Here is a 55,123-nt window from a genome sequence, read left to right as displayed (position 1 = left end):
TTCAATCTGCAAGGCGCGGGCAGCGGGGCAAACGGCAGCGAACTGTAATTGAATAAAGCAGTCACCAGTTGTGAAATCATGATTCTCGATATAACCAACGGCCGCGTTGCCAACCGGGCTGGTAGTCAGAAGCTCTAGCGCCTGATCAACAAACGGATGCTCCCAACTCAGGAACTGAACATCATCCCGGCTCAGAGCGACGTCACGCTGAGTCGTCGCCATAAACCCATCTTCAGGCAAGTGCGGCAGGTCTGGCACCAGCATATGATTGCCCGGCGCGATAGAAATACACGCACCGCCAAGGTCGGCAACTTCGAGGCCGAACGCATCTGCGAATAACTCGATAAAGTCATTCAGCTCCGCTTCATCTTCAATATGCTGAATGGCCATTTCCTGGGCCTGGCGACGAGCGCGCCCGGGAGGGCACGAGTGAATTTCGAGCAGTCTGTCACGCCCTTGTTCGTATTGTGCTTCAAGCGCCTGCCGTTCTGCCGAAATAGTAGCGGCCAGAGAATCAGCCGACTCGTCCGCGAGCACGACGGCCTTTATGTTGCCCTCGTATTTTTCAAGTATAGGCTGAGCAGTTGGATTCGGGTGGCTGAAACAGTCAAAAGCCTCGTGAAGCAGGCGGGCCCAGCGCTCTGTCGCGTGGTTTTCGAAGACAGGTATGTGAATATTAATATCTTTCTTCTGTCCAATCCGGTCGAGACGACCAATGCGTTGCTCAATAAGGTCGCAGTTAAACGGCAAATCGAACAGAACCAATTGTGAGGCGAACTGGAAGTTACGTCCCTCACTGCCGATTTCTGAGCATATAAGAAGCCTGGCTCCCTGATCCTGGTCAGCAAAGTAGGCTGCAGCGCGATCGCGCTCTACCATATCCATGTGTTCATGGAAGACTGAGCACGGTACAGCGTGCTTCTCCCAAAGGTACTTCTCAAGATCAAGCACGGTGTCTGAGTCGTGCGTAATCAGAACGAACTTCTCTGACTTATTTTGAGCCAGCATTTCAAGCAGCCAATCAACGCGACTATCAGCCGCACACCAGTCGTAAAGACCCAGTTGAGGGTGTAATTGATCAGGGCTATCTGCAAAGTCAGCGGGCAGTGGCAGCGGAATAATATCCGGCAATCGGGAAGGGAAACCGGCAACACCGTGACGGGTATTGCGGTAGAGCGCTCGTCCAGGGCCAAACCGATCGATAAGAGCATTCAGAGCGCGCTCATCAGAGTCCTTCTCATGATCTGCAATGCTGGCATCCAGAAGCGCCTGCTGATCGCTGGTCAGTTTACCACCAGCATCGAGCGCTGATGCCAATTCAGCATATGGCCGATACTTATCCTGCTGTTCAAGGAAGGCCGCCAGAGAAGGATAACGATCAGGATCCAGCAGGCGAAGACGGGCATAATGACCCTCAATGCCGAGCTGTTCAGGAGTTGCCGTCAGCAGAAGCACTGACGGTGCAATCATTGAAAGCTGCTCTACCAGTCGGTAGCCGTCATCCTGATGATCAGGAGACCACTGCAAGTGGTGCGCTTCATCGACCACAACCACATCCCAGTCCTCAGACAGCGCCTCGGCTGCTCCGATATCTGTTGTTGCCAGAGACAGCGGACAGATAAACATCTGGCCAGAAGAAAATCCGTTACCTTCGATAAAATCGGCTTCTGTCGCGACATTGAAGTGAAGATTGAAGCGGCGGACCATCTCTACAAGCCACTGATGCACAAGGTGATCGGGCACCAGAATAAGGACTCGCTGCACGCGATGCAGTCGGACCAGACGATGCAATATCAGACCTGCTTCGATGGTTTTACCTAGCCCGACTTCATCGGCAAGCAGAACGCGAGGCAGCGCGTCCTGAGTGGTCTGCTCTGCAATATGCAACTGATGTGGCAACAGGTTAGTACGCGCGCCCAGCAAACCATAGTAAGGGCGGCTACGTAACTCCGCGATTCTGGAAAGAGCAGACTGCCTCAGCTCGAACAGATTGTTATTATCTATCTGCCCGGTAAACAATCGATCGGAAGGCGCATTCAACTGAATCGCAGCGGCTAGCATGGTTTCAGGGATATCCCGGTCGCCATTACCGTAAAAGAGAATGTCGTCTATTTCGGTGACTTCAGTAACTGTAAACAGAGTGCCATCCTGAAGTGGAACTTCATCCCCCGGCGCAAATCGTATGCGGGTCAGGGGAGCCCCCTGGATAGAATAAGTTCTCGACTCATCCGTGACAGGGAAGTAGACGGTGACCATTCTGAAATCGACACTTTGAATAAGCCCCAACCCCAGATCTGTTTCGGCTTCACTGATCCATCGCTGACCAACTACAAACATAGCTTATAAATAACCTGATATATCGCGTGATACGCCGCCGGAAAGTGCGGCGAATGAGAGGCCGCGAATTTTACCCGATACACGGTTATATTCCTACCTAAAGGCTCCGACTAAAGGCACTGGCAGACCAGTACCTTCCCGATTATTCAGGGCCTGCACCAATCAAATGGCATAGTGCACGAGATTCAGGCGACGGGTGCGCTTTCGATACTCGAGTGTAGAGCCTGGCCAGTTGTTAGTGTTTTTACCGGTATCTGTCTGATACCAACTGGTACACCCCTGGGCCCAAACCGTAGATTTCATTCGCTCCTGTATCTCGCGGTTGAACTCATCCTGAACGTTCTTGCGCAAGTTAAGAAATCGCAGATTGGCACCCTTCATCTTCTGAACTGCATCCAGGATGTACTCAATCTGGCTCTGAAGCATGTAAATAATGGAATTGTGACCCAGATTAGTATTCGGCCCGTACAGCATGAACATATTAGGAAAGCCGCTTACAGTAAGACCAAGATATGCTTCAGCACCCTCGGCCCAGGCTTGTTTTAGCAGCTGACCATCGAGCCCAGCTATCTTCATGGGCGCAAGAAAGTCTGTTGCGGCAAACCCAGTACCGTAAATAATGGCGTCTACCTCGCGCTCCTTCCCATCACACGTCTTTATGCTACTCGGTAGAATTTCTGCAATACCCTTATCAACCACTTCGACCTTTGGATCAACAAGGGCTTTGTACCAGTGATTTGAAATAAGAATGCGTTTGCAACCAATAGGGTATTCAGGTGTAAGTCGACTTCTTAGGTCAGCATCTTCAACGGATGCACGCAGGTGCCTCCGAAAAACCCGATCAACAATCGACGAATCGTTCACCCGAAAATTCAGACCAAGCTGGCGCAGCTCGTGGTAACTATATTGCCACCCCCTATCCAGAGTCTGTAGAAGAGGGAAGTTACGAAACAACGCTTTCTTCAATCTTCCATACCTTTTGTCAGGCTTGGGCAAAACATAAGGAGCCGATCTCTGATACACATCAATATGAGCAACCTGAGACAGAATTTCAGGTATAAACTGGATAGCACTGGCCCCTGTGCCGACGACAGCGACTCGCTTACCCTTGAGGTCGTAGTCATGATCCCATCGGGCCGAATGAAATGTTTTACCCGCAAAAACACTGCTGCCTTTCAGGTCTGGATACGCTGGGCGGTTCAGCTGGCCTACAGCGGCCACCATAATCATCGCACCATGAACCTCCCCTTCAGCAGTACGCAACATCCAAACTGAATCAGACTCATCGAATTCTGCACTGACGATCTCGGTATTGAATCGTATGTGCTGTCGGATGCCGTACTTATCAGCGCAGTGGCGCAAATATCCATGGATCTCATCCGCTGTCCCGAAGCGATTATTCCACCCCAGTTCCTGCTCAAATGAGAAAGAATAGAGATGAGAGGGTACGTCACACGCGGCTCCCGGATAGGTATTGTCACGCCATACTCCACCTACATCGCTCGCTTTTTCAAAGATAGTGAAGTTATTGATGCCAGCCTTTTTTAGCTGAATCGCCAAGCCCAGCCCGCCAAAGCCTGAACCAATAATTGCAATACTTATATCATCTTTGCTTGTTGTGTCTTTTGCTAATGCCTTCGATCTCACCGCGGCCTTCCTATCTTGTTTTTTCGATTTAACGAAGATTACCCAAGGAAGGCTTGCTGTCCGATACCTTGCCGGGACAAAATATCGTTAAAACAGGACACATAAAGAGCAGAGAGCAACGAATGACCCAATGGAATTTCCAGCGAAGCGTTACCAGTGTGCGCCTGATGTGTGAGTTCGCAACGGAGCAGGGAATATCCATTGGATCACTACTGGCAGGAACTGGGTTGGGCCAACATCAATTACTAGAACCAAACTCGACGGTTTTAGCCGAGCAGGAGCTCAGGGTTATTGCGAACCTGGTAGCCACACTGGGCGACGCACCAGCAGTGGGAATAAGGACAGGAATGCGATACCACTTCACCGCTTTTGGCGCACTCGGTTTCGCAATTGTCAGTAGTCGCGACATGCGCAGCGCCCTCGATGTCGCCCTGCAACATTTCCATCTCACGTTTGCCTTTACCCGGTTCGAGGTTGTCGAAGATGGGGAGGATTTATGCGTCTACATACACGACGAAAACCTCCCCAAGGACCTGGCTCAATTTATTGTCGAGAGGGATGTCTCAGCACTAATTACCGTTGCCCGTGACTTATATGATTTGAGACCGATGACAAGAAGGGCATCATTCAAGACTTCAGCGCCATGCGACGTATCAATCTATGAATCATTACTCAGCACAAGTCCCGAGTTCGGATGCAGTGAGAATTGCGTGCGATTTGATCGTTCTATATTCGGTAACCCCTTACCGCAAGCCAATGAGCTTGCCCATAGTGCAGCCATAGATCAATGTCGGCAACTACTGGAACTCCGCCGAGGGCGAGAGGGATTTTCAGCCGCCGTAAGAGATCAGATAATGGTCAGGGCAGGCTGCATGCCAACGATGGATGAAATCAGCGCGTCTCTTCATATGACTCCTCGAACCTTGCGGAGACGACTTTCCGTTGAAGGGGTAACCTTTACCGAGCTCCGCGAAGAAGTGAGGATGTCACTTGCGGACGACTTGCTCTCTGGGCCACAGCTCAGCATACCTCAAATTGCTGAGAGACTCGGATACGCCGAGCCGACGAGCTTCATCAATGCATTTAAGCGCTGGCATGGAACAACGCCACATTCGTACCGCTTAAAAAGCAGGGGTTAGTCGATTTTAATAGAACAGCAGGCCGTTAGTGGATTGAAACATAACATAGCAACACCTACATTACTTCCGATAATTGTTATTATCGGAATAGATAAGACATCCGATATTCCGGTGAAACACACCAATAAATACTCAGATTTTCCTCGATTCTCCCTTGATAACTGTCACTAAAACTGTCACTGAGTTATCCGTGCCAAGCCCGACTTTGAACTGCAGACTCTCACGCTGACACGGTCTCGAATTACCATGAAGAAGCAGCCGAAACAACCCTTGGTACAACGTCACATAAATCATCATCAGCTTCACATAAAACAGACCAGCCTACTAGTGAGCACCAATGATCCCACAAGGTCAGTCCGGACAAAAGCATCCCAAAAAACAACATAAGAACTGTTAAATACATTTAATATCAACGACTTAAAAGCGTAAATTAAAGCCCAAAAGCATTAACAGAACGAACAAGGGATTCATAATGGGACTCTGTTCACCACTGAGAAGCGCCACTCCTCATTCTTGTAATAACAACACAATACAAAGTGATGACCCGGCAATCATGCGGCCATGGGCACCAAACAAATGTCTATAGCTTTCACCATACCGAGCTGTAGTCCAATCGTTTATCAGTACTTGCTACTTCCGATAATTTAAAGCACAGTTCAAGACGCTTACAGGCAGACAAACTCAAACAACACGATCAATCTCTCACATCATGAAAACTGACGTCCTGACACCAACACCACTGATCGACCAGCTCGAGGAAATCAGCAACCCTCTTTCCTACGCGCGTAAGACTCTTGCGAGTTACGGCGCCAGCCCGTCAGAGTCGTTTGATGACCTTATCCATACGATTACGTTTCTGCAGGCCTACAATGGCTCAACCGCAACCTTTAACAGTTATCGCCGCGAAACAGAAAGGCTACTTCAGTGGAGCTGGATGATTCAGAAGAAGTCTCTTGGTGAGCTCGCCCGTCAGGATCTTGAAGCTTATATTCATTTTTGCCAGAACCCACCCAAAGCCTGGACAGGCTCCGTCCAGGCGCCGAGATTTCTGTCAAAGAATGGAGAGCGTACTGCAAACCCCAAATGGCGCCCTTTTGTGAGCAAGGCTGACAAGCTGGGCAACGCACCCTCAATGGCGTTATCTCAAAAGTCGCTCCAGTCTTTGTTTGCGGTTTTGTCGACCTACTTCAATTTTCTGATCCAGGAAGACTACCTGAAACTCAACCCCGTCTCGCTGATTCGCCAAAAGAGTAAGTTCCTTCAGCGCCATGCATACCAAGAGCCGGTACGACGACTTTCAAACCTGCAATGGGATTTCATTTTAGAGACTGTTGAACAACTCGCCGAGACATCACCCGAAGAACACGAAAGAACACTCTTTATTATGAAATGCCTGTTTGGCATGTATCTCAGGATATCAGAGTTAGTGGCAGACGAACGTTCTGCGCCGGTGATGGGTGATTTCCAACAAGATCAGGACGGAAACTGGTGGCTAAGGGTCGTAGGCAAAGGCAATAAAGCGCGGATGGTCACGGTATCCGACGACATGATGTCTGCACTGCGTAGGTACAGGACTCACTTATCACTGCCGCCGATGCCCTATGTGGGAGAGCAAACACCGCTTCTGCCGAAACTCAGAGGACGCGGGCCTGTCACTAGTACGCGCCAAGTGCGCTATCTGGTGCAGCGATGCTTTGATATGGCCTACGACAGAATGTCAGATCAAGGGTTGAAAGAAGAGGCTCAGGAGTTGAAAGTTTCAACCGTTCACTGGCTGAGGCACACAGGTATCTCCGAAGACGTAAAGTTCCGACCTAAAGAGCATGTTCGCGAAGATGCAGGTCACGCCAGCATGGCAACAACCGATCGTTATATAGATACAGAAATGCGCGAGCGCCATGCCAGTGCTCGCCATAAGAAACTTAAGCCTGAGCTGTGAGCTCGGTGCAGGTAAAACACTAAACAGGTTAGAAAACCGGAGAGCGGCTGGCGTTCTCCGGTTATTTTCAGGACCGGTCAGTGCATGTACTGACCACCGTTGGCAGAGACGTTTGTACCTGTAATGAAGCTCGCGTCCTCATGAGCCAGGAAGCTCACTACACGGGCGATATCCTCTGGCTTACCGAAACGCCCGACCGGGATATTCTTGCGAATCCCCTCGCGAATCTCCTCTGGCACTTCCATGATCATTGGCGTCGCAATATAGCCCGGAGAAATGGTATTTACCGTCACGCCTTTACTGGCAACCTCCTGAGCGACGGCTTTGGTAAAGCCGTGCATACCGGCTTTCGCTGCAGAGTAGTTAGCCTGACCAAACTGCCCTTTCTCACCATTGACTGAACTGATGTTAATGATTCGCCCATAGCCGTTAGCGAGCATGTCATTCACTACCATCCGCGTCATATAAAACACGGAGGTCAGGTCAGTATTGATAACATCGACCCACTGCTCCTGATTCATCTTCCGCAGCGTAGAATCGCGGGTAATGCCGCCATTGTTCACTAGTACATCAATCGTACCGAAGTCGCGTTTGATTCCTTCAATGCAGGCTTCACATGACTCCCATTCGGTAATATTGCCGAATGCCACAGGGATATCGTACCCCTCGGCCGCCATCTGCTCTTGCCACTTCTGAGCTTTTTCGTGCTTACCGCCCGAATAGTACCCAGCAATGACCTGATAACCGTCATCCACAAGTTTTTTGCAGATAGCCGATCCTATGCCACCTGTACCACCAGTAACGAGTGCAATACGCTTCGCCATTTCCTACTCCTTCAGTTCACTTCGTGCTGTAGACGTGTTTTAACTTCTACTAATGAAACTAGTGTTACCCTGCAGCTTTGTGAACATCAGTGGCTGAAATTGTCACTAGTCCTGCCCTGTTGATATGGCAATGTTGCCACTGTCATTGCAGTGTAAATCCTCATGACTCCGACCGACGCATTATGACTCTGACCAACGCTCGGCTATAATGCCGCGTTTTGCACCTACCCCCGGTCCGTCATGAAGTTTGTTGTAAAGCTATTCCCTGAAATCACTATCAAATCCAAGTCTGCAAGAAAACAGATGACCAAGATTCTTCGCCAGAATCTGCAGGTGCTGTTCCGTCAGCACATGTTGTCGGCAGATGTGCAGAATAAGTGGGATAGCCTGCTGATTATCATGAATCAGGAAGACGACGTTTCAAGACGAAAGGCCATCGACATCCTGAGTCATACACCGGGTATTGGCTTCTCGCTTGAAATTGGCGAGTACGAATTCGAGACACTTGATGACGCGTATCAGCGTGTAAGAGATGAATACCGCGAAAGAGTCGCTGGTAAGAGTTTCTGCGTGCGCATCAAGCGGGCCGGCCATCATGATTTCACCTCTCATCAGGCGGAGATATACATGGGCGGCGGCATACTCAAAGAGACAGATGCCGTTTCTGTGTCGCTCAAGAATCCTGAGGTCGTCGTTAACGCAGAAATACGTAACGACAGAGTTCAGGTAGTACGCCAGCAAATAAAAGGACTTGGGGGCTACCCTCTGGGCAGTCAGGGCGATGTTCTGTCACTGATCTCTGGAGGGTTCGACTCGACGGTAGCCAGCTACCTGATGACGCGGCGTGGACTTAAAACTCACTTCTGCTTCTTTAACCTCGGCGGTAGCGCCCACGAAATAGGTGTTAAGCAAGTCGCCCATTATTTGTGGAGTACCTACGGAGAGTCGCACAAAGTTAAGTTTGTGACGGTACCTTTCGAAGAAGTAGTGACTGAAATTCTGACTAAGGTAGAGACCAGCCAGATGGGCGTTGTGCTTAAGCGAATGATGTTCCGCGCTGCATCACGTGTTGCGGATGATCTGCGCCTCCCTGCCCTCGTCACCGGTGAGGCGGTCGCTCAAGTAGCATCGCAAACCATCACTAATCTAGCTGTCATCGACCGGGTTACCGATCACATGGTGCTACGCCCACTGGCCGCCATGGATAAGCAAGAAATCATCAACACCGCACGCCGTATTGGCACCGAGGCGTTCGCTGCAAATATGCCTGAATACTGTGGTGTAATCTCGGTCAATCCGACCACCATGGGAGACCGGAAACGCGTCGAAGAAACCGAGTTAAATTTCGACATGGCGGTACTTGAAGATGCACTGAGCCGTTCAGTCACTCAGCGAATCGACGATGTAATTACTGAGGCCGAGAGTGGCCTTGAAGATGTCCCGATTGTCGAAACACCAAAGCTCAATGACATTATTGTCGATATTCGACACCCGGCTGAATCCGCAGACAACCCTCTCCAGTTGACCAACAATCGTGTGTTGGAAATACCATTTTACGAACTGGAATCCCGGCGCACCGAGTTCAATGACGAGCACAGGTATTTGCTCTATTGCCAGAAAGGCACCATGAGCCGCATTCATGCCCATCACCTGAACATCGACAGCACGATATCATTCGGCATTTTCAATGAACCCGACATCCGACGTCCTCTCACTGATGCACAACAGAAGGAGCCAGCTAATGCCTAAAGTCGTGAGCTTTAACATCAACGGCGTTCGAGCACGACCACATCAACTGGAAGCCATCCGCGATCAGTTAGCCCCGGATATCATCGGCTTACAGGAAACGAAAGTTCACGACGAACAGTTTCCGGCCGATGTTGTTCAGGAAATCGGCTATCACGTTGAGTTTTTCGGTCAAAAGAGTCATTACGGCGTAGCCCTTCTCAGCCTCAACGCTCCGGAGTCCGTACAAAAAGGCTGGCCCTGGGATGACGAGGACGCCCAAAAACGTCTGATTCATGCGGCGTATCGCATCGACGGTGAGCTCTGGCATGTCATTAATGGCTACTTTCCGCAGGGTGAAAGTATCCATCACGAAACAAAGTTCCCGGCGAAGCGTAAGTTCTATTCTGATCTGATGCGCTATCTGAATGAAAACTTCACCACTGACGATAACGTTCTGATTATGGGTGATATGAATATTTCACCTGAAGATACCGACATCGGAATTGGTGAGCCAAACCGCAAGCGCTGGTTAAAATCAGGAAAGTGCAGTTTCCAGCCTGAAGAGCGAGAGTGGTACGGAACCCTACTCAACTGGGGGCTTCAGGATGCCCATCGTAAGATTCATCCGTCAGACAGCAACACGTTCAGCTGGTTTGATTATCGTTCAAAAGGGTTTGACGACACGCCCAAGCGCGGGCTGAGGATCGATCATATTCTGGTAACACCGTCCCTCTATGAACGCTGTATTAATGCGGGGGTCTCGTACGAGATACGGGGCACAGAAAAACCATCCGATCATGCCCCTATCTGGGCCACGTTCAAATAACTTTTGCGCATACGTCTGGGATTAAGGTAGCAATCTACCTTAATCCTGCCTTTTGCAGATCTGACAAATACGCCAGCCATTGAGAGGCGATCACCGCACTGTCAGCTTTCTCGCCAGCTCTCTGAAACCATTCTCTTGCACCCGCGGTGTCGTTATCATTCAGTTCGCACTGCGCAACCGAAATCATCGTCACACCTTCGAGCCTGCGGACATTTGCTCCCGCAAGCTTCTTAACCAGCGGGCAATCACCGTCCATCATCGCCAGCTGAATGGCTTCATTAACGGACGCGACATCACCTGACACCATAGTCTTAGCGGCAGCGGCGAGGTCACGAGCTTGACGCTGGAAGGCACTCAACAGGCGCAATTCATTGGCGATGTCGCTGTCGGCAGATGTTTGATCGGCAATTCGCCGCTCAAGGTTCCTGGCGGCGCGGGCGGGCATATCCTGCGCTGCCTGCAGCTGTATCATCAGCAGCTCTTCGCTACTCCCTGAAAGCAGACCGCGTTGATGTGCAATTTCCAGGCTTACGAGTTGTTCAGCCTGTTTATCCTGAAACTGCTGCGCTGCTGCAAGTTGCACCCAGTAATTTCTTTTGTCGGGAGCCCGTTCAACAAGTCTTTTCATGGTTACTTCGGCTGCGGCAAAATCACTCGTCTGAAACTCTGCCGCGGCACGCATTGCCAACCAATTTTCTGGAATTGATGTTGCGTACGCTTCCGCTTGAACCAACCACGGCAAGGACTCGCGCCAGCGCTCTTGTGTCTGATACGAAATGGCCACAATAACATAGGCCTGCGGGGCGTGATTAAGACCATCACCCGCAGGAGCTTGCAACGCCGGAATCAGAATATCCCTGGCCTTCATCGGCTGACTGCCAATCAGATACAACTGTGCTACCGCTGCAGCCAGGGCTGAGCGGCGAGTTCCCTCGAGTACATCAAGGGACAGTGCTCGCTCGTATGATTCCAGCGTTTTCTCCGGCTGATCGAGCATCTGATAGACCTGGCCTCTTAACTGAAGAATAAGCACCAAACCAAGCCCTGCGTCCCAATCATCCGCGGCATCCTGCGTTTCTTCCAATGCCTCCTGATACGACTCTTCAGCGACTAATTCCTGTGCTTTTTCAAGCAGGCGATACTGTCGCTCAGAGAGCGTTGATGCATAGGTAGAGAGCCCGGGAAAAAGCAAAACAAGGCAGATCAGGCTGTAAACAAGACGATTCATTGCAGTGAAAACTCCAGCGTTTGTGTGGCTGTTTGCGTCACCGCTTCACCATCAACCATTTTGGGAGAGAAACGATATCGATACATCGCCCTCATGGCCTCTCGCTCAAAGACGCCTTCTGGCTCTGCCTGGATAATCTCAACGTCACTGACTGTTCCATCAGGCCGGATAGTAAGCCTGGCTGTGACGCTACCTTCGATGTTTCTCATCTTTGCTCTGGCTGGATATACCGCCGGTGGCCGGACCAAGGGGGCCACTTCGGCGTCAGCAACCGACACACCATCCAGCAACCCTGACGAGGACACAAGTTCACCCACGCTCAAATCCGGGCTGAGAGGGCTCAGACTCAATGCCGGCGCGGTCACCGGGGCAGGAGTTTGATCCTGCGTGTTTGACTGAGGAGTCATCGGCGTTTCGGGAGGAGGTGGCGGTTTCTTACGCGAACGCGTTTCAGACGCCGAATCCTGACGCCGACTGGAAAAGTCGACCAGTACAGGTTCTTCACGATTTAACGCAAAATCATCAGGTGGCGCTACCATGGCCGCCATACCAAGAAAAAGAAGAACGGCGACTGACAAGCCACCGAAAACAGCTACCAGTGGTTTAATCGATATCATTCTGTTGCCGCTACCGATATATCCGTAACACCGGCAAGACGTACCTGATCCATTACCTTAACGAGTATTCCGGTCGGTGCGAACTCATCTGCCTGAATGACCACAGCACCTTCAGGACTCTCCGCTTTAAGTCGCTCGGTATTCGCGCGCACAGCGCGAAGATCCACCGAGCGTTTATCGATCCAGATTTCTCCGTTTGCACGAATCGCAATCAGGATATTACTGCCCTGCTTGCTTTCAGCGGTACTGGCTGTCGGACGGCTCACCGTAACGCCACTCTCTTTCACGAAAGAGGTCGTCACGATAAAGAAAATCAGCATGATAAACACGATATCCAGCATCGGAGTGATGTCGATATCACCTTCCTGCCCTTCTGAGGCAACGTGTCTGCGAGCCATCAGGCCAACTCCTCACTCAACGGCAGTCGATCTGCCAGTTCCTGCTGGCTACGCTCAGCCAATCGCTGAAAACGACTGCGAAAATACAAGCCAGATAACGCAACGACGAGACCGGCCATGGTTGGCAGCGTCGCCTGTGCAATGCCCGACGCCATCGCCCGGGCATTGCCTGTCCCTGTGGCTGACAACACATCAAACACCTGAATCATCCCGGTAACCGTACCCAACAAACCAAGAAGTGGGCAGATTGCTATCAATGTTGCCAACAGCGGCATAGTGCGGGTCGCCTCAAGATAGAACCGACCAATCCACGCCTTACGTATATAACGCGCATTGCGGCTGGTACGGTCCGAACGCAAACGCCAATCTCCCGAGAGCTTTTCAAAGAAACGCTTACGCTCAATGTAGAAAAACCAAAGTCGCAGGCAAATCAGAACCCAGAGAAATACCGCGGTCAGCAGCACGGCATACAGAACCGGACCACCACGCTCAAAAAAATCTGTCAGCCAGATCATTTGCGTGATGACTCCTGCGCCTCAGCGATTATGCCTGCTGACTGCTCATCAAGGATGTGTACCAATTCGCGACTGCGTGAGGCTACCCAGCTATGAAGCAGCAACAGAGGAACAGCAACCACCAGACCAAGCACCGTAGTAATCAGAGCCTGAGAGATACCCGCAGCCATCAGTTTTGCATCGCCTGAACCAAACGCGGTAATGGCCTGAAACGTCGCAATCATGCCAGTCACAGTACCAAGCAGCCCCATAAGAGGTGCAATGCCTGCCAGCAGCTTAATAACCGACTGACCTCGTTCAATGGCAGGAAGCTCACGTAGTACGGCCTCATCAAGCCTTGCTTCAAGCAGTTCGGTATCAGTGCGATCCCCAAGAGAGGCAATCATGACACGACCCAGGGCGTTGTCATCTTTCGCCGCCAACTTATCGCTCAGCTGGCGGCGCATACCTGCGCTGATCTGCAGAAGTGCTGCCAGTCTCCAGAGCGCTATCAGCAGGCCGACACCGCCGAGAGCAATAATGATGTAGCCAATCGTACCTCCCTGCTGAATACGCTCACCAATGGAGGGCGTGGCGGCTTCGATATTCAGGAGTGCACCACGAGAAGGGTCAAGGCCGACAAGGGCTATTCCGGTGCTATCAAGCCAGTCGGCCAGCATTGCAGCTTCGCCCGGCTGGCGGTACGGCGGACGCAGCGCGCCCAGTTGCTCATCGGCGATGAGGTACTGACCGCCGTTATTGGTGCCGATAACGGTAAAAGCACCCAAGCGCACGACGTTTTCTTCCGCTGTAGAGCCATCTGCCTGGACGACAGGCGCAGTCAGGTAAGCAACATCTCCACTCAGAGAAGCTTCCTGACGTAGGGTCTGCCATAGGGCTTTGATCTTTCCGAGATCAGGCAGAGCCTTGGACTCGGCCAGTGCATCCAGGTTTGCTGGTGTTTCTGTACCGTCTACACGGGTAATGCTGCTGGATGTAATCGTTCTTAAATCACCTGCAACCTGGCGAACCACACCAAACATTTCGCCAAGGCTACCCGTACGAAGGCGCAAAGCTTCGGTTTTTTCGGTGAGAATTTCTTCATTGCGAGAGAATTGAGAGCGAAGCTCTTCTGCACGGTTTTCTTCTGCAGCCAGTGACGAACGCGCCTGTTGCAGCGCCCTTTCCTGCGAAGCCAGATCCTGTTTAAAAGCAGCCAGGCGAGCCTGGTCAAAGTTCTGCTCGTACCTGGTGAACTGCTGAGCGCTTTCGATCAAAGTATCGGCAATCACAAGGGGGGCTATCCAAGCAAGGATGAGGGTCGTAATAAATCTCATTATTCAGCCCCTTTTTTGCCAGATATTTTTGATTCGGACGTTTCTGTTCCGGGTATTGGCACGACGATTAATTGTGGAGCGACACTCTGCTCTGCCACGCGGGCCGCGCGCTCTAAAGGCTTGGCCAGATCGCCTGAAAGAGCCTGCCAGTCACCATCCGCCCAGATCCAGGATTCTCCAGCATCAAGTGAGCGGCGATAAAGCGCGACATTGCCTATTCTGAGGTAATCAAACGCCCTGCCATCTTTATTCTCGCGATAGCGTTCAATCGTACGCCCGTAATCAACTTCAATCTGGAGAGCTTCAAGCACGCGTCTGAACTTCTCAGATACGGTGACATCCGCGCGGCCAAGCGACGCCTTCAATTTAGCCAGGCGAACCGCTCGTTCTTCTTTAAGGAACGGCAGGCCTGTTTCAATATCTGCTTCCAACTGAGAAAGCATCAACTGCATAAGAGGCAAAATACCTTGCTCAGTATCGTTAATGTCTTCGATTTGCTGATCCAGGCTTAACTTTTCTTCTTCCTGATCAGCAATAATGGCTTCCATCTGACTGTTATAGAGTGCCAGTTGCTCAGCACGTGCAAGAAGCTGACGGGTCTCTTCCAGCTTGTCGCGGGTATCGTCATCGAGAGCGTTAATTCTCTGCTGAATTGCAGCACTGTCTTTATCGCTTTTCAGCACCATTTTAGAGGCAACGTCAGCCTCGGCACCTGCCGCCAGCGGGAACATTAAAATGCTCACCGCCAGTGGCAATGTAAATCGGTTCACTCAGTACTCTCCTATTGTCAGTCCGAGTTTACTTGCTATCTCTGCAGTCCCGCGTGGTGCCACGACAGCTCGATGACCATCCTGACCCACCAGGTATTTATCCGTCACTTGCAGTACATCCGCCCAGCTTACCTTTAGCAGGCGATCGCGGAACAGCTGTCGCACAACCTGCGTGCGTCCTGACTTATCCATATGAAACGCTTGCTTGGCTTCTCCTGCTGGCGACCCCGGACGGTCGAGGCTGCCAATAATCCCGAGAACGGACTGTTCAATCAGGTCATCTCCGTTGGTGCGATTCAATACCCAACCCAGGGATTTCGCAAAATCATCGAAGCTGCCCTCGGTTCGCGGGTCGCGGTAGGTGAAGAATTTAAAACACCCGAGAGAGGAATCCTGAGATGCTCCGGCCCCATACGCTCCGCCTTTCTCGCGAATAGCGGTGTGAAGGTAGCCGTTGCGAAGCACGCCACCCAGAACGGCAAGCGCCGCTGCATCCGGATGGTCGAGCGTCACGGTTGGAATAGCCCACGCACAGAAGTTCACCTGTGAATCGACCATCCAATAGCTCGCCATTGACGTGGCACTCCAGTCAATGCAATCTTTCCGATAATGATTCGCATTATCCCAGTCTTTACAAGCTGCTGCAATATGCTGCGCTGCATTTTGCTCATCATGAACGAGAAGTATTGAATCCGGACCATCTTTGATCAGAGAATTGATATCGCGAAGTGCCTCGGAGACAAAGCCTGCGCCGTCCGAGGCGAAGCGCTCTGTTCTTTCTTTCAGGCGTTTAGCCTGCGGCAGCCCGCCGAGTGTATTCATCAAATCCGCCGTGCGATTGATCGGCGCTGCGGCTGCCGACATTGCAAGCGCATGACCACTGCCCGTTATGCCTTGCTCTTTACGAGCACGAGCCTGATTTAACAGGTCCTTGAGGCGGCCTTCTTCGCTGAAGTCTGCACTTTTCCAGGTTTCCCGAATCATGTCGGAGAACGGCTCCGCGCGGTTCCCCAATGCCTTACCCGTCATCACCAGGTACCCCGAGAGACGATTACAGTCTTCGATATCACCTTTCACCGAGGCGTAAGACGTCAGAGACCCCAGCACCTCTGTCTGGCGTTGCTGCTGAGTCAGATACGAATTCCCGCCAGCACCGGCTTCTGTCCATGCCTGAGTATAGAAAGGCAACCAGGTCATTTGCTCACGGGTCATTGGGGGCAGATTGAGCATTGCCTGCTGATAGATAATTCCATTCGTACCGGTGACATACTCTGTGGTCTCGATGTGATCAGACCGCTCAGCGGTAGGCGCAACGTATGTCAGCTCAGGGCGAATATCCTCAAGCCCTACTTTCGGAAGAACGTCGGGATCATCTTCCTGCACCTGCCGGGCTTCCAGTGCCTCTGCCTTATCCTTCAATGCCTGGATATCGGCGTCTGACATGTTCGCACGTTCATTCTCCAGGCGAGCTTTTTCTTTGTCCGCCTTTTCGGCATTCAAGGTACTGGAAGGCTTAAGGGTATAGCGGACACGGTGGGTATTGGTAAGAAGCAGCTGCCTGACAGCGTCTGATATGAAGCCTGGCGACGATGCCTTAGCACGTAAACGTTCGAGTGCCGGATCAAGGTTCAGTAATGCAACAGGATCACCATAGTGTGTTGCAGCAGGCAGTGCAGTCAGGATCAGCTGCAACCCATAAGGGTAATGGTCCCCTCCTATCTCGCGTTGATGAAGCTCGAGCTGATGCAGAGCTGCTTCAACCATTTCGACAGGAACGCCCTCTTCGGCAACTTTCTCGAGGGTATTGAGGATCAGGGCTTCAACCGCCTCAGCGTGCTCCGGCTCACTACCCTCAAGTCCACACATGAACGACATTTCGCGGTTAGAATCTTCCAGACCGCAGAGAGGTGACGGTGTCGTACCAAGATCACTTTCCTCAAGAGCCCGACGCAACGGAGAGGCACTGTTATCAAGCAGCACCTGACTCAGCAGGTTAGCCTCAAGTTGGGCATCGAGATCAATAGAATCACCCAACAGCCAACCAATGACGTGGTGGGTTTTGGCACTCAGGTCATCCGAATCAACGCCGTAGAGCGCTTCTTTATGTTGAGGCTCTGAAAAACGCCGTTCAGGCTCTACCCGCAATTGCCTGTCCTGTTTATCAAAGCGACTCAATGCCTGCTGATCCATCCGGTACTGAATGTCTGCCACTTCCATATCCCCGAATGTCATGATAATGGCGTTCGTTGGGTGGTAATGACTGCGATAGAAATCAAGCAATTCCTGATACGACAGGTCGAGAATATTCTCGGGCTCACCGCCGCTGTTGTAATGATAGGTCGTTGTCGGGAATAGCTCTCCGCTGATTCCCTGCCAAAGCTGGGATACGGGCGATGACATGGCGCCTTTCATTTCATTGAAAACAACACCTTTGTATTCAAGTGCTGAGTTCGGGTCATCTTTATCGGCAAGTTCAATGCGATGACCTTCCTGCGCAAAATCCAATTCATCAAGATTGGCGAAGAAGACAGCGTCGAGATAAACATCCAACAGATTCAGGAAGTCTTTATCATTCTGCGAAGCAAAGGGATACGCAGTCCAGTCACTACTGGTCATCGCATTCATAAAAGTATTCAGCGACCGACGGGTCATCATAAAGAACGGATCACGGACCGGGAATTTCTCGCTGCCACAAAGCGCGGTATGTTCAAGAATATGCGCCACACCGGTTGAGTCGTGCGGCATGGTCCTGACGGCGAGCAGGAAGGCTTTTTCCTCATGCTCGCTACGGATATGGTAATGCGGGGCGCCCGTCTTTATGTGTTCATAGTGCTCAATAACGATATTTAGAGAGTCGACTGGCGTAGATGATACTTTTTTAAACGAAGAGTGCTGCATAGTTTCTGACATGTCGATAGCATGATCCCTGAGAACAGCCATCATCTTAACAGCAGATAAGGACCCACTAAAATGGATCAGTTGAATTCAGCACTGGAACAGGAGTTTCCGGTCAATGAACAATGCATGTACCTGAATCATGCTGCTGTCGCTCCGTGGCCAATATCAGCCAGTAAAGCCGTTGCCCGGTTTGCTGAAGAAAACGTAGCCAAGGGAGCCGCCGACTATCCACACTGGCTGGAGATAGAGAAACAACTTCGTTTGAACCTGGCCAGGCTTATTAATGCGCCTGTCGACTCTGTCGCCCTGGTGAAGAATACTTCCGAGGCCCTTTCATTTGTCGCTTACGGCATCGACTGGCGTCCAGGTGATACGGTTGTTATTTCCGATGAAGAGTTTCCATCGAACTCCATTGTCTGGGAGTCCCTCAAGAATCAGGGGGTGATTGTCCGCAAGGTTTCCCTCGCAGGTGAGAACCCCGAAGCAGAACTGTTTCAGGCCATATCCGAAACACCACGTCTGGTGTCGATCTCAGCCGTACAGTACGCCACAGGAACCCGGGTAAATCTCGCGAAAATGGACCAGCGGGGGCATTTGAACGAAAACCTACGGTTTTGAGTCCCGCGACCACATCGTAACCGCAGGTTTCCGTCCAATAGCCCTTATCCACGTAATTTAGAGGTCAATAACCGATTGATCTTATTAGAATTATTTAAAGTTACGCGCAATTACGCATGATATGCGTAATCAGGAATACCGCCGACTTCTAGGAGGCCTGTGGAAGAACCGACAAATTTGGCTCTTACGAGATCACAGCGAGTCCTGTAGTTGCTTGAATTGCCCCTGGATCAGCGCCTTTGAGCAATTCATCTACCAATTCAGCGCGCGACACAGAGACCAAGTCTGGCGACAACTCGAATGAGCGCAAACAATTAGAGCTTTCTCAGACTCAAATTCAGCGGCATGTCGAATCTCATCTCGCCGTTACGGTTACGACACAGCACAGTTCACCACCCAATTACCAGTATAGTTCTCTCGATGGCGAACTTTATGTCGTCTCAGATGATGTCGTGTTTGATACTTCATCTGAACCCAATGATCCCCAAGCAACGCTGGAAAAAGCCCAACTAATACGAATGGCGTCCATGGCACCCACTGATCCCACACCACAGGATCGTAAAGCCTCTCAACAAGCAATTATGATGGCTGCACAAGAAAAAAGTGAGATTAATACCGCTTCGATTGAAACATTGGGTAACCATGTCGATGTACTTGTGTGATGACCTGAATTTACAAATGAAATCCAACGGCGTGGGTTTCAGATAACGCCCGCATCTCGACACGCCTCCTCTCCAAATTCGAATTCAATGGTCGTATGCGCGAGATCGAACTCTCTGAGACGATCAGCAATTGTCCTTTTCAAATGAAGTTGCTGCTCCAAGGTTAATGCGCATCGCAATACCAAATGTGCAGTAAGCACATGATGCTCACCATCGAGTGACCACAGGTGTAGGTGGTGAACACTACGGACGTCATCAAGCGTGGACAGACATTGGTGAAGTGACTCTGACAGTGCTTTGTCGGGTGCTGCCTGAAGAAACAATCGAGTGGTACTCCAAAGGTTTTTTTCTACACCGAACAAGATATAGAGGGTAAAAACGATAGACAGTGCTGGATCTAAAATAGGCCAATCTACAAAAAGCAGCACAATGGATACAATCAGGACAGCCACCCAACCCAGTACATCTTCCAATAAATGCCAGTTCAAGACTTTTTCGTTAAGTGTTTTCCCATGACTAAGCTTGTACGCAGCGAATCCATTGACCATGACACCAAAAATGGCCAATCCCAACATCCCTTCGACGACAGGCATTTCAGGTTGCAACAGTTTTGGGATAGCCTCTGACAAGACCCAAGCTGACCCTGCAATGAGTACCAAGCCATTGATCAAGGCACCTAATAACGACAGGCGGCGATATCCGTAAGTAAAATCAGTATTAGAGTCTTTCTCACTGACCTTGCTGAGTAACCAAGCGAGGCCGATGGAAATACAGTCGCCCAGGTCGTGAACGGCATCCGCCATAATGGCGGTGCTGTTGGTCAATAGGCCGCCGACAATTTCAATAAGCGTAAAACCCAGGTTGAGAAAAAACGCCCAGCCAATACGTTGTGAACTGCTGGTGTGACCGTGATTATGCATAGCCCCTCCGCTAGGCGTTTCCGGTGTTGTGGCGCTGGTGAGGACGCAGCCAGCGCGCACAACACCGGGAGTGTTAACGACCGTCTATAGGTAGCGCCTGCTCAATGGGGCTGACATACACCCATCCGGAAATGTTAGCACCAATTTTTCCAGTTTTACGGATGATAGTTGTCACCGCATCAACCTGTTCGTCTTCGCAGGCTAGTGATAATTGAACTTCTGAAATCACCACGCCAGCTTCGGACGAATAGGCCAGCTCCTGTTCCCCTAACGGCTTCAAGGTGCCTTTGATATCAAGCATTGCCATGTTCTTGTAGCCTGCATCGTGTAGTGCATCGATTACGTCGGCAGTTCGTACATGATGAATGAAGGCCGTGATTAGTTTCATGTGAATATTCCTATAAAGTGTTGCTGTTACGTTAGACGACACGCGGCATGAATCACATGCCGCGAGCTTTAGTCAGTTATTGTGCAATGGATTCGCCATTTCCATTCAATGCTTTCGGTTTTCGCCATGCAAGACGATACAAACCAGGCAACACCAACAATGTGAGTAAAGTAGAAGAAAGGATTCCGCCAATAACTACTGTGGCTAAGGGCCTTTGTACTTCGGCCCCAGTACTGGTGTTGAGCGCCATGGGCAAAAAGCCGAGCGCGGCCACCAAAGCGACCATCAATATCGGCCGCAGCCTCAGCATAGCTCCACTCTGAATCGCAGACTCGATGACTTCGCCACGATTAAGCGCGTCCCGAAATGCGGATACCATCATAACCCCCGTCAGCACCGATACCCCGCACAGGGTGATAAAACCGACACCGGCAGTAATTGACAGCGGTATGTCACGCAGCCACAAGGCGATGACGCCGCCGGTCAGCGCCAGCGGCACGCCACTGAATACCAGTGCGGCATCTTTAGCTGAGCCAAAAGTCATCATCAACAGGGCAAAGATCATCACCAGTGTCACAGGCACCAGCAAACTTAACCGTTGTGACGCCGATTGCAGTTGTTCAAAGGTACCGCCGTATGCTAGCCAATAGCCGGGCGGTAACTTGACCTGCTGTGCTACTTTGCCCTGTACTTCAGCCACAAACCCTCCCAAATCACGACCGCGAACATTGGCGCTGACCACCAATCGGCGTTTACCGTTTTCTCGGGAAATTTGATTGGGACCGGGTGCCAGCGTCAGTCTGGCGACCTCACGCAACGGCACATAGCCACCGCCCGGTAAGGGTACGGGCAAACGCTCCAGGGCGCTCACGTCGGCCCTTAATCGTTCTGCCAAGCGCACGACGATCGAGAAACGTTGGTCACCTTCAAAGATCAGCCCAGCCTCTTCACCGCCTGTGGCGGCAGCGACGACGTCCTGCACATCGGCAACGTTCAAGCCATAGCGATACAGGGCGGAGCGATCCGCTTCGACTGACAAAATGGGTAAGCCCGACACCTGTTCCACCTTTACGCCTTCAGTGCCCTCTATACCGTTCAGTACAGCGGCGATTTCGCTTCCCGACTTCAACAGTTGCTGCAAATCATCGCCGAATACCTTGATCCCTAAATCCGATCTGACACCTGAAATCAATTCATTAAATCGAAGCTGGATCGGTTGGCTGATCTCATAGGCATTGCCGGGCAACAACGAAAGTTTTTCACCCATTTCTTCCAGCAGGTGGGCTTTGGTTTTATCGGGATCAGGCCATTCACTTTTGTCTTTCAGCATGACATAGCCATCAGAGATATTGGGCCCCATGGGATCGCTGGCGACTTCAGCGGTTCCGACACGCGAGAAGTAGGTTTTGACTTCAGGCATTTCCAGCACGGCTTTTTCCAGGCGAAATTGCATATCCAGGGATTGGCTGAGGCTGGTGCCGGGTATTCGCAACGCCTGGACGGCGATATCACCCTCATCCAGGTTCGGGATAAATTCAGTCCCCATTTTAGTTGCGAGTGTTCCTACGATAATCACGAATATCAGGGTCATTGACAGCACCCAAACGCGAAACTTCAGGACCCACGCCAATACTGGTGCGTAAAGCCACTTGGAAGAACGAACTATAAAATTTTCCTTCTCCTCAATGTGTCCGCGCATGACAAGTGCCGCAGGAACGAAGGTCAGCGACAACACCAATGCGGACAACAGTGCCATGATTACCGCCATCGCCATGGGGGTAAACATTTTTCCTTCCACGCCGGTCAGCGCCAGAATGGGCAGATTCACCAGAATTACCACGAGCACGCTGATTAAACTCGGGGTGAAGACCTCACGAGTGGCAGCAAACACCGTTTGAAAGCGCTCGTCCAATTTCAAGGTGCGCCCAAGATGGTGTGGCGCCCCGCCAGCCGCAAAATGCAGTTTTCGACAATGGCGCGGGAAGTGTGGAAAGGCACCTGGGCGGGAACCAATGGTTTCTGTCGCCCGGTTTGATGTGGACACATCAGAATTTTGCGTTCAAGGCAGGCTTACAACTGCCCGTCATCGATGATTTGTCCGCCGATCAGGAGCAAGACGACTACCGTGCCAAAATTGAGCTGGAATGGCACCTGTAAAGAGACAACCGTTTTAGGAGTTTAACCATGAGACAGTGTTTACTTATTGCAGCATTAATGATGCTTTCATTTATGGCGCAGGCGGCTGACAGGCGCTATGAGCTGCATGTTGATGGCATGGCCTGTCCTTATTGTGCCTACGGGATCGAAAAGAAAATCAAAGCGCTTGATGGCGTAGATAAATCCAGTGTGATTATCAAATTGAATGATGGATTGGTGATCTTTGAGGCGGACACGCTGGAACCCATGAATCAAGCATCGCTTAAAACCTTGATCAATGACGCCGGGTTTACCTTGCGCCAATTCCAGGTGCAACCCGTAAAGCCTCAAAAAGAATGATCGCAATGATTAGATTTCGATGAACACTGAACAGGCGAAAACCGATACCTCTCTTTTCAGCGGCCTGGGGCTCGCGCTTATCGGTACCACCTGTTGCGCGCTACCAATTGTATTGGTCGCGCTTGGGCTCGGAAGCGCTGTGGCTTCGATGGTGGCCGTGATGCCTTGGTTAACGACATTGTCGCAGTACAAAGTCGTCACATTTTCCTTAACCGCTGCCGCATTAGTTTATAGCTACTGGCGATTGCATCGGATCAAAGTCTGCGCTCTAGCGGACAAAAACCGCTTGCGATGGCAAAAGGCAGTATTGTGGGCGAGTACAGTGATACTTCTGCTTTCCCTTTTTGCGGCTTACGCCTTGCTGCCGCTCACTTTGTGGTTGCAAAGCCTGTCATGAGCGCAGAAACTGAAAGCCAGTCAGTCTTAGTGGAAGTATTGACGGCTTCCGGATGCGGTCGTTGTCAGAAAATAAAAGCGCTGGCAAAAGCGGTGATCGCTGAATTGAACGACGACCGGGTGCGCTATCAAGAGATCAAGTCAGGAGATTCTGAAGCGATTGGAGGAGCCTTCAGCACCTCAAGGTAAAGCGCACTGATGGATACCACAGCCTGGATGCAAATGGGCGGAGTTGCCGGTCTGGGTGCGGCTTTATTGGCTGGTTTTCTGTTCAGCTTTATGCCGGTGGCTTTCGCCTCCATTCCTGTTGTACTGGCCTACGTCACTCGCGCACGCGCTTTCCGTGAGGCGGTCAGTTATGGCCTGGCCTTTGCCGCCGGGCTCATACTCACCCATGTGGTGTTAGGTATCGGTGCAGCGCTGGGTTTGCTCTGGACGGGCTGGTTGAAAATTCCGTTACCCTGGTTGCCATTGCGGGGAAAACGCGCGGCGACGCTCTGGGGAGCCTTCTTATTGGGTATGCCGTTTACGGTCGGGATCTGTCCGGTCTGTTCGCCGGGGTTATGGATCGGACTCGGTGTTAGTGCCTCGATCGGATCGGGTTTTTATGGTGGTTTGTTGATGTTGGCGTTCGCTCTCGGTCGGGTGATCCCGCTTGCCGTGGGTGCTATCAGCATCGGCTGGTTGGAAAACCTGAAAACCATCGAGTGTTGGCGTCGTGGTTTTGAGATTGCAGGAGGCATCACGCTAATGGCCATTGGGGCTTACCTGCTCAATGAAAGTTATTTACTATGAAAAAGTGGCTCATGGCTGTTTCTGGTTTTAAATCATGATGCGAATTGGTGAAGTGGTCGCAACATTGGAAATCAGTGCTGATACCCTGCGTTATTACGAAAAAATCAAACTGGTGCCCGAAGTACATCGCAATGATGCTGGAGTCCGACTGTATTTCGATAAAGATCTCTCACGACTGCGCTTTATCAAGCGGGCGCAAAAGATGGGATTTAGCCTGAATGAAATCAAACAGCTACTTCAGTTTCGGGAAAACCCGCAAAAAGCCAAGCCCAAAGTCCGGGAACTGGCGCATCACAAGCTGGAAGACATTCAACATCATCTGGAGGAATTGACCACTTTGCGGGACGAACTGCGACTGCTCACCAATCTGTGTGGTTCCAGTGACAAGGGTTGTCCAATCCTGGAGTCTTTCGACGGCGAAACGAGTGAGCAATGAAAGAAAAACTCAAGCACTTTACCGCGAACAATCCGGCCTGAACCGTACAATGTCAATATGAGTTCTCTAAGAACAGCAACGCCCCTCTTGTTGAACAGGCGGGCATGGTACCGAACCGTAAGAACAATACACACAACAATCACCGGGTTTGGGTTTAAGTACAGCGTGACAACCTTCGCACTCATAGAACCACTGGCAGGCATCCGTCGGCATGGTTTCGAGCTTCTTATGGCCACATTTCGGACAGGTCAATTCTGAATCTAAAATCACATTTGAGGTCATGACGTACTTCCCTGTACGCCACCCTTCGGGCAGCTGAGCTGTGCAAAACGCCTTTCCTGTCGTTTTGTCATGGCGTTTCTGTTTCCACAAGGGTTGAGGGATAACCGGCATTGGTGGTCGCTTCAATGAGTTTCCCTGCGCTGGTCTGAGTATCCTCAAAAGTGACCACCGCCTGCTTGTGTTCAAAACTGACCTCGGCCTTGGTGACGCCTTTTACTTTGCTAAGGGCCTTCTTGACCGTGATCGGACACATGGCGCAGTTCATGGTTGGCAGGTTCAGAGTTACAATCTGAGGTTTAGCCCAGGCAGACAGGCTGGTGATGGTGAATACAAGGGCTATTGTGATTTTGTGCATGATTCACTCCAGTCTTGGGCAACGCATTTTTAAACCATCAGGGGAATCCAGTAGCTGCTGGTGACAAGAACCAACGCGATGATGGCCATGATCCAGAAAATAACCCGTCGGCGTTTTCGCGTTTGCGGTACGGCGCAGGCGGTGCCCGGCTCGCAGCCCTCAACTGGCCGGTGGATCTGCCAGCCCGCCCAACCCAATAGCATCATCACGATGGCGATAAAGACGGGACGATAGGGCTCCAGCAGAGTCAGGTTCCCGATCCAGGCCCCGCTGATCCCCAGTGTGAGTAAAACGAACGGGCCGATGCAGCAAAGGCTGGCGCCAACAGCAGCCAGCACCCCGCCGATCAGGGGTAGATTATTTTTGGCGAACTCGTCGTTTGCGGGCATGGCGGACTCCATGGAATGCATTCAATGAAGCCAGTGTAAACGCCGTACTTCGGTACGGAGTCAAGTCCGACTCAGGAGAGGTCTTTGTCAGGTTGTAACGACTCCACAATCGGACAGGCTGTGTTGTCGGGATTGGAGCGGCACTGGGTGACTAAACCCTCTAAAACACGCTCCAGGCGGCACAAATCGTTGATTTTTGACCGCACGCTGACCAGTTTACTTTCCGCCAACTCCTGGACTTCCGAGCAATGGGATTCGCCCAGTACCAAGAGGTTTTCGATCTCCTCCAGAGTAAAGCCCAGTTCCTGGGCACGTTTGATGAATAAAATCCGTGCCAGGGTGGCCTTGGTATAAGTGCGGTATCCTTGAGCCGGTTTTGGAGGCTGAGTGATGAGGCCACGGCGTTCGTAGTAGCGGATGGTTTCGACGCTGACTTGTGCAGCTTGCGCTAATTTTCCGATGGAAAATAGACTCATGGCAAAGCCCCTTCTTCGCAGTCCCAATTAATAGCCGCTTGTGGAAAGCAGATCGAAAAGGAGGTCATACCGTAATCTGAAGACACGTCGATACTGCCGTAGTGTGCTTCCACGATGGACTTAACAATCGCCAAGCCCAATCCAGCCCCTTCACTCTGGCGCTGACGTGAAGGATCAACCCGGTAGAAACGGTCGAAAATTCTGGGCAAATGTTCTGCGGGAATTTCCGGCCCCGTATTCTGTACGCTGAGTAAAACCTGCCCTTCGTCCGACACATCCAGACGAACCTTCACGCTTTCTCCCTCGGGTGAGTGGCGTATCGCATTGGATAACAGATTGGACATGGCGCGCCGCAGCATGGCACGATCACCCTTAATTTTCGGCGCCTGTCCTTCCAGCATTAACTGTATGTGCTTTTCCTCTGCCAGCGCCTCAAAAAAATCAAATAGCTTACGGACTTCCTGAGCCATACCCAGTGACTCCCATACCGGCTTAAGCAGTCCATGCTCGCTTTGAGCCAGCCAGAGCATGTCGTTGACCATTTTTGCCAAGCGTTCCAATTCTTCCAGGTTTGAATAGTGCAGTTCGCGGTATTCAACCAGGCTTCGTGACTTTCCCAGAACGACCTGAGTCTGGGTGATGATATTGGTAAGAGGCGTGCGCAATTCGTGGGCGATGTCGGCGGAGAAATGGGACAAGCGGGCAAAACTGTCTTCCAATCGGCCAAGCATAAAATTGAATGAAGAAACGAGATTTTGAAGTTCCCCGGGCACCGCCTCGGAATCAAGTCGCACATGCAGGCGATCAGCCTGTATTTCACGCATGGCTTCGCTCAACCCGCGCAGTGGCGCATGCCCCTGATGCACACCATACCAGGCCGCCAATAGCGTCACCATGCCTGCGAGTAACATGATAAGCCATAAGCTACGACGAAAATTCTCCAGAAATTGGATATGAGCATCCATGTCAATGGCGGTAACGATGTAGTATTCTTGGCCACCCACCTGGGTTTGCGTGATGGTTCCCCGGTAGGTTTTCCCATCTCCCTGCCAGTGATATACGTTGCCAACCTGAATACTGGACACCGGGGCAAAGGTATTAATAGGTTTTGCAAAATCGTTCGCTGAGGGGCCGTAAATCAGGCGCTTTTCCTTATCCCAGACCTGAAAATAGACACCGTGATGACCCGATATCGCGTGCGACAACGCCTCACCCAAGTGTGAAGAGCCGTCACCCGTTTTGCGTAAGGCTCGATCCACAGCCCTTGTCATGACCTCCAACTCGTCAGCGTCCTGTTCGGCGAAATGGCGCTTGACCGCGTTGTCCACCAGATAACCAATCACCAGAAGACTTAGCCCAATGGCAAGGGCAACAAAGGCCATCACCCGGGCGGTTAGCGATAGTGGATGCTTGCCAAGACGACTACTCCACATCATGCTCGTCATCCACTTCCAGCTTGTAGCCCATCCCCCTTACCGTGTGAATCAATTTAGGCTCAAAATCGTCATCTATCTTGGAGCGCAGGCGACGGATGGCCACATCGATCACATTAGTATCGGAATCAAAGTTCATGTCCCACACTTGCGAGGCAATCAGCGAACGCGGTAGCACTTCACCCTGGCGGCGAACCAGCAACTCCAGCAAGCAAAACTCTTTATGGCTTAAGTTGATTTTACGACCCGCACGCGTGGCACGGTGCCGAGGTAAATCCAGAGTGAGATCGGCTACGCGAATCTGGTCAGTCATTACGGGCACAGAACTGCGGCGCAATAACGTTCTTACACGGGCCAACAACTCGGCGAATGCGAAAGGTTTAACCAGATAATCATCCGCACCCAACTCAAGGCCCTTAACCCGGTCATCAATGCTATCGCGTGCGGTTAGGAAAAGTACCGGGGTCTGACGTCCAGCCTCGCGCAACGACTGAATAATGCGCCAGCCATCGACATCCGGCAGCATGACATCCAGCACCAACAGATCGAAGGTTTCCGTCATGGCCAGGTGATGACCATCTAAACCATTTCGCGCCAAAGTGACCATAAACCCGGCCTCCGTCAGCCCCTGCTGTAGATAATCGCCAGTCTTGATTTCGTCTTCGACCACCAATAGCCGCATCGTTGTCCTACTCCGTCGTTTCAGAATGGGTTTGGAAACAGCATAAACCTGGCTAACCCGCAGGAAGATGACACCCAGATTACAACTTTGTCATTCTGGAGTCATGCGGGTGTCAGGCATGCCTGGCTAGTATGCGGGACCAAGATATGGAATAACCAATATTTCCCTAACAAGAGATTGACCAATGACCTCATGGTTTCCCCAACCCAAGCCGTCCTGGCAGCTGAGTCGCCGCCGATTTGTGCAGGGCCTGGCCGCTGGTGGTGTACTGGCCGCCACACCGTCCTGGTTGCAGGCTGCCGTAAGCAGCACGACTTCACTTGGCTCAGCACCCGTGCTCAGCGGGCGTGAAATTGATCTGGTCATCGCAGAGACGCCGGTCAATTTTACCGGTGTCACTCGGATGGCCACGACCATCAATGGATCAATCCCGGCCCCAACCCTGCGCTTGCGCGAAGGTGATGAGGTCACAATCCGCGTGACTAATCGCCTGCCCGTGGCCACCTCGATACACTGGCACGGCATTCTGTTGCCTTATCAGATGGATGGTGTGCCCGGCATAAGCTTCAAAGGTATTGCACCCGGCGAAACCTTTATCTATCGCTTTACACTGCGCCAGAGCGGCACCTACTGGTACCACAGCCATTCCGGTTTTCAGGAAATGACGGGGATGTACGGCGCTTTGATCATCGAGCCCCGCGCAGGTGAAAGACATCACACCGATCAGGATCACGTGGTGCAGCTCTCTGACTGGACTGACGAAGACCCCATGCATGCCTTCAGCAAGCTGAAAATGCAGAGCGATATCTACAACTTCAGCCAGCCTACGTTTTTTGATTTTACCCGTGATGTATCGAACATGGGTCTTCAAGCCGCATTGGATAAGCGTCAGATGTGGAATCAGATGCGTATGAATCCAACGGATTTAGCCGATCTGTCGGCGGCTACGTTCACGTATTTAATGAATGGCACTGCTCCTGCTAGCAATTGGACGGGACTGTTTAACAAAGGAGACCGAGTAAGACTGCGTTTTATCAATGCTGCCAGTAACAGCTTCTTTGACGTGCGCATTCCCGGCTTAAAAATGACCGTCATCCAATCGGACGGCCAAGATGTTGAGCCAGTAAGCATCGATGAATTCCGTTTTGGTCCAGGTGAAACTTACGATGTGCTAGTAGAACCTAAAGACGATGCTTATACCCTCTTTGCACAAAGTATGGAGCGTAGCGGTTATGCTTTAGGCACACTGGCCACTCGCCAAGGCTTGTCGGCTTCCATACCAACACTTGATCCGGTGGAATGGCTGACCATGACCGACATGATGGGCGCCATGAGTCACCAGGAAATGAACCAAAAAGGTATGGATCACAGTGCGATGAGCATGGGTAATATGGATATGGGGGGCATGGATCACTCCAACATGCACGGTGGCATGGCAATGGATCACAGCCAGCACAGCGGCCAAAGTATGCCGGGTATGAACCAGGCCACACGCAGTCCTCTCGCCAAGCCCTCGTCTACCGTGCGCCACGCACGCACGGAGTATGGCCCATCTGTCGATCAGCGCGTCAATACACCCCGTACTACTTTGGATGATCCTGGCATAGGCCTTCGAGATCTAAGCGAAAAAGGACTACGACCACAGGGCCATCGCGTACTAACTCTGGCAGATTTAAAATCCATTGACGGCATTTTGGATGACCAGCGCGAACCCGTGAGGGAACTCGAACTCCACCTAACCGGTAATATGGAACGTTACAGCTGGTCGTTTGACGGGCTCGAATTTGGCAAAAGTACGCCGGTATCATTGCGCCATAATGAACGGGTCAGAATCATCCTGCAAAACGACACAATGATGACCCATCCCATGCATTTGCACGGCATGTGGAGCGAACTGGAAACTGATCAGGGGGAACTGCGGGTGCGTCGTCATACTATACCGGTACAGCCCGCCCAACGAATCAGTTACTTAACTACACCGCATGACCTGGGCCGCTGGGCCTGGCATTGCCACCTGCTGTTTCATATGGATGCGGGCATGTTCCGTGAGGTGGTAGTGTCATGAGAATGGGAATGAAAATGAAGACTATGAACTGGTTGGCAGTGTTGGTGCTATTTGCCACCAGTTTGCACGCGAATTTTGTCCTTGCACAGATGGATCAAGGCGAGAAGAAAGCGCAAGGTGGTAGCGCACCCGCTGACGCCCGCGACCCTCACGCCTACTCGGATGGTTTTAGTTTGACCGCTAGCCCCTACGTTCAATCAGGGTCGCCACAACTGAAGCTGGCCGATGAACATAGCTTTTGGGCGGTACTAGGTGACCGTTTCGAATACCAGGAAGACAGTAAAACCGGTAGTGAAACCATAGTTTACGACCTCCAGGCATGGTACGGCACCACCTTCGATCGACTCGTCATCAAGGCGGAAGGTGATATTGCAAGTGGAACCTTGGAAGAAAGCTCCACCGATCTGCTCTGGGGTCATGCGCTGAACGCCTATTTTGATACCCAACTTGGCCTGCGATTTGACCAATATAACGAAGGCAAAGATCGCCAATGGTTGGCGCTGGGTCTACAAGGGCTTGCCCCCTATTGGTTTGAACTGGATGTTACCGCCTATGTGGGCGACAACGGTCGGACCGCACTAGCCGCTGAAGCTGAATATGAATTATTGCTGACACAACGCCTGATTTTACAACCCCGCGCTGAGCTGAATCTGTACGGCAAGGGCGACCCGGAAAATGGTTTAGGCTCCGGCCTGTCGGATCTCGCGTTGGGTGTGCGTCTGCGTTATGAGTTCAGCCGTCAATTTGCCCCCTACATTGGAGTGGAATGGACGAGCACTTATGGCGATACAGCGGATTACCGGCGCGCCGCAGGCGATGATCGCTCTGACACCCAGATCGTCGCGGGCCTCAGGTTCTGGTTTTAATAATTAACATTGTCTGGTCAACATGACTTTTACTCCTCCGAGGAAACACTCAATGAAACGTAAACTTCTATCCCCCGTTCTCGTTCTCGCTGCCCTTGGCGTGACTTTTTCAGCTCAAGCCCATGATCCTAAGGAGCACATGAAAGACGCAGAAAACCCGAATTGCGCCGCAATGAAGGATATGGATCACAGCAAGATGGATATGAACGATCCTGTCATGCAAGCCATGATGAAGCAGTGCATGAAGGATATGCATCACAGCGATGGTGACTATTCAATGAGCCACGAAGATGCTAGTGAAGATGGCCAGAAGAAAGCTTCAGATGAACAACACTCTGAACATCAGCACTAACGCATAAACCTAAGGAATGTCCTATGCCAACGCTCACCGCATTTATTAGGAGCCTGCTTATCGCTACGGTCATTGGCCTGGTGGGCGCTGGCTTATTTATCTACTCGGGCCTATATCCCATCGGTGCCGACGTGCCCCATAACAAACTCAGTTACTGGCTGCTGGAAACCCTGCGCGAACGATCCATTGCCCGAGCTGCCAGCGATATTCAAATTCCTAGTAATTTGAATACGTCCGATCGATTGTTGGCTGGAGGTGCTGACTACAACGATATGTGTGCAGGCTGCCACCTCAAGCCGGGTAAAAATGAGAGTGACTTTACCATCGGCCTGTATCCTTCCCCACCTAACTTGACCGCCACGGCAGATGCCCATGGGCATGAGCATGGCAGCGACACAGGTAGTGAAGAAATAGCTATTCAACGCCAATTCTGGATTATCAAGCACGGCATTAAGGCATCGGGCATGCCCGCTTGGGGACCAACTCACAGTGACGACCGGATTTGGAATATGGTGGCATTTCTACAAAGGCTTCCATCACTTACGCCGGATCAATATCAGATACTGACAGCAAGAGGCAATACAAGCGATTCGCACGACCACTGAATTTATCGCCATCGAAAAATAATTAAATCCGCTTAGGCAATCACGACTCTAAATCCATAAATATGAAAAATCACATGTTGAAAAGATCTCTCTCCATATTCGTATTTTTCTACCCGCTGTTATTTGTTGAATTGGCTTATCCACACTCTGCACATGACCCCATAAAAGACATTGAAAAATATGACCGCACAGTAGCGGAACGGCAAGCAAGCTTCCAAACCCTTGGCAGCTCTCCGGAGCGTATGCAGAACCTTCAGGATCAAGTCGACAGAATGCAAAGAAAACTACTTGCTATGAGAAATCTGATGGCCAGCGACTATCCACACGTCAAGGAAAAAATGAGTAAATACAAGTACGATTACATGGGCACGGTAGATGAAATGCTAGCGCAATTAAAAATAACACTTAAACAAACGGATTCATTGTTTGATAAATGAGATATGGTAATGGAAGAGAATCCAGAAAGACCCAGCAGCTAGACAGTGGATATAGCGATTCGCCCTATGCCGGCTAAGGTATTTATTACTGGTGGCGCTGTGTTCACCATGGTGTTATGGGCAATATGCTTCCCGCTCATCTCCCTTAGTTTACCCTATGCCCCGATTATGTTGACGGCATTTCTTAGAGCAGCGATTGCGGGTTTCTTTTTAATTGTCATCGCTTGGATGCTAGGTAGACCTTTCCCAAAGTCCACTAAAGTCTGCCTCTATATCCTTGGCATTGGTCTAACCGCAACGAGTATTGGGTTCTGGGGCATGTTCTATGCGGGCAGCCTAATCACACCCGGACTGGCAACCGTACTCACCAACACACAACCTCTAATTGCCGGCCTTCTGGGCTGGCATATTCTGAACGAACGCATAGGGAAGCGGGCACTGCTGGGTACTCTACTCGGTTTTTCAGGAATTGTGGTCATCAGTGCGGAAAGTCTTTTCGCCACAGATGTTCAGTCATTGAGCGGTATTGCCTATGTTGTTATTGCCGCTGCGGGTTTAGCGATCAGCAATATCTTGTTGAAGAAGTCTGCTAATCGTGTCGATGTGCTATATGCCATGGGATTCCAGCTCTTACTGGGGGCTATCCCCCTGTCGCTATTGGCCTTTTTTAACACTTCCTTGCCGCCCCTGAGTTGGAACTGGGATTACGTGTGGATCTTACTGGCACTGGCATTGCCCGGCACTGCTCTGCCATTTATTCTGTGGTTCTGGCTGATGGATACTGCGCCATTATACAAAATCAATGTCTACAGTTTTCTAACGCCTGTATTCGGGCTGTATTTAGGTTACACATATTTTGCTGAGTCGCTATCTTCAATACAGTGGCTGGGTATTTTCCTGGTTATAGCCGCCATACCTCTGGTGAATTCGTCAACCAGAGCAGTGGTATGAGGAAATATGAAATCGGATAATCTACCTGTATGACAGGCTGAATCGATTTACTAACAAGGTGATGTGATGACAAGTTCAGCGAAGAAAAAGCCATCCTATAAAACAGAACTCAGAGAGCTCCAAATACAACTCGTTAAACTTCAGCGGCACATTATCAAAAACGACCTGCAACTGCTGGTCATATTTGAGGGCCGGGATGCCGCCGGTAAAGATGGTGTCATCAAGCGAATCACTGAGCATCTAAGCCCGAGGGAAACGCGAGTCGTCGCCCTGGGAAAACCCTCTGAGCGCGATACCAATAGCTGGTACTTCCAACGTTACTCAGCCCACCTGCCAAGTCGGCAGGAAATGGTCCTGATGAATCGCAGCTGGTATAACCGCGCGGGTGTGGAAAAAGTCATGGGCTTTTGCTCGGAAAAAGAATATAAGCAATTTATGAAAGCGGTCGTACCGTTTGAAAAGATGCTTTGCGATACAGGTATCCAAATTATCAAATACTATCTCGATATATCGCGGGATGAACAGCAAAGTAGATTAGATGATCGACGAATTAATCCATTAAAACAGTGGAAGATCAGCCCAATTGATACTACAGCTATCGAGCACTGGGACGATTACTCCCTTGCCCGTGACAAAATGCTACAGCATAGCCATAGCGATCATGCCCCCTGGTATATCGTCAAAGCCAATAATAAAAAGTGCGCTCGTCTTAATGTCATCCGACATTTGTTATCGATTGTAGATTGTCCTGATAAAGATCAGCACTTGATGAAGCCGGATTCAGGCACCGTATATCCGTTTAACGAAAAACTTTTAACCGATAAGAAGATGTTACGTTAATTGTTCGAACTAATTTTCCCTAACGTATGTAAGCATCACTTGCGTACCTCCGCATCATACGGTGACTATTAAAAAATGAAGCATTTTACCCAATACTTGCTTTCATCACCTTGATCCATCCTTTGTGGTTATCGTAAAAACGGCAGTATTTTTCCTTCCAGTTTGTTATACAGCGCACCAGAATCATCACTGCCAGCATTGCTCTCACTGATAACGCTCCCGCGATGCCCACAAGGCAACTCTGTGTCCACCTGTCGTGGAGAACACTCAGGTTAGCGTCACCATTAAATGTCTCTTTCATGCCACTTTAGATCTGCGAAATCAACCTACCGGGATAGCGAACACCACTATCAGAGCCAACATCATCGCCATCGCCGAAAATGACGTTAATAGAATCACGCACTGTACTCCGGTTAACCGGACAGCCCTAAAAGTAGCCGCTATTGCCACCAGGCACTGCAACAGGTAGTACGCCGCAAACACACGCGATGCCAATGTCACAATATCAAACACATTACCGGTCCAAACCAACAAGATCGCTACCGCCACAAGACCGATATAGCCCAGTCGAGATGAAAGTCGGCTACCGCTCAGCTCACTGAACAATCCCCCTGCCCCCACTGTGTCGGCAACGGCAGCACTGAATTGACTCATCACCGCCGCCAGTATCAATAGCGCGGGCAATATTTCGGCAACACGACCCGCCAGGGTAATAATCGCCGTTTCATCGGCAATACCATGAAACTCCATCAACAGAGGCAGCCCCGTAATCACAAACAGCAGATAAATACCGCCGGCGATGAGTTGCGCCAATCTCATTGATCGCACCCGCATTGCAGGATCATAGGCGTTGCCCAGGTAACGCGAGGTTTCGAATCCCTGCACAATCAGCAGCAGTCCCGCCAACAGCCTGATACTTTCAATTCCGGTAAGGTTTTCATTCGGATTAATAAGGGTTTGATCACTGACGATCCAATGCCAATCGAACCCAACCAGACCAATCAACAATGCAGCGATGATGGCCAGCTTGATTGCCACCGCGGCTTCTTCCATTTTCTCCAGCCCACCGAGGCCGCGAAACCAACCCACGATGGCAATAAATAACAACACTACCGTGGTCAGCACATTTTCGATCACCGCATCACGGTGACCGCCAAAACGCAGTACAAAGGACGCCAGCAAACGTACGTAGAAAGCGACCGAGACAATATAAGCCAATCCCAGGGCGAGGTCCGACAGGCGTTGTAACGGCATAACGATGCGGAAATGCCCGGCATCGGCAAGAAGTGGCTCGGCATGGATAATGTTGAAACGGATCACAGCACCGATCGCAAATGCCACCAGGAGAATACCCAGCATCGCAACCGGAGCCCACGCCGCCACGACATGAGTCAGCAACGGCCCGGAAATCAGAAATCCGCTGCCGATAATCGACGCCAGTGGTGTCACCGTGGCTCTCCAGCGCGCAGCATTGCGTACTGTCGGCAGAAATAAAACTACCACCGCGACTAGTGCCACACCAGGTAAAACAAAATTAGACATTGACCTCCATTATGGACGGTTGACTTGATTTGTTGACAGCATCTGTAATATCACCATCATTTCAGCAATCGGTGTCGAAATATAAATTTTTACCCCGTATTTTCACGTTAAAGAGAAGAAGCCAAATTCTCTTTAAACAGGGGTGCACGCGATATAGGTATATTGAAGATCAACCCCTAAGATTCTCTATACCAAGGGCTAACAGATTTCATCGCCAACCATTAGTGACGGCATCACACCCATAGCGAGACAGCGAAGTAAAACGGACTGAATTCATATTTTGTTTTACTTTCAACTTCCTCCGTGGCAGCTACCGTCCCCGCCGGGATGCGCGAGATTATCAAGTTCACACTCCTCGCTGTAATGAATAAATCCGCGTTTTACCCGCTCCAACATACCGGAATGTAGCTTTGCCGCAGTTTGCTCGATAGTTGCTTCGATTTCCTCCAAGGAAACTTGAAAAAGATCGTAACTCACGTAAAGGCAGTGCCCCTCAAATCTGAGTGCTTCTACCCCCATAAGAGACAACAGGGATTGATCCAGTGTGGCTTTAAGTTCGTCGCCAACAGCCTCAGCGAAACCAATGCGACGTGTTTTCAGTGCCGCCTGTCCCTTTTGCTTTGGCGACAAGCCATGTTTGGGGTCGCCCACAAACAGGTGAGGGTGCTCTTTAAATCGCTCTAGACACTGAGATGAACAAAAGTAGTGATCGACGCCCTGATATTTGAGCGACAAAGATCGATCTATTTTTGTCATTTGACATACGGGACAATGTATTGTGAATTCACGTTTGCTCATTGGCCTCACCTTCTCTAATACTCCACCATCTGCTGATGTTTACTAATAAATAGGGGAGTGCGTAAATAAGAAGCCGATGCTTAGTTTCATTAGGTTCATTCATGCGCTTTTCCGCCACTTAACCACCTGATGTTTAAATTTGAACAGCAGACATCAATGCTGACGCTGGTGCTTACCGTCTTCGTGTAGTAGTCGTTGCCGTCTATTCGAATGCAAGAACCACCTCTCGCCCGCTGCGATCAGTAACATCGCGATAAGAGCAACGCCGATAACCCACGGGTCAGCGTTCAGTTTCACCCAAACAAAACCGATCAGTGCCAGCAAATCGAAAACAATGGCCACAATGGGCACCCAGCGCTTGGCTTTTATTTCATCCGCCAAATAACGAATCACGCCCCAATGAATGGCGATGTCCATGACCAGATAAAAGACAATACCCAGGGCGGCTATCCGCGACAGGTCAAAAAAGGCCGTAAGAAAAATACCGAGTACCACGGTATAGACAAGTGTATGTTTTTGGATGCTTCCCGGCATACCGAAATGGCGATGAGGAACCAGTTTCATTTCGGTCAACATGGCCAGCATCCGGGACACCGCAAAAATACTGGCAAGAATGCCGCCCGCAGTTGCCGTCATGGCAATTGCGACTGTAAACCATACTCCGTATTCTCCAAGCGCTGGTCGCGCAGCCGCTGCCAGGGAATAATCGCGAGTATCTATGATTTCACTCAGGGATAGGTTACTGGCCACTGAAAAGCCAACCAGGGTGTAGATGACTACACACGCAACAATAGAGATAACGATAGCTCTTCCAACATTTCGCTTAGGATCGATTACCTCGGATCCACTGTTGGTAATGGTGGTAAAACCTTTAAAAGCCAGAATCCCGAGAGCGGTAGCACCAAGAAAATTTCCGGAGGTTTCAACGTTATCCGTGTGACCGAAATCTAGCGCCAGGCTATCGGCCACCCACACACCGATAATGCCGAACACCAAAATGCCGCCAATCTTTAACACCCCGATAAACCCAGCTACCTTTTGAATAAAGCGGTTACTCAACAAATTGACGATAAACGCAAAAATAATCAGCCCCACACCCAGCATCGCCACCGTTCGCCCGGATTCATCACCACCGAATAATTGCATGGTATAGGAGCCAAAAGTCCGCGCCAGGAAGCTCTGTGCAATCACCATGGAGAAGTACATCAACAGTGCATTGAATGCCGTCGGTAAGCTGTCGCCATAAGCCTTGTGTAAATACATCCCTATCCCTCCGGCGGAAGGGTAGGCATTGGAAATTTTGACGTAAGAGTAGGCACTGAAAGAAACGACCACCGCTGCTGCCAGAAATGCCAGCGGGAACAGTACGCCCACCATTTCCGCCATTTGCCCGGTCAGGGCAAAAATACCCGCGCCTATCATGACTCCGGTCCCCAGCATCACGGTACCGGAGAGCGTTAGGCTACCCTTATCATAGTGAGTCGTGCGACCATCTTTATCCATCAATCTTCTCCTAAACTCATCTTTTTCAAAGTCGCTGCTACAATGAACCGGGCGCTACATTGATTTGCCTCCAGCAAGCCCAGCGTATCTAATGTTCCACCGCGGTTTCGATAACCAAATGCCAAACAACGGTCATTGCCCAAATCCAGCGGCCTACAAGTGCCCAGCAATATTTCAGGTCGCATATGGGATACAAAAATCCGCAAACGAATCTCATCGTCAAACAACTTGGTCTGCTGCGATGACGAACAGACAAATGGCTGTTCGTGCCTGTCGCGCGGAATACGAAAACGGCCAGGCTCAAGCAAATAAGTAATACGGCAGCCAATGCCTTTTTCTCTGAGACGCTGACCAACCTCACGACAAACCTGGAGTTGATAAGCACCCACCGCAACTAATTGAACATCAACTTTATCATCTTCTTCCAATGTCAACGCTCCATTTTCAACTAACTGCTGAGCTTGTTCGTAACTGAATGAAACCACAATTTCCTGTTTAGGTATGGTCATGGCCCAAACCTGGCCCTGGCTCTGGTAACAGGCATCGAGACAAGCAACCGCCGTACTGGCATCAGCGGGATATACGACGCGTGCCATATCACTCATTTCACCCAGTAGAACTTCACCAAACGCGGAATCCTGATGGGATTGCTCATTTTTGCCGTTCTCCCACAAATGCGAAGTAGCGATAACCGGCAACGATAACCAGCGCGGATGTCGATTCAGTTCTTTTTGGTGCCGCGCAAAAATGATTTCCTGCCGCAAGGCACCAATCATTTTCATGGCAAAGGCTTCATAGCTGACCACCAGGTTCATACCACCTTTATTCGCCAGTGCCGCACTCACTACGGCTTCCTCATTCAGAGCGGTAATGACAGCCCCTTGTATCGACTCGGCCACACCGTCTTCCGGGTTTAACACCCGGTGTTTGAGAAGGTCCAGCGTTTGGCCCATGCGGTTACTGCGTAGCTCATCAGGGTTGCCGATACGTACGCGCACGCCCGGATTGGCGAGATGCCACTCACACAAGCGCTTATCTACGGCTGCCATGGGTGACAATGCTTGCCCCTTTTCGCACTGTGGTGAAGCAGTAGGTAGTTTTAAAACGACATCACGCTGACCGAGCGCATGGTATTTTTCCGGTACCCGGTTATCTGCCTTATGTTGTGTTATTTTTTCGATTGCACTGGTCAGCTCAGTACGCGGCAGAAAGAGCCTGGCAGCGTGTTCATTGAATAGCTGCCGAGCCGCGGCATCGCTACGAGGGTTGCCGGGCAAAGACGTGCCGTGGGCTGCATTGGTGCCACCACCGTAAAAACCGTAGCCTTTTTCCGTTTCGGCAATCAGGTACGGCAGTTTCACCGGATAACACATTTTTCCTGCACGAATATGTGCACTGCAGGCTTGCAAGCGTGCTTCAGATTCAAATATTCCCCAGATAAACGCAGCTGGATCGCGCCCGTCGATGGCGATCGGATGAAATTCATTCTGCTCCAGATGTTCGTAAAACCAGGGCAGACCTCCCTGCTGGTACATGTTGGAACGCTGATCGATACGCCGACCATTGGCAATCATCACCGGCGTTACCAAGCCACAATCCTCGGCGCGCCACCAACGGCTGGCCCAATCACTGCCGCGTTGCTCTTCAAAGGCGCCATCGCTCAAAAATGCCACCAATCGTTCGCCGGGCAGTGGCATATGCACGTATTGTAGCTCCGCAAAACCCAAATACCCGCCTTCAATCAAACCGCCCGCCGTGTGTGGATTGACATGGCTGCCTACTGGCACTGCGGGGCGACCATCATCCGTAATCGCGTAGCTGTAAAAATCCTGCGCCAATTGCGATAGACCTTCATCACTTAGGGGGTAGCGCTCCGCCTGTTCCGGATAGAGGTTTTGCAGTAACACATTGACCGCGTCGATGGCCGCCACACAGTGGCCCTGACCCATCAACCAGCTTCGTGTGATTCCCGCCAGGTGGTTAGCCACCATGTAAGCGACATAGGCAGGCACCATATTCAGGGAGCCACCGGTATGCCCCTGTGGATTGGCTTTAAAATCTTCAGCGTCGAGTGCGCTACCGGAAAAATCCACTTTGGTGCTATAAGTCATATGCACCACCAACCACATGGCCGCACTGGTCAGCCGGTCGGTAGCCGACAAAATCTCCAGAACCTCATCAATCTGTTTGAAGCGCCCCTCACACACCAGTTGCTGGCACAGATCAAATATGCGTACCTGTGTTTCATCGCTGTGCTGTATCACCCCGTAACCGTTTGCCCAATGAGCAAACGCTGGGTAAGTCTCGCGGTACATCCTGGCTCGTTGCTCAACACGGTGATCGTTTTGTTGGTCTATCACATACATGGCTATGCCTCAGTCAGCGACTGGCTGATTGCTAAATTCGTTAGAGAATTGCTGCTGGACAGCGTGTAGCATCATCGCCGCCTCATCCGAGGCAACTACCCAGCACTGCACTTTTGATGTCATTGAGGAAAGCGATATCGGCAGGTTGCTGTTGGCCGATTCGGCGTGCAATTCAACGCCCAAATGGGATAACCCCAACAAGAGCTCTTGGCAAAGAGCCGGATTAAGTTCAGCAACACCACCGCTGAGCACAATACCGTCCAGGCCACCTAAAATCGCAAAGTAAGCCCCCAATGTTTTCTGGAAGCGGTATCGAAATAGGTCAAATGCCAGATGGCACTGTGGGTGGTCACTGGCAAATAGTTCAGCCATATTATCAACACCACCAGACAACCCCCGCCAACCGGATTCCTGATTAAGCAGTTTATCCGTATCTTCAGGCGACCATCCTTCCTGCTTTTGTAACCAGGCCAGCAAACCTGGATCAACATCACCGCTGCGCGTACGCATTAACAGCCCCTCATTGGGCGTAAATCCCATGGAAGTATCCATTAGAAAATGTCGCCCACTTAATGCTGGAACTGTCAGGGTTGAGGACTGAAAAAAACAGGCATAACAGACGCTTGCACCCTGGTTCAGGCCAGCAAGCGGTTGTAAATAGTGGCAAGCAACCACCCGGAAAAACCAGCCACCACAGCCCAGGCCACCAACCCCCAAAGTGCGCCGACCAGGGTTAGGTGCCACCCCATATCCTGCAACTGCATATGCACCATGTCGCCGGACATGGACATCATCATTGCGGGCATCGCCGCGACGAAGACACTGCAAATGACCCAAAGCACAATGGCACTGATTGAGCAGGCCAGACCAAATTTAAATGCATGCAGTTTCATATCGTTTCTCCTTCTATCGTGTGTATTTACCAGCCTATAAATCACCAAACCGATTAGACGATTGCGCCATGCGCATCACTTCGTGTTCCTCCAACGACCGCAAGGACTCCAACAATTCCTTAGCCGACGGAATATCCGCCCGTGACGCCAGATAGCGATACAATTCGATGACCTGCTGGTGCTGATCGACGATCACTTCCATAATCTGCGCGGTATCCAGTTCGGCAAAGGGCGCATCACAGTGAACATGCCGGGTAATCGGGTGATGCTCCACGTATTCATAACACCAGGTGTTAAGGGCGTGCTCATCCCCGGATTTTTCAAAACCGCTTACCACGTCGGTCAGCGTTTTTTCGTGTTCCGAGAGATAAGCCAGTATCATCCGTGCCCGCTCGTCAGTGTTTTTATCCGCGCAGTGGGACAAGCACTGGCTCAGGTGTTGGTGAAACTCTTTGGTCCAGTGCAACACATCTTTCAGGGTTTCAATTTGCATCATCTTTTCCTCTAATTAATAGATATCTTGTATCGTCTACAGCCGTAAAATATCTCGATACCCGGCAACATCGACTTTAAACTGGGTTTGCTCTTGTAAATACACTCGCAGCCCTTCCAGCGCATCGGGGTCACCGTGAATCAGTTTGATGGGCGTTGTCCTGGCCAATTTTGATTGGCGCAACCATTCGGTGAGTTCGAGATAATCCGCATGCCCCGAGAGTCCGGAAATCACCTCAACCTCCGCCCTCAGTGGAATCCAGCTACCGTGGATTTTCACTGCATCGACACCTTCAAGCATCTTGGCACCACGGGTACCACCGGCCTGATAACCGGTAAACAACACCGTGGTTCGGCTATCACTCAATAGCCGTTTAAAGTGGTGAAGAATTCGCCCACCAGTGGCCATACCGCTGCCGGCAATAATGATATGGGGGAAAGCCTGCCCCGCTAGCGCCTTGGATTCATCCACGGTACGGGTATAAGTGACGACATCGCACATGTGATGACATTGCTCATGGCTGAGTCGATGCTGATCGCTGTGATGACAAAAAATATCCGACACTTTGATGGCCATGGGACTGTCGAGATAGATCGGCAGTTTGGGTATGGCACCCTCTTGCATCAGCGTTGCCAGCAAATGTTGCAAGGCCTGCGCCCGCCCCACGGCAAACGCGGGCACCAGTAAAACCCCACCGTTTTTAGCAACACGGTTAACCACGGCAGCCAATTGTTGCGCAGCGTCCTGCGGATCGTGCTGCCGATTGCCGTAAGTGGACTCCATCAGCAACAAATCCAGTTCGGGCAGCGGGCGCGGTGGTTTCATCAACACGTCATCGAAACGGCCCACATCGCCTGAAAAGCCAATGCGTTTGCCTTCCGCTTCAATAATGATACTGGCGGCACCGAGAATATGCCCCGCCGGTTGCAGGTAAAAACGGATATCGCCGACTTCAACCTGTTCATCAAAGTCAACCGACTGAAACAACTCCATACTCGATTCGGCGGTTTGACGGTCATAGAGCGGCTCGGGTTGTTCATGTTTGCTCAGCTTATGTTTGGTGTAGTATTTCGCGTCCTCCTCCTGAATATGACCACTGTCTGCCAACAGGATCTGACACAGGTCTTTAGTGGCGTGATGGGTAAACACCGGGCCACGAAAACCGTGCTTGTATAAGGCGGGGATATAGCCGGAGTGATCCAGGTGCGCATGAGTGAGCAACACGGCATCGAGCTTATCGATATCCAGCGGCAGCGGTTGCCAGTTGCGCTCACGCAACCATTTGTAGCCTTGGTACAGGCCACAGTCGATCAGCACCTTGCTGCGCTCGGTTTCCAGTAGAAATTTTGAACCGGTTACGGTTTCGGTACCGCCTAAAAAGGTGATTCTCATGATACGACTCCTGTGGAATCTGATCTTGTTGGTTGCAACATGGAGATAACGGCTGTAATCAGCTGCGGCGTGATATCAATGGCATTGGATGAATGAGGAATGGTATTAGCGGTTACTAATTGGCTGAGGCCCGCCTGGATCAGTGCTTGATCAGAGCCGTCGGCGAAAATGCCATGTACGGCGACACACTGGATGTGTTCAATGCCATTGGATTTAAGGGTTTTGATACACTCCAGAATGGTCTGCCCGCTCGATATGACATCATCAATAATGACGGCGGTTCTATCTCTGTGCGCTTCAATGTTCGGCAAGGACACTTCGACATGACGATCACCGAAACGCTGTTTCTCGCCAATCACAAACGGGTGCTGGCTATAATCGGCGATATCGGATACCCACTGTTCACTCTCGCTATCCGGCCCCACCAGCAACAGGTTGTTTTGTGTCTTCAACCATTGCGCCAACGCCGGGGCACCTTGCACGACACGGCTGGGTACGGAATAAATTTCGTCCAGGGAATGATAACGATGCAGGTGCGGATCTACCGTCACCAACCAATCAATATGGTGAGACAGACATTTGGCAAAAATACGTGAGGTAACCGCCTCCCCATCGACAAAACGGCGATCCTGTCGCATATAGCTGAGATAGGGCGCCACTAGGCCAACTTGCGAAGCACCCAGTTCCCGCAAGGTTTCGACCAAAAACAGTAACGGTAGATACTTGGTGTTGGGGTGCGACAAATCCGCCACAACAATACAGGCGCGGCCTTCCACATCAGAGGTGATACGCAAATAGGATTCACCATCGGGGAATTCACGTGAACTAAATTCTCCCCGCTGCACACCCATCGCCTTTGCTAACGAATCCGCCAATGGGTGATCGTGTAAGCAAAACACCAACGGTGTCTTTCCTGAAACCGGGTTCAGTTCACTCATGAGATTGCTCCAATCGTGAAAATGTTGGATTGTCGGTAATAGGCCAATGCGTATTGCAGCTCGCCTTCTGTGTCACTGAACAGTGTGAACAAGGGTTCACCTCGCTCTACAGTTTCACCGACACGCTTATGCAAGCGCAAACCCGCTGCCGAGACATTGGGCGCTCCCGCCAGTTTCGCCAAGCGCGCTAATTGGCGATTATCAATCGTCTGCAAAGTGCCGGTTGATGCGGCAGTTTCCGTATGTTGAAAATCTGCAGAAGGCAAAGATTTCATCCCGCCCTGGGCCGCTATAATTCGCTGAAATTGTTCCCACGCCGCACCGCTATCAAGAATTTCGGTAGTCCTTTGCAAACCTTGTTCATAGGTTTGCTGATACGCGAGAGAAAACAGATGGGCAGCCAAAAACAGTGCCCGCTCTCGAAGGTCCTCGGGCGCATCGCTGCTGCGCTGCAAAACAGCCATTACATCGCGGGCTTCCTCCACGGGACCAACACCGCGCCCGACAGGCTGACTGCCGTCCGTTATCAAGCAACGAACCTGAAGGCCGCACGCAGCACCCACTTGTGTGAATAATGAAGCGAGACGATCGGCGTCTTTTTGCGAACGCACTTTTGCAGTAGGGCCGACGGGAATATCAATCACCGCATGGGTAGAACCCGCAGCGATTTTTTTCGACAATACCGATGCAATCAACTGCCCTTCGCCATCAAGATCCAGCGCGCGCTCAATCCGAATCAATAAATCATCGGCGGGGCTAAGATTCACCGCTCCACCCCAGGCGAGACAACCGTGAGTTTCTGCTACAACTCGTTGAATATCCGCAAGGCTGAGATTGACGGTCGTCAGCGCCTCCATAGTGTCAGCAGTACCCGCCGGTGACGTGATAGCGCGAGACGACGTTTTCGGAATGGTTAAACCGGCAGCGCTGACGATCGCCACCACCAGCGGCGTGGTGCGATTGCCCGGCAGGCCACCAATGCAATGCTTATCCAGCACCATGGGTGAATCGGGCCAGCTGAGACGCTTACCGCAAGCTACCATGGCCTGTGTCAAGGCAATGATTTCATCCACATCCAGACGACTGCCCGCACAAACGCTGAGAAAGCTGGCAATTTCGATACCGGAATAACGATGGTCGCTGATGTCCTGTACGATCTCAGTGACTTCCTCGTCGCTGAGCTTATGGCCAAATATTTTTTTGCGAACAGCTGCCAGCGATGTCACCACCGGTGCATGACTGACGCTAATCAATGCCCCTGCGGTAACTCCCAGCCGTTCGATGGCGATTTTGGATAAACCAGCGCTGCCTGGTTCAATGACCTTCTCATCCACCACGTTGATCGTTGCGATTATTTGGTTTTGGCCATCTTCCACTGAAACGCGACTGTTAGCTGTAAAACCTTCCGAGCGGCAGATATGGCAATCGTTTCGCATATAAAGGACGGGTTCTTGGTGGGTATCGATACCTATATCAATAACCTTAAGAGCGTTTGCTGACTCCATCGTTTTCACCGTCATTGCTATTTTCGCCTGTTGCGTGGCGGTGACTTGTGACAACTCCACGGCTCATGCCCTGCGTTATCCTTAACGTTTTCATCCACAAACTTGTAATAACCTTCTTTGAAATGAGTCCACCAGTCGTGGCCAACTTCAATGCCATATTTGGCCAGCACATCCTCGATACCATCCAGGCAAAGACGTGACGCATCGTAGGCGAGATTCAAAACCTGTGACTTTTCATCGAAAGACACCGCATCCAGTCCATATAGTTTGTCGATTTCTGACAATGCATCCTGGATGCCGCCTACGCTTTTTGTGTCTAGCTTCAAATGACGGACAACAAGATTGACTTCGGACACACCCAATCGGTGCTCAGTGTTTTTCATCTCCAGTCTCCTTTACCTATTACCTATGCGGCATTTTGTTACAGCAGTGCGGCTCATGTTTGGCGTTATCTTTAACGTTTTGATCAGTCTGACGTTGCCAGCCGAGTTTGACGCGACTCCACCAATTGTCTTTGATCGACGCCCCATGCTTTTCGACGATAGCAATCATATCGTCAATAGAATGGTGAGAGGCGTCGTAGGCGACGGTGAGCATTTGTTTCGCCTCAATAAGTTTTACTCTATCTATGTAGGGAAGATCGCCGATGTCGTGAACAATCAACGGTGCATTATGCTTATCTAATCCGTATAGACTCAGGGTATGTCTGGTGACAAATCCCGGGTTAATGCCTGATCGATGTTCGCTCATCGGCCCTGTACCTTTCTTAAATAATCCAACAACTTATTTTTTGTGTTTATGCACCGGTGATTTTTTCGTCTCTGATTCATGGTCCATCATTTGCCCCATCATTTTTTGCATCATCCCCATGTGTTTTTCCATCATATCCATACGTTTTGTGATATCCATTTTGTCCATTTTCTTACCGCCTTTCATGCCGTTCCCCATATTCATCATCTGCATACCTTCTTGCATAGTTTGCATATGCTCATTCATTAATTGTTGACGTTTTTCTGGGTCGGTTTCGGCTTTGATTTTTGCCATTGTTTCCTGCATTTTTTGCATATGTTCATGCATCGCCATCATCTGCTCATGATTCATCATTGTCATCATCATGCCACCAACTTTGTCTTTGCTTGCATCTCCATGCTCATGTCCTTTTTCAGCATAAACAGGCGAAGAGATTGCGGTGGTAATAATGACTGCAGAAAGAAATTTTTTCATTGAATTTTCATTTATAAATCCTCAATATGTTGACGTTTTTAGGTTATTTAACTTTGGAATCCAAGCGGGTGTCGATTCCATATAATGACGATAGGCATCGCCAAATTCTTCAATTGCCATGCGCTCTTCTCGTTTTGCAAGACGCACGTAAACCACCAATAGGATTGGAAACATACCTAGTGTTGGAAGTGTCGGCCACTGCAACAGAAAGCCAAACATAATCATGATAAAAGCAATGTATTGCGGGTGACGGCAGCGGGCATACCAACCAGTGGTCGCCAGGGAGTGAGTTTGTTGCGCTTTGTGCAGCACGTTCCACGCCGACGCGAGCAGAAAGAAGCCGAGCACGATTAGTACATTGCTGGCAATATGCAGCGGATCAAAGTGCGGATCACCTTCAAACCCGAGCATGGTGTGCAGTAAATGGCCATTTTCATGGGAGAGGAAGTCCACTCCTGGGTACTTTTCCGCCAGCCATCCAGACAGAAAATATATCGTCAGCGGAAATCCATACATCTCGGTAAAGAGCGCAATAATGAACGCAGAGAAAGCCCCAAAACTGCGCCAGTCGGTTTTTGTTTGTGGCTTGGCAAAACTGAAGGCAAAGAAAATAAATATTGCCGAATTCAGTATCACCAGTGTCCAGAGACCATAAGCTGAATCACCGTGCATTTGTCGTTCTCCTGTTTTCTACCGGGTCAATGGTGGTGCCGATGTTCGCTATCCCGGCGCCCATCTTCTAATCCACGCTGGTAAGCATCTTGATCTGACTCACCCTCATGCTGATGGCCTTCTCCCTGGCGCTGATGGCTCCCACCATGCCCCCCGTGGCCACCATGACCTCCATGCATGAAAAGATGCATAAAAGGACATGCCAGCAAAATCAGAAAAGGTAAAAACTGCCAGACATGCTGGCGGTGTTCGATCAGCAGAAAATACGTGGCAGCACCAATTAGGCCCAATGCCGCCAGTCCTTTGGGTGTTAACCAGAATGATGTTTTTTGCGTTGCCATATCACACCTCACGGATGAAATTGAAAATCGCTGTCTATCGCACTGCGTTTATCATGAATCCAAAGCAAGTCATTCACCGGAATAATACAAACCAGCCCTTCGCTATCGGCATTGACGTGCGCCGTTTCTACAATCAGTTGCGCGATGTTATTTGCATGCTCTGACCTGGCGTAAATCTCCATTTGAATGTGCTTAATCAAATGATTCTCGTTGAAGCTGTCGAAGTATTCTCCACGACCGCGAACCGGATGCAGGGTGAAGCCTTTAACCCCATGCCTAATCAGTGCTTCTTCTACGTCCTTCAAACGAAATTCGTCAAAAATGGCGGTCACTTTTTGAATATTCATACTGATATCAATCCTTACTTTCTTTGTTGAACATTCTCTAATTCACCGTGAGCTGACCGCGATACATCTGCATCTGACAATGAAAGGCGTATTCACCAGATTTCAGTGCAGGTAGTTGTATGGACTTCAGTTTATTGAGGGGCAAGGTGTCACTGATTTGCAGTTCGGGAATCAGTAACGTTTCTGAGCAGGGTGATTCATCTTTACGTATGAACTTCAGCTCAACCGGCTCACCCGCAGGCACTTTAATTCGGGAGGGTGAATAGGTGCCATTTTCCACGGTAATCACCAGATCATTTTCACCCAGCTCTGCCTCTTTGGGCTTGTACAACCAAAACCACCATATAATGAGCGCGATCACAACAACGCCAACACTATTAATGATTAACATGTCCACTCTCCTAAACAAGTTTCTGACGAAATAGCCATTAGTGCTCCTGCGCTTTGAACAAGCGCAGTCGGTTGGCATTGGTGACGACCGTGAGCGACGAAAATGCCATTGCGGCACCCGCAATCACAGGGTTCATAAGTACCCCAAGCAAGGGGTAAAGAATACCTGCGGCAACCGGAACACCCGCCACGTTGTAAATAAACGCACCGAACAGGTTCTGTTTGATGTTACGTAATGTGGCCTTGCTCACCGCAATGGCATCGGCAAGCCCATGCAGCGATCCGCGCATCAAGGTGATATCGGCACTCTCTATGGCCACGTCGGTGCCCGTACCGATGGCGAAACCCACATTGGCAATTGCCAACGCTGGCGCGTCGTTGATGCCATCGCCTGTCATGCCGACCACTTCACCTTCCATCTGCAGTTCCTGAACCTTTTTGGATTTGTCCTCCGGTAACACCTCGGCAAAGAACTCTTTAATGCCCGCCTTTTCGGCGACGGCTTTTGCCGTGGCGCGGTTGTCGCCGGTCAGCATGACAACGCGAATGCCGTTGTGCTGCAGTCGTTTAATGGCGGCAATAGAGTCTTCTTTGATGGGGTCAGCCACCGCGATAATGGCGGAGAGCTTGTTATCCACGGCGAAATACATCGGCGTCTTAGCCTCGGCAGCCAGGCCCTGCGCTTTTTCAACAAAATCGCCGAGTTCGATATTGCGCTCTCGCATCAGTTTTTCATTGCCGAACAGCAACGTTTTGCCATCCACCTCAGCCTGCACACCGTGACCGGCGATGGCATTGAAATTGGAGACCTTCCCGGTTTCGATACCCTTCTCCTGGGCTGACTCGACAATCGCCAGCGCCAGCGGATGTTCAGAACCCGATTCGAGCGTGGCTGCCAGCTTCAGGATAGTGTTCTCGTCCTGCTCGCCAGCGACCAAAATATCGGTGACCTTCGGCGCCCCCAGGGTAATGGTGCCGGTTTTATCCAGAATCATCGCTGATATTTTCGATGCGGTTTGCAAGGCTTCGCCGTTGCGAATAAGGACACCCGCTTCTGCCGCTTTGCCCACACCCACCATCACCGACATGGGGGTTGCCAGACCCAACGCACAGGGACAGGCGATAATCAGTACCGTGGTGGCAGATACGATGGCAAACGCCACGGCTGGGTTCGGGCCAAAGTTGAGCCAGACCAACGCACTGGTGACGGCGATAATCATTACGACGGGTACAAAATACGCGGAAATCACATCGGCCAAACGACCAATAGGCGGCTTGGAATTCTGTGCGCGTTTGACCATGTTGATAATTTGCGCCAGGGCCGTGTCTTTGCCGACACGAGTGGCCTTAAACAGAATGGAGCCGGTTTTATTGATGGTGCCCGCTGCAACCGTGTCGCCCACGGCTTTTTCAACGGGCATGGGTTCACCCGTTAACATGGACTCGTCAATGGCGGTATGGCCTTCTATGACTTCACCATCCACAGGAATTTTTTCTCCCGGACGTACACGCACCACATCGTCCATGAGCACCTGTTCGATGGCGATATCCAGTTCCTTTTCGTCGCGTATGACTCTGGCTGTCTTAGCCTGCAGGCCGATCAGCCGTTTAATAGCTTCCGATGTGCGCCCGCGGGCTTTGAGCTCTAGGGCCAGGCCCAGATCGATCAGCCCGATAATGATCGCCGTGGCCTCAAAGTAAACATGGCGAGCTTGTTCTGGAACCGACTCGGGGAAAAATACGACCACCATGGAATACAGCCATGCGGTACCCGTACCCAGCGCAATCAAAGTGTCCATATTGGCAGAATGATTCAGGAAGGACTTCCAGGCGCCGACAAAAAAATGTTTTCCTGAGAAGTACAAAACGCCAAAGGTGAGTATGCCAACGATCAGCCAAGCGATCCGCTCGGTTGTGGTATTAACATTAACCTCCCCGGTAATCAGCGCATAGGCCATTAGCGGCCCACCCAGGGAAAGGGCTATCCAGGTTTCCTTCATCAGGCGTTTGTAATAAGCCTGATCCGACTTTTCTTTTTCTGCGAGCGCATCATCTTCGCTCTCCGCAGCCGCAAGCTTCGCGTTGTAACCGGCTTTTTCCACCGCCTTTACCAGATCAGCAGCATCGGCATTGCCCGTCACACTCACAGTGCGCTGAGCGAAATTCATCTCGGCATTTTCTACACCGGACACCGCCTTTAGCGCCGACTCAATTTTTCCAACGCAACTGGCACAACCCGCACCTTCAATAATCAGTTCCTGAGGACCAGAGTTATTTCCTGAACTGTGGTGATTAGCCTTATGTGCATGATGATCATGAGGCGGAGTTGTCGTACCATCTTCATGGCAAGAGACACCGCCAGATTCCGTTTTAGTTGTACTCATACCCTACTCCCGGTTATTTCTTAAGAACTGTTATCGGATGACCGCCGCTGGAAAGCCAACGCCTTGCAATACTTCAACGAGATGATCTGCATCGACTGCACCAACAACTGAAGCGACACCGGTTGCCAGATCCATAGAGGCCTCACTGACCCCGGAAACGGATTTCAGAGTATGTTCTATACTTTTAACGCAACCACCACAGGTGGCTCCCTGCACTTGTAATTGGTGCAGGGGTTGCGATGATCTGCTAACACTGTTGGTATCAGGTGCCGCAGACGAAATGGATGACTTGCCCGCACAGCAACAGCCACTTTTACGTTGATTGGCGTTCGACGTTTGGTGTGTATTCATACTCATTCCTCCACGGTGAATTCTTCAATTAAATGGCAAAGCATATGACCTGTCGGAGCCTTGTCCGGTTTTTGGCTCCACTCCAATACGGCGCGTTGCATACGATCCCGCAGCCGTATCGTTTCTTTAAACTGCTGCTCAGTTTCATGTAATCTCTGATCAATCAAGCGTCTCACCGTCGGACAAGGAGATTTTTTCTTGTCAGCATGGGAAAGAATTTCCTGAATATCCTCGACCGAAAATCCCAACTGTCGGGCGCTTAACACAAACCTCAAACGCTTAACATCGTTGTCGCTGTATTCCCGATATCCATTGGCCTTGCTTTTGGTGGGATTCAGAATATTGATGCGGGTATAAAACCGTACCGTGTCTGCCGTAATGCCCAATAGCCTGGCAACCTCGATGACTTTCATGCCACCCTCCTCTTGATCCAGTCATGCCATCCTAAGCTTCCGCCGGGATCAGGACCTTGATCTGAGTCAATCACCGGTTATAAACCGAGGTTCTACACCAAGCTTTATAACCGTGCGCTGGAAAAGGTTATACACCTGTGTCATGGACACAGGTCAAGCAGTTTTAGCGTGCGGATTCATGCCATCTATTGGCTATGTTAATGAGGGGAGACTGACACCTGGATGACCCCAACATTACACACCTGTAATGTTGGGGTAGATTATTTGATCCAAATCAACTCGAATGACATTTGGCCAGATCCCTTTCTCAGGGCTTTCTCCAAAGAAGGTAAACGGCTGGTAGCACGAGTAAAGTCAGAATGACCGCACTTAGCATCCCACCGACCATGGGCGCGGCAATACGACTCATGACCTCCGAACCGGTCCCTGTTCCGTACATTATCGGCAACAGCCCCACGATAATCGCGGCAGCCGTCATCATCACCGGACGCACCCGTAAGCCGGCACCGTGTAATACGGCGTGGCGCAGGGTTTCCAGGCGGGGTTCCACGCCCTCCTGCTCACACTCCTCCAGCATATGGCGATAAGCCTGGTTGAGATATACCAGCATGATGACGCCAATTTCCACCGCGACACCCGCCAACGCAATAAAGCCCACGCCTACGGCGACTGAGAAGTTGTAACCGAGCAGGTACATCAACCAGATTGAACCCACCATCGCCAGGGGCAGCGTGCCCATGATAATCGCGACTTCAGCAAAGCTGCGGAAGTTGAAATACAGCAGCACGATAATGATGGCTAGCGTCAGCGGCACCACGTAGATGAGCTTTTCCTTGGCTCGCAGCATGTATTCATACTGCCCTGACCAGTTCAGTGAATAGCCCGTTGGAAGCTCGACCTGATCGGCCACCACGGCCATGGCGTTCTGGACGTAACTGCCAAGATCCACCCCGTCGATATCGACAAAGGTCCAACCGTTGAGGCGAGCGTTTTCACTCTTGATGGCAGGCGGGCCATCTTCCACATAGACGTTCGCCACGTCCGCCAGGGCAATGCGTTGGCCGCTAGTTGTCACGATAGGCAACAGTGCCAGTTGCTCCGGGGAATTACGCAGATCCTGCGGGTAACGCAGATTCACCGGGTAGCGTTCCAGGCCTTCAATGGTTTGGGTGACGTTCATGCCGCCGATGGCGGTGGCCACCACCTGTTGCACATCGGCAATATTCAGCCCGTAGCGCGCGGCTTTTTCCCGTTGGATATCCACCTTGATATAGCGCCCACCGGCCACTCGTTCGGAATAAACCGAAGCCGTACCTGGAACATCCTTTAACACCTGCTCCAAGCGCCGCCCGATTTTTTCGATTTGTTTGAGGTCGGGCCCGGCCACTTTGATGCCCACCGGGGTTTTAATGCCGGTGGCCAACATATCGATACGGGTTTTTATCGGCATCACCCAGGCGTTAGTCAGGCCGGGGAATTTCACAAGCGCGTCCAGCTCTTTTTTGAGTGCATCGGTAGTCATGCCTTCACGCCATTCATCCCGCGGCTTAAGCTGAATGAAAGTTTCAATCATGGTCAGCGGCGCTGGATCGGTGGCGGTTTCTGCACGACCGATTTTGCCGAACACGCTTTTCACTTCCGGTACGGTGGCAATCAGCTTGTCAGTTTGCTGCAGAATTTCCCGCGCTTTACCGATGGACAGCCCTGGATAGGTGGTGGGCATATACATCAGATCGCCCTCATCCAGTGGCGGGATAAATTCGCTGCCAATTTTGCTCACCGGCCAGAAGCCGATAACCGTCACCACCAAAGCCAATGCCAAAGTGGTTTTGGGGTGGTTAAGCACAGTTTTCAGCGCGGGCATATAGACGGCAATCAACGCCCGATTAAGGGGATTTTTGTGCTCAGGCAAGACCTTGCCGCGAATAAAATAGCCCATCAGCACAGGCACCAAGGTAACTGCCAATGCAGCACTGGCCGCCATGGCATAAGTCTTGGTGAAGGCCAGCGGTGAAAACATCCGCCCCTCTTGCGCTTCAAGGGTAAACACCGGCACGAAGCTCACGGTGATGATCAGCAGGCTGAAAAACAGCGCCGGCCCCACTTCAGCCGCCGATTCCGCAACCACTTGCCAACGGTTTTCAGCCGTCAACGGCGTGCGCTCCATGTGCTTGTGCATGTTCTCGATCATCACAATCGCACCGTCGATCATTGCGCCGATGGCGATAGCGATACCACCCAGGGACATGATATTGGCGTTTAAACCTTGAAAGTGCATGACGATAAAGGCGGTGAGAATACCGACAGGCAGACTGACGATGGCCACCAGGCTGGAGCGGATATGGAACAGAAATACCACACACACCAGGGCAACGACGATGAACTCCTCCAGCAACTTATGCCACAGGTTTTCAACGGCGAGTTCAATCAGTCCGGAACGGTCGTAAACCGTCACGATTTCCACACCTTCGGGAAGACCCGCCTTAAGGGTTTCCAGTTTGGCTTTCACACCGTCAATGGTTTTCTGGGCGTTTTCGCCAAAGCGCATCACCACGATGCCACCGACGGCTTCACCTTCGCCATTCAGCTCGGCAATACCCCGGCGCATCTGCGGACCTACATCGATATCCGCCACATCTTTCAGCAGCAGTGGTGTGCCCTTGACGTTGATACCTAAAGGAATATTGGCCAGATCCTCGCGCCCCTGGATATATCCGGAGGCACGTACCATGTATTCCGCCTCGGCCATTTCCACGACGGATGCGCCCACCTCCTGATTACCGCGCTGGATGGCCATCTGGATATGGGACAGCGGAATATTAAAGGCCCGCAATTTATCCGGGTGTACCTTGACCTGATACTGCTTCACCATGCCGCCCAGGGCAGAGACTTCCGACACGCCGGGCACGGTTTGCAGCTCGTATTTCAGGAACCAGTCCTGCAGG

59 protein-coding genes are annotated in these 55,123 nt (G+C 51.0%); 19 read left to right on the top strand and 40 right to left on the bottom strand.

Annotated elements, in window-relative coordinates; translation table 11 throughout:
- Positions 1-2,337, bottom strand: a 2,337-nt coding sequence (gene rapA, locus B2R29_RS06305; protein ID WP_301180270.1) for an RNA polymerase-associated protein RapA, incomplete at its 3' end; no start/stop codon positions are given.
- Positions 2,338-2,499: 162 nt separating this feature from the next.
- On the bottom strand, positions 2,500-3,984 hold the full coding sequence (locus B2R29_RS06300; protein WP_301180269.1) for a flavin-containing monooxygenase: 1,485 nt from the start codon (positions 3,982-3,984) through the stop codon (positions 2,500-2,502).
- A gap of 53 nt (positions 3,985-4,037) precedes the next feature.
- On the opposite strand from B2R29_RS06300, the gene B2R29_RS06295 reads away from it, so the two are divergent.
- Positions 4,038-5,123 carry an AraC family transcriptional regulator gene (locus B2R29_RS06295; protein ID WP_301180268.1) on the top strand — a complete coding sequence of 362 codons (1,086 nt, stop codon included), beginning with the start codon at positions 4,038-4,040 and terminating at the stop codon, positions 5,121-5,123.
- Between the two features lie 709 nt (positions 5,124-5,832).
- Entirely contained in the window at positions 5,833-7,062 is a 1,230-nt protein-coding gene (locus tag B2R29_RS06290; RefSeq protein WP_301180267.1) for a tyrosine-type recombinase/integrase, read from the top strand.
- 77 nt (positions 7,063-7,139) lie between these two features.
- On the opposite strand, the gene phbB is transcribed toward B2R29_RS06290, so the two are convergent.
- Positions 7,140-7,886, bottom strand: a complete 747-nt coding sequence (phbB, locus tag B2R29_RS06285) for an acetoacetyl-CoA reductase (RefSeq protein WP_076514863.1) — start codon at positions 7,884-7,886, stop codon at positions 7,140-7,142.
- A 240-nt stretch (positions 7,887-8,126) separates the two neighbouring features.
- On the opposite strand from phbB, the gene thiI reads away from it, so the two are divergent.
- Both thiI and xthA read left to right on the top strand, forming a co-directional pair.
- On the top strand, positions 8,127-9,635 hold the full coding sequence (thiI, locus tag B2R29_RS06280; protein ID WP_301180265.1) for a tRNA uracil 4-sulfurtransferase ThiI: 1,509 nt from the start codon (positions 8,127-8,129) through the stop codon (positions 9,633-9,635).
- Positions 9,628-10,440 carry an exodeoxyribonuclease III gene (gene xthA / locus B2R29_RS06275; protein ID WP_301180264.1) on the top strand — a complete coding sequence of 271 codons (813 nt, stop codon included), beginning with the start codon at positions 9,628-9,630 and terminating at the stop codon, positions 10,438-10,440. Before thiI ends, xthA begins: the two co-directional genes overlap by 8 nt.
- A 34-nt stretch (positions 10,441-10,474) precedes the next feature.
- On the opposite strand, the gene B2R29_RS06270 is transcribed toward xthA, so the two are convergent.
- From B2R29_RS06270 to B2R29_RS06240, 7 genes are read right to left on the bottom strand one after another with little or no spacing between them, the layout of a single operon-like run.
- A complete protein-coding gene (locus B2R29_RS06270; RefSeq protein ID WP_301180263.1) occupies positions 10,475-11,668 on the bottom strand; it encodes a hypothetical protein in 1,194 nt (397 codons plus the stop codon).
- Entirely contained in the window at positions 11,665-12,285 is a 621-nt protein-coding gene (locus B2R29_RS06265) for an energy transducer TonB (RefSeq protein WP_301180262.1), read from the bottom strand. Before B2R29_RS06265 ends, B2R29_RS06270 begins: the two co-directional genes overlap by 4 nt.
- Complete coding sequence (locus B2R29_RS06260; protein ID WP_068435030.1) at positions 12,282-12,683, bottom strand: ExbD/TolR family protein; 402 nt, start codon at positions 12,681-12,683, stop codon at positions 12,282-12,284. The genes B2R29_RS06265 and B2R29_RS06260 overlap by 4 nt, the downstream gene beginning before the upstream one ends.
- Positions 12,683-13,198 carry a MotA/TolQ/ExbB proton channel family protein gene (locus B2R29_RS06255; RefSeq protein WP_301180261.1) on the bottom strand — a complete coding sequence of 172 codons (516 nt, stop codon included), beginning with the start codon at positions 13,196-13,198 and terminating at the stop codon, positions 12,683-12,685. The genes B2R29_RS06260 and B2R29_RS06255 overlap by 1 nt, the downstream gene beginning before the upstream one ends.
- Positions 13,195-14,514, bottom strand: coding sequence for a MotA/TolQ/ExbB proton channel family protein (locus tag B2R29_RS06250; protein WP_301180260.1), 1,320 nt, complete (start codon positions 14,512-14,514; stop codon positions 13,195-13,197). Before B2R29_RS06250 ends, B2R29_RS06255 begins: the two co-directional genes overlap by 4 nt.
- Positions 14,514-15,284 (bottom strand): DUF3450 domain-containing protein, encoded by a 771-nt coding sequence (locus tag B2R29_RS06245; protein ID WP_301180259.1) that lies wholly within the window; start codon positions 15,282-15,284, stop codon positions 14,514-14,516. Before B2R29_RS06245 ends, B2R29_RS06250 begins: the two co-directional genes overlap by 1 nt.
- Positions 15,285-18,194 carry an insulinase family protein gene (locus tag B2R29_RS06240; RefSeq protein WP_301180258.1) on the bottom strand — a complete coding sequence of 970 codons (2,910 nt, stop codon included), beginning with the start codon at positions 18,192-18,194 and terminating at the stop codon, positions 15,285-15,287.
- A 60-nt stretch (positions 18,195-18,254) separates the two neighbouring features.
- Here B2R29_RS06240 and B2R29_RS06235 point away from each other — a divergent pair, with 60 nt between their 5' ends.
- Both B2R29_RS06235 and B2R29_RS06230 read left to right on the top strand, forming a co-directional pair.
- On the top strand, positions 18,255-18,800 hold the full coding sequence (locus B2R29_RS06235) for an aminotransferase class V-fold PLP-dependent enzyme (RefSeq protein WP_068435022.1): 546 nt from the start codon (positions 18,255-18,257) through the stop codon (positions 18,798-18,800).
- A 239-nt stretch (positions 18,801-19,039) separates the two neighbouring features.
- Positions 19,040-19,462: a putative metalloprotease CJM1_0395 family protein gene (locus B2R29_RS06230; protein ID WP_068435020.1), complete on the top strand. Its 423-nt coding sequence runs from the start codon at positions 19,040-19,042 to the stop codon at positions 19,460-19,462.
- Between the two features lie 38 nt (positions 19,463-19,500).
- Here the strand turns inward: B2R29_RS06230 and B2R29_RS06225 are convergent, their stop codons facing one another.
- The 3 genes from B2R29_RS06225 to B2R29_RS06215 form a co-directional block, all read right to left on the bottom strand.
- Entirely contained in the window at positions 19,501-20,382 is an 882-nt protein-coding gene (locus tag B2R29_RS06225) for a cation diffusion facilitator family transporter (protein ID WP_068435019.1), read from the bottom strand.
- A gap of 73 nt (positions 20,383-20,455) precedes the next feature.
- Positions 20,456-20,770 (bottom strand): P-II family nitrogen regulator, encoded by a 315-nt coding sequence (locus B2R29_RS06220; protein WP_068435018.1) that lies wholly within the window; start codon positions 20,768-20,770, stop codon positions 20,456-20,458.
- Between the two features lie 76 nt (positions 20,771-20,846).
- The gene (locus B2R29_RS06215) at positions 20,847-22,688 is read right to left on the bottom strand and encodes an efflux RND transporter permease subunit (protein WP_301180257.1); all 1,842 of its coding nucleotides are present in this window, start codon (positions 22,686-22,688) and stop codon (positions 20,847-20,849) included.
- A 17-nt stretch (positions 22,689-22,705) separates the two neighbouring features.
- Between B2R29_RS06215 and B2R29_RS06210 the strand changes: the two genes are divergently transcribed.
- From B2R29_RS06210 to B2R29_RS06185, 6 genes are read left to right on the top strand one after another with little or no spacing between them, the layout of a single operon-like run.
- Entirely contained in the window at positions 22,706-22,927 is a 222-nt protein-coding gene (locus B2R29_RS06210; protein WP_297533578.1) for a hypothetical protein, read from the top strand.
- Between the two features lie 27 nt (positions 22,928-22,954).
- On the top strand, positions 22,955-23,266 hold the full coding sequence (locus B2R29_RS06205) for a heavy-metal-associated domain-containing protein (RefSeq protein ID WP_068435017.1): 312 nt from the start codon (positions 22,955-22,957) through the stop codon (positions 23,264-23,266).
- A 19-nt stretch (positions 23,267-23,285) separates the two neighbouring features.
- Complete coding sequence (locus B2R29_RS06200) at positions 23,286-23,663, top strand: hypothetical protein (protein WP_297533579.1); 378 nt, start codon at positions 23,286-23,288, stop codon at positions 23,661-23,663.
- Positions 23,660-23,851: a hypothetical protein gene (locus B2R29_RS06195; RefSeq protein ID WP_301180256.1), complete on the top strand. Its 192-nt coding sequence runs from the start codon at positions 23,660-23,662 to the stop codon at positions 23,849-23,851. The genes B2R29_RS06200 and B2R29_RS06195 overlap by 4 nt, the downstream gene beginning before the upstream one ends.
- Before the next feature lie 9 nt (positions 23,852-23,860).
- Entirely contained in the window at positions 23,861-24,457 is a 597-nt protein-coding gene (locus B2R29_RS06190; RefSeq protein ID WP_286838969.1) for a cytochrome c biogenesis CcdA family protein, read from the top strand.
- A 34-nt stretch (positions 24,458-24,491) separates the two neighbouring features.
- A complete protein-coding gene (locus tag B2R29_RS06185; protein ID WP_286838971.1) occupies positions 24,492-24,893 on the top strand; it encodes a heavy metal-responsive transcriptional regulator in 402 nt (133 codons plus the stop codon).
- Between the two features lie 66 nt (positions 24,894-24,959).
- On the opposite strand, the gene B2R29_RS06180 is transcribed toward B2R29_RS06185, so the two are convergent.
- From B2R29_RS06180 to B2R29_RS06155, 6 genes are all read right to left on the bottom strand, one after another.
- Entirely contained in the window at positions 24,960-25,175 is a 216-nt protein-coding gene (locus tag B2R29_RS06180; RefSeq protein WP_286838972.1) for a GDCCVxC domain-containing (seleno)protein, read from the bottom strand.
- Between the two features lie 67 nt (positions 25,176-25,242).
- The gene (gene merP / locus B2R29_RS06175; protein WP_068435009.1) at positions 25,243-25,530 is read right to left on the bottom strand and encodes a mercury resistance system periplasmic binding protein MerP; all 288 of its coding nucleotides are present in this window, start codon (positions 25,528-25,530) and stop codon (positions 25,243-25,245) included.
- Positions 25,531-25,559: 29 nt separating this feature from the next.
- Positions 25,560-25,919 (bottom strand): mercuric transporter MerT family protein, encoded by a 360-nt coding sequence (locus B2R29_RS06170; protein ID WP_068435077.1) that lies wholly within the window; start codon positions 25,917-25,919, stop codon positions 25,560-25,562.
- A 71-nt stretch (positions 25,920-25,990) separates the two neighbouring features.
- Positions 25,991-26,395, bottom strand: a complete 405-nt coding sequence (gene merR / locus B2R29_RS06165; protein WP_068435007.1) for an Hg(II)-responsive transcriptional regulator — start codon at positions 26,393-26,395, stop codon at positions 25,991-25,993.
- Positions 26,392-27,831 (bottom strand): heavy metal sensor histidine kinase, encoded by a 1,440-nt coding sequence (locus tag B2R29_RS06160; RefSeq protein WP_301180255.1) that lies wholly within the window; start codon positions 27,829-27,831, stop codon positions 26,392-26,394. The genes merR and B2R29_RS06160 overlap by 4 nt, the downstream gene beginning before the upstream one ends.
- Positions 27,818-28,510: a heavy metal response regulator transcription factor gene (locus B2R29_RS06155; protein WP_301180254.1), complete on the bottom strand. Its 693-nt coding sequence runs from the start codon at positions 28,508-28,510 to the stop codon at positions 27,818-27,820. Before B2R29_RS06155 ends, B2R29_RS06160 begins: the two co-directional genes overlap by 14 nt.
- A gap of 184 nt (positions 28,511-28,694) precedes the next feature.
- Between B2R29_RS06155 and B2R29_RS06150 the strand changes: the two genes are divergently transcribed.
- The 7 genes from B2R29_RS06150 (at position 28,695) to ppk2 (ending at position 34,626) form a co-directional block, all read left to right on the top strand.
- Positions 28,695-30,575: a copper resistance system multicopper oxidase gene (locus tag B2R29_RS06150; protein ID WP_301180253.1), complete on the top strand. Its 1,881-nt coding sequence runs from the start codon at positions 28,695-28,697 to the stop codon at positions 30,573-30,575.
- Positions 30,576-30,583: 8 nt separating this feature from the next.
- Positions 30,584-31,441: a copper resistance protein B gene (locus B2R29_RS06145; RefSeq protein WP_301180252.1), complete on the top strand. Its 858-nt coding sequence runs from the start codon at positions 30,584-30,586 to the stop codon at positions 31,439-31,441.
- Positions 31,442-31,493: 52 nt separating this feature from the next.
- A complete protein-coding gene (locus B2R29_RS06140; RefSeq protein WP_301180251.1) occupies positions 31,494-31,793 on the top strand; it encodes a hypothetical protein in 300 nt (99 codons plus the stop codon).
- A gap of 23 nt (positions 31,794-31,816) precedes the next feature.
- Positions 31,817-32,398: a c-type cytochrome gene (locus B2R29_RS06135; RefSeq protein ID WP_301180250.1), complete on the top strand. Its 582-nt coding sequence runs from the start codon at positions 31,817-31,819 to the stop codon at positions 32,396-32,398.
- Positions 32,399-32,472: 74 nt separating this feature from the next.
- Positions 32,473-32,835, top strand: a complete 363-nt coding sequence (locus B2R29_RS06130) for a hypothetical protein (protein ID WP_301180249.1) — start codon at positions 32,473-32,475, stop codon at positions 32,833-32,835.
- Between the two features lie 45 nt (positions 32,836-32,880).
- Positions 32,881-33,786 carry a DMT family transporter gene (locus B2R29_RS06125; RefSeq protein ID WP_301180248.1) on the top strand — a complete coding sequence of 302 codons (906 nt, stop codon included), beginning with the start codon at positions 32,881-32,883 and terminating at the stop codon, positions 33,784-33,786.
- Positions 33,787-33,852: 66 nt separating this feature from the next.
- Positions 33,853-34,626 (top strand): polyphosphate kinase 2, encoded by a 774-nt coding sequence (gene ppk2, locus B2R29_RS06120; protein WP_301180247.1) that lies wholly within the window; start codon positions 33,853-33,855, stop codon positions 34,624-34,626.
- Positions 34,627-34,947: 321 nt separating this feature from the next.
- On the opposite strand, the gene B2R29_RS06115 is transcribed toward ppk2, so the two are convergent.
- The 21 genes from B2R29_RS06115 to B2R29_RS06015 form a co-directional block, all read right to left on the bottom strand.
- Positions 34,948-36,168 (bottom strand): hypothetical protein, encoded by a 1,221-nt coding sequence (locus B2R29_RS06115; RefSeq protein WP_301180246.1) that lies wholly within the window; start codon positions 36,166-36,168, stop codon positions 34,948-34,950.
- A gap of 291 nt (positions 36,169-36,459) precedes the next feature.
- Positions 36,460-36,966, bottom strand: a complete 507-nt coding sequence (locus tag B2R29_RS06110; RefSeq protein WP_301180245.1) for a YHS domain-containing protein — start codon at positions 36,964-36,966, stop codon at positions 36,460-36,462.
- Between the two features lie 153 nt (positions 36,967-37,119).
- Positions 37,120-38,469: an APC family permease gene (locus B2R29_RS06105; protein ID WP_301180244.1), complete on the bottom strand. Its 1,350-nt coding sequence runs from the start codon at positions 38,467-38,469 to the stop codon at positions 37,120-37,122.
- Positions 38,469-40,835 (bottom strand): xylulose 5-phosphate 3-epimerase, encoded by a 2,367-nt coding sequence (locus B2R29_RS06100; RefSeq protein WP_301180243.1) that lies wholly within the window; start codon positions 40,833-40,835, stop codon positions 38,469-38,471. The genes B2R29_RS06105 and B2R29_RS06100 overlap by 1 nt, the downstream gene beginning before the upstream one ends.
- Before the next feature lie 9 nt (positions 40,836-40,844).
- Complete coding sequence (locus tag B2R29_RS06095) at positions 40,845-41,375, bottom strand: hypothetical protein (RefSeq protein WP_301180242.1); 531 nt, start codon at positions 41,373-41,375, stop codon at positions 40,845-40,847.
- A 95-nt stretch (positions 41,376-41,470) separates the two neighbouring features.
- Positions 41,471-41,728 carry a DUF5676 family membrane protein gene (locus tag B2R29_RS06090; protein WP_068434970.1) on the bottom strand — a complete coding sequence of 86 codons (258 nt, stop codon included), beginning with the start codon at positions 41,726-41,728 and terminating at the stop codon, positions 41,471-41,473.
- Positions 41,729-41,762: 34 nt separating this feature from the next.
- Positions 41,763-42,224, bottom strand: a complete 462-nt coding sequence (locus B2R29_RS06085; RefSeq protein ID WP_301180241.1) for an ATPase — start codon at positions 42,222-42,224, stop codon at positions 41,763-41,765.
- A 33-nt stretch (positions 42,225-42,257) separates the two neighbouring features.
- Positions 42,258-43,613: an MBL fold metallo-hydrolase gene (locus tag B2R29_RS06080; protein ID WP_301180240.1), complete on the bottom strand. Its 1,356-nt coding sequence runs from the start codon at positions 43,611-43,613 to the stop codon at positions 42,258-42,260.
- On the bottom strand, positions 43,610-44,551 hold the full coding sequence (locus B2R29_RS06075) for a ribose-phosphate diphosphokinase (protein WP_301180239.1): 942 nt from the start codon (positions 44,549-44,551) through the stop codon (positions 43,610-43,612). The genes B2R29_RS06080 and B2R29_RS06075 overlap by 4 nt, the downstream gene beginning before the upstream one ends.
- A complete protein-coding gene (locus B2R29_RS06070; RefSeq protein ID WP_301180238.1) occupies positions 44,548-46,071 on the bottom strand; it encodes a thymidine phosphorylase family protein in 1,524 nt (507 codons plus the stop codon). Before B2R29_RS06070 ends, B2R29_RS06075 begins: the two co-directional genes overlap by 4 nt.
- A gap of 2 nt (positions 46,072-46,073) precedes the next feature.
- Positions 46,074-46,439, bottom strand: a complete 366-nt coding sequence (locus B2R29_RS06065) for a cation transporter (RefSeq protein ID WP_301180237.1) — start codon at positions 46,437-46,439, stop codon at positions 46,074-46,076.
- 19 nt (positions 46,440-46,458) lie between these two features.
- On the bottom strand, positions 46,459-46,806 hold the full coding sequence (locus tag B2R29_RS06060) for a hypothetical protein (RefSeq protein ID WP_068437596.1): 348 nt from the start codon (positions 46,804-46,806) through the stop codon (positions 46,459-46,461).
- A 33-nt stretch (positions 46,807-46,839) separates the two neighbouring features.
- A complete protein-coding gene (locus B2R29_RS06055; RefSeq protein ID WP_301180236.1) occupies positions 46,840-47,280 on the bottom strand; it encodes a hypothetical protein in 441 nt (146 codons plus the stop codon).
- Positions 47,281-47,301: 21 nt separating this feature from the next.
- Entirely contained in the window at positions 47,302-47,952 is a 651-nt protein-coding gene (locus B2R29_RS06050; protein ID WP_286839842.1) for a methyltransferase family protein, read from the bottom strand.
- 26 nt (positions 47,953-47,978) lie between these two features.
- Entirely contained in the window at positions 47,979-48,293 is a 315-nt protein-coding gene (locus B2R29_RS06045; RefSeq protein ID WP_068437602.1) for a DUF2933 domain-containing protein, read from the bottom strand.
- An 8-nt stretch (positions 48,294-48,301) separates the two neighbouring features.
- Complete coding sequence (locus tag B2R29_RS06040; protein ID WP_068437605.1) at positions 48,302-48,640, bottom strand: P-II family nitrogen regulator; 339 nt, start codon at positions 48,638-48,640, stop codon at positions 48,302-48,304.
- A 37-nt stretch (positions 48,641-48,677) separates the two neighbouring features.
- Complete coding sequence (locus tag B2R29_RS06035; protein ID WP_068437608.1) at positions 48,678-49,031, bottom strand: cupredoxin domain-containing protein; 354 nt, start codon at positions 49,029-49,031, stop codon at positions 48,678-48,680.
- A gap of 37 nt (positions 49,032-49,068) precedes the next feature.
- Positions 49,069-51,285, bottom strand: a complete 2,217-nt coding sequence (locus B2R29_RS06030; protein WP_301180288.1) for a heavy metal translocating P-type ATPase — start codon at positions 51,283-51,285, stop codon at positions 49,069-49,071.
- A 159-nt stretch (positions 51,286-51,444) separates the two neighbouring features.
- Positions 51,445-51,765, bottom strand: coding sequence for a heavy-metal-associated domain-containing protein (locus B2R29_RS06025; protein ID WP_068437611.1), 321 nt, complete (start codon positions 51,763-51,765; stop codon positions 51,445-51,447).
- Positions 51,766-51,767: 2 nt separating this feature from the next.
- The gene (locus tag B2R29_RS06020; protein WP_156872790.1) at positions 51,768-52,178 is read right to left on the bottom strand and encodes a MerR family transcriptional regulator; all 411 of its coding nucleotides are present in this window, start codon (positions 52,176-52,178) and stop codon (positions 51,768-51,770) included.
- 307 nt (positions 52,179-52,485) lie between these two features.
- On the bottom strand, positions 52,486-55,123 hold a 2,638-nt coding region (locus B2R29_RS06015; RefSeq protein WP_301180235.1), incomplete at its 5' end, for an efflux RND transporter permease subunit.

Source organism: Thalassolituus sp. UBA3500, from assembly GCF_002377545.1.
Lineage (GTDB): Bacteria > Pseudomonadota > Gammaproteobacteria > Pseudomonadales > Oceanobacteraceae > Thalassolituus.
Note: the sequence above shows the minus strand (reverse complement) of the source record. Positions and strands in the feature narration are given on the sequence as shown.

Bases quoted from the DNA above. Each gene is read 5' to 3' on its own strand.
- B2R29_RS06290 (WP_301180267.1), top strand. From the start codon at position 5,833: ATGAAAACTGACGTCCTGACACCAACACCACTGATCGACCAGCTCGAG.
- phbB (WP_076514863.1), bottom strand. From the start codon at position 7,886: ATGGCGAAGCGTATTGCACTCGTTACTGGTGGTACAGGTGGCATAGGA.
- thiI (WP_301180265.1), top strand. From the start codon at position 8,127: ATGAAGTTTGTTGTAAAGCTATTCCCTGAAATCACTATCAAATCCAAG.
- xthA (WP_301180264.1), top strand. From the start codon at position 9,628: ATGCCTAAAGTCGTGAGCTTTAACATCAACGGCGTTCGAGCACGACCA.
- B2R29_RS06270 (WP_301180263.1), bottom strand. From the start codon at position 11,668: ATGAATCGTCTTGTTTACAGCCTGATCTGCCTTGTTTTGCTTTTTCCC.
- B2R29_RS06265 (WP_301180262.1), bottom strand. From the start codon at position 12,285: ATGATATCGATTAAACCACTGGTAGCTGTTTTCGGTGGCTTGTCAGTC.
- B2R29_RS06260 (WP_068435030.1), bottom strand. From the start codon at position 12,683: ATGGCTCGCAGACACGTTGCCTCAGAAGGGCAGGAAGGTGATATCGAC.
- B2R29_RS06255 (WP_301180261.1), bottom strand. From the start codon at position 13,198: ATGATCTGGCTGACAGATTTTTTTGAGCGTGGTGGTCCGGTTCTGTAT.
- B2R29_RS06250 (WP_301180260.1), bottom strand. From the start codon at position 14,514: ATGAGATTTATTACGACCCTCATCCTTGCTTGGATAGCCCCCCTTGTG.
- B2R29_RS06240 (WP_301180258.1), bottom strand. From the start codon at position 18,194: ATGTCAGAAACTATGCAGCACTCTTCGTTTAAAAAAGTATCATCTACG.
- B2R29_RS06235 (WP_068435022.1), top strand. From the start codon at position 18,255: ATGGATCAGTTGAATTCAGCACTGGAACAGGAGTTTCCGGTCAATGAA.
- B2R29_RS06225 (WP_068435019.1), bottom strand. From the start codon at position 20,382: ATGCATAATCACGGTCACACCAGCAGTTCACAACGTATTGGCTGGGCG.
- B2R29_RS06220 (WP_068435018.1), bottom strand. From the start codon at position 20,770: ATGAAACTAATCACGGCCTTCATTCATCATGTACGAACTGCCGACGTA.
- B2R29_RS06205 (WP_068435017.1), top strand. From the start codon at position 22,955: ATGAGACAGTGTTTACTTATTGCAGCATTAATGATGCTTTCATTTATG.
- B2R29_RS06200 (WP_297533579.1), top strand. From the start codon at position 23,286: ATGAACACTGAACAGGCGAAAACCGATACCTCTCTTTTCAGCGGCCTG.
- B2R29_RS06195 (WP_301180256.1), top strand. From the start codon at position 23,660: ATGAGCGCAGAAACTGAAAGCCAGTCAGTCTTAGTGGAAGTATTGACG.
- B2R29_RS06190 (WP_286838969.1), top strand. From the start codon at position 23,861: ATGGATACCACAGCCTGGATGCAAATGGGCGGAGTTGCCGGTCTGGGT.
- B2R29_RS06185 (WP_286838971.1), top strand. From the start codon at position 24,492: ATGATGCGAATTGGTGAAGTGGTCGCAACATTGGAAATCAGTGCTGAT.
- B2R29_RS06180 (WP_286838972.1), bottom strand. From the start codon at position 25,175: ATGACCTCAAATGTGATTTTAGATTCAGAATTGACCTGTCCGAAATGT.
- merP (WP_068435009.1), bottom strand. From the start codon at position 25,530: ATGCACAAAATCACAATAGCCCTTGTATTCACCATCACCAGCCTGTCT.
- B2R29_RS06170 (WP_068435077.1), bottom strand. From the start codon at position 25,919: ATGCCCGCAAACGACGAGTTCGCCAAAAATAATCTACCCCTGATCGGC.
- merR (WP_068435007.1), bottom strand. From the start codon at position 26,395: ATGAGTCTATTTTCCATCGGAAAATTAGCGCAAGCTGCACAAGTCAGC.
- B2R29_RS06160 (WP_301180255.1), bottom strand. From the start codon at position 27,831: ATGATGTGGAGTAGTCGTCTTGGCAAGCATCCACTATCGCTAACCGCC.
- B2R29_RS06155 (WP_301180254.1), bottom strand. From the start codon at position 28,510: ATGCGGCTATTGGTGGTCGAAGACGAAATCAAGACTGGCGATTATCTA.
- B2R29_RS06150 (WP_301180253.1), top strand. From the start codon at position 28,695: ATGACCTCATGGTTTCCCCAACCCAAGCCGTCCTGGCAGCTGAGTCGC.
- B2R29_RS06145 (WP_301180252.1), top strand. From the start codon at position 30,584: ATGAAAATGAAGACTATGAACTGGTTGGCAGTGTTGGTGCTATTTGCC.
- B2R29_RS06140 (WP_301180251.1), top strand. From the start codon at position 31,494: ATGAAACGTAAACTTCTATCCCCCGTTCTCGTTCTCGCTGCCCTTGGC.
- B2R29_RS06135 (WP_301180250.1), top strand. From the start codon at position 31,817: ATGCCAACGCTCACCGCATTTATTAGGAGCCTGCTTATCGCTACGGTC.
- B2R29_RS06130 (WP_301180249.1), top strand. From the start codon at position 32,473: ATGTTGAAAAGATCTCTCTCCATATTCGTATTTTTCTACCCGCTGTTA.
- ppk2 (WP_301180247.1), top strand. From the start codon at position 33,853: ATGACAAGTTCAGCGAAGAAAAAGCCATCCTATAAAACAGAACTCAGA.
- B2R29_RS06115 (WP_301180246.1), bottom strand. From the start codon at position 36,168: ATGTCTAATTTTGTTTTACCTGGTGTGGCACTAGTCGCGGTGGTAGTT.
- B2R29_RS06110 (WP_301180245.1), bottom strand. From the start codon at position 36,966: ATGAGCAAACGTGAATTCACAATACATTGTCCCGTATGTCAAATGACA.
- B2R29_RS06105 (WP_301180244.1), bottom strand. From the start codon at position 38,469: ATGGATAAAGATGGTCGCACGACTCACTATGATAAGGGTAGCCTAACG.
- B2R29_RS06100 (WP_301180243.1), bottom strand. From the start codon at position 40,835: ATGTATGTGATAGACCAACAAAACGATCACCGTGTTGAGCAACGAGCC.
- B2R29_RS06095 (WP_301180242.1), bottom strand. From the start codon at position 41,375: ATGGGATTTACGCCCAATGAGGGGCTGTTAATGCGTACGCGCAGCGGT.
- B2R29_RS06090 (WP_068434970.1), bottom strand. From the start codon at position 41,728: ATGAAACTGCATGCATTTAAATTTGGTCTGGCCTGCTCAATCAGTGCC.
- B2R29_RS06085 (WP_301180241.1), bottom strand. From the start codon at position 42,224: ATGATGCAAATTGAAACCCTGAAAGATGTGTTGCACTGGACCAAAGAG.
- B2R29_RS06080 (WP_301180240.1), bottom strand. From the start codon at position 43,613: ATGAGAATCACCTTTTTAGGCGGTACCGAAACCGTAACCGGTTCAAAA.
- B2R29_RS06075 (WP_301180239.1), bottom strand. From the start codon at position 44,551: ATGAGTGAACTGAACCCGGTTTCAGGAAAGACACCGTTGGTGTTTTGC.
- B2R29_RS06070 (WP_301180238.1), bottom strand. From the start codon at position 46,071: ATGACGGTGAAAACGATGGAGTCAGCAAACGCTCTTAAGGTTATTGAT.
- B2R29_RS06065 (WP_301180237.1), bottom strand. From the start codon at position 46,439: ATGAAAAACACTGAGCACCGATTGGGTGTGTCCGAAGTCAATCTTGTT.
- B2R29_RS06060 (WP_068437596.1), bottom strand. From the start codon at position 46,806: ATGAGCGAACATCGATCAGGCATTAACCCGGGATTTGTCACCAGACAT.
- B2R29_RS06055 (WP_301180236.1), bottom strand. From the start codon at position 47,280: ATGAAAAAATTTCTTTCTGCAGTCATTATTACCACCGCAATCTCTTCG.
- B2R29_RS06050 (WP_286839842.1), bottom strand. From the start codon at position 47,952: ATGCACGGTGATTCAGCTTATGGTCTCTGGACACTGGTGATACTGAAT.
- B2R29_RS06045 (WP_068437602.1), bottom strand. From the start codon at position 48,293: ATGGCAACGCAAAAAACATCATTCTGGTTAACACCCAAAGGACTGGCG.
- B2R29_RS06040 (WP_068437605.1), bottom strand. From the start codon at position 48,640: ATGAATATTCAAAAAGTGACCGCCATTTTTGACGAATTTCGTTTGAAG.
- B2R29_RS06035 (WP_068437608.1), bottom strand. From the start codon at position 49,031: ATGTTAATCATTAATAGTGTTGGCGTTGTTGTGATCGCGCTCATTATA.
- B2R29_RS06025 (WP_068437611.1), bottom strand. From the start codon at position 51,765: ATGAATACACACCAAACGTCGAACGCCAATCAACGTAAAAGTGGCTGT.
- B2R29_RS06020 (WP_156872790.1), bottom strand. From the start codon at position 52,178: ATGAAAGTCATCGAGGTTGCCAGGCTATTGGGCATTACGGCAGACACG.